The organism is Salinicola salarius (assembly GCF_003206135.1).
Lineage (GTDB): Bacteria > Pseudomonadota > Gammaproteobacteria > Pseudomonadales > Halomonadaceae > Salinicola > Salinicola salarius.
In genome coordinates this window covers 1-55,569 of the sequence record NZ_PZJT01000007.1, presented here as the reverse complement: position 1 = coordinate 55,569, position 55,569 = coordinate 1, and the positions used below count along the sequence as shown (strand labels likewise).

Genomic DNA, 55,569 nt, shown 5'->3' with positions numbered 1-55,569 from the left:
TTCATCGAACCCTGGCGAACAACTCACGAACGTCAACAGAAGATGGCAAAAAATCATCAGCGCCGGCGTCAAGCACCTCAAATGCACTGTGTTTTTGTTGTCCGTTTATCACTACCAAAATTGGTAAATTTAGCCCCTCCCGAAGCCGACGCAACATTTCGAGATTATGAGAGCAGTTCTCATCAAATATATGGACAATTGCATCATGGGTGGCCATAGCGAGTGTCTCTCTCGCCTCTTCCATACTGACGACCAAATCTGCCTGGACTGGTTGCGCTTGGAGCTTCTGTTGCCAGAATCTCCCACTCGCGACAATTGTCGAATAAATCAGCACACGCATAACATGACCCTGCTATTTTTCACTTAACCTTTTCAGAAAAGGCGTTGCAGCGTAAATACGGACCGCGGTCGTTACCCATTAGCCAAATCTTAGTAAAGCTCAATATTATTGCAACCAAAATATGTTGCTGGCATAAAATCAACGTATTCGATAATAATACTTACCTCACCATGGCCTCAATTTTCAGAAGAGCCCAACCATTTCTATCGCAGTCTTGTAAGCCAAAGACTCCACGAAAGTCATATTGCGTTTCTCCTTAAGGGTCTTTTAAGACTAGCTCGTGAAGATAGGTAACTGCTTTGCAGAGCGCTGGCTCCAGAATCATCGAAATCAGATAGCATTTATTGAACTTGCACTGTTCAGAACGGATGTCCACTGCGTCCTGTGCTGAGCAGTCTTATACTCCGAGCGAGGAAATTCGACGCAATGCACTCCCCTTTGCTTTCGATACTCATTCCCGCCAAGGATGAAGCCGGTAACCTCGCCACATTGCTGGACGAAATTGCTGCCGCCCTGACATCCATCGAATACGAAATCATTGTCGTTGACGATGCTTCCACCGACGATACCTGGCGGCTTCTAGCACAAAGAGCCGCTACAGATGACCGCATACGTCCACTGCGCCATGCGAAAAGTGCTGGCCAGAGCACCTCTGTTTGGCAGGCAGCCTGGGCAGCGCGCGGTATTTGGTTAGGGACGCTCGATGGTGACGGCCAAAACGATCCGGCCGATCTGCCTAGCATGTTCGAGCGAGCGCAACTCGAAGGGGTCACCCTTGTAGCAGGACACCGAACCAATCGTCGCGATGACTGGATCAAACGGCTGTCTTCGAGGATCGCCAATAAAGTGCGCTCGGCAATGCTCAACGATTCAACACCGGATACAGGCTGTGGCTTAAAGGTTATCCGCCGTGATGCTTTCTTATCACTCCCCTATTTCAATCACATGCATCGGTTCCTACCTGCCTTGATTCTGGCCCAAGGGGGCACCTGTATTTCGCTTCCCGTGAATCACCGTCAGCGGGGGACGGGTAAGTCACATTACGGGCTGAATAATCGACTCTGGGTCGGGCTAGTCGATATGATTGGCGTGATGTGGTTATGCCGAAGGAGCCGGCTGCCAATAGCGAGTGCGGATTCCCATCTCGCTGCCAATATCGCCACACAAAAGCCCGAGAAAACGCCAGCTGAGCCAAATCGATGAATAACGAATGGGTATGGGTTGCCATTGGCTTTGCCGGCCAAACACTATTTTCAGCACGATTCATCGTGCAATGGCTGGCGAGTGAGCGCGCCAAACGTAGCGTTGTTCCGATCGCGTTCTGGTTTTTCAGTTTAGGTGGAGGCGCGACGCTCCTGGCCTACGCCATTTATCGCCATGACCCCGTATTCATCGCTGGACAGGGGGCCGGGTTAGTCATTTATGCCCGCAATCTCATGTTAATCCGCGGTGAACGGAAGCACTCCAAGCCGACCGACGACAATCAGATCCTCTGAACGGAATACCATTGCCGATGAAAGAATTCTGGAATGACCCCTCCCAGGCACACTATCGCCGTGCCTGGCTGCTTCTGATGCTATTCGCCGTCATTCTCCTCGGTATCGGTATTGGTCTACGAGACCCGTGGCCCGCCGATGAGCCGCGTTTTGCCCTCAATGCGCTGGAAATGCTGCGCACCGGGCAATTCTGGTTCCCGCATCGGGGAGGAGAGCTCTATCCAGACAAACCCCCAGTCTTCATGTGGGCATCGGCACTATCCATTGCCCTCACCGGATCTGTCCGGCTTGGCTTTCTGATTCCTACCACCTTGGCCGCCCTGGGATGCCTAGTGTTGGTCGTTGATCTCAGTCGACGGCTTTACGGGCGCCGCCTGGCCATCATATCGGGCCTCACGTTGCTGGCCGCATTGCAGTTCGTGCTGCAAGCCAAGACCGCTCAGATCGACATGATGCTGACCTTCTTCACTACGTTGGGCGCTTATGGGCTCCTACGCCACGCGCTACTAGGTCCAGCCAAGCGCTGGTGGTTGATAGGTTGGGCCGCCATGGGCCTTGGAATTATTACCAAAGGTGTCGGTATCCTGCCCCTAGCCCTGCTACCTGCCTGGTTATGGTTAGCTTATCGCGGCAGCGTGACACGCATCGGCATAAAGGATCTGCTTCAGGGAATCAGTGTGTTGGTGCTATGCATCGCTGCCTGGGGCGTACCGATGATCATCATGGCGACAACGAGCGGAGATCCTGCGCTCGCGGCCTATCGCGACAATATTATGTTCAAGCAGACCGGTCAGCGCTACGCGGAATCCTGGGCCCATCTTGCGCCCTGGTATTACTATTTATTGGAAGTACTCCCGTGGGCGTGGATGCCGCTCGTACTCGCATTCCCCTGGGCCATACCAGCCTGGTGGCGGCGCCTGCGTCGTGGCGATGCCAGAATCATATTGCCTCTGACCGCCGTCGTGCTAATCGTGATTTTCTTTTCGCTGTCGCCGGGCAAGCGCGGTGTCTACATGTTGCCGACTCTGCCACTGCTGGTGATGGCGCTAGTCCCGCTGGTGCCAGGTCTCCTTGGCAAACGCCAGTTGCATTGGCTGGGCTTCGCGCTATTGGCCATCCTGGGGAGTGTATTCCTTCTGACAGGCATTCTGGGGGCGTCAGGCCTGAACGCATTGCAACGCGTAGCCGAACGTCATGATGTGGTCCCCTGGGCATGGTGGATCACCATTGGCACGATCGCCATGGGATTGCTGCTTGGCTTTCGTCCACGCCGTGGCCTTTGGGCACTCGGTGCGTGGCTAGTCGTTTTCTGGGTGAGCTGGTCTACATGGGGCTACGCATTACAGGACCCGGCTCGTTCTCCCCGAGACATGATGGCGAAGGTCGTTCAGATGACTGGCAAGGGCGCCTGGCTCGCCATGCCGGACTATGACGAAGAGTTTCTGCTCCAGTCACGTCAGCCCAGTGTTCATTTTGGCGATGGGACGCGTAACCGCGATCAATTCAGTCGTGCTTTTGCCTGGCTTCAGGCCGACTCAAGTCGCTGGATGCTGGCGATCCAGCGTGAGGCCGAGGATTACGCCTGCATCGATCGATCGCAGATGCATGACTTGGGGGTCCAAAATGGCGACACGTGGTGGCTGATACCGGCAGGCGCCGTCAGCACCTGCCGAAGTGATGCTGACGCGGCGCCGCTATTCGTGGCACCCACCACACTGCCAGACAAACAGCATGGCCCTAGCGTCTAGTTGCCAAGGATTCAAATACTGGGATCATGCCAATCCAACCTGGCAGAAAGTCCCACTACAGGACGATTCTCGAGTGTCAGCGTTATTCGCTGACGCTCGGCGATCTCCATCACAATCGCCAACCCAAGGCCACTCCCGCTGATATGCTGATTGGCGTTGCGCTGAAAACGCTGTTTAACTAAATCAAGCATGTCGTCGGGGATCCCGGGACCCGAGTCTTCGATGACCATCCAGGCAAGCCCGGATTCGCCTCCCCAATTTACCGCCACCTCGCCACTAACCGGGGTATAACGCAGCGCATTATCCAACAAGTTACGAATCAGTATCCCCAATTCCGTCCGGTTGCTCAGAACCCATACTGAACCGCCATCTCCGACGTCTATCACTTGATGACTGGCTTCCGCCTGGGACCAGGCGTCAGCAACCAATTCGAGAATCAGCCCGGAGAGATTTACCTTCTCTCCCGCGGGCTCTTCATCGCTAATATCCAGGCGCGCCAACAGCAGTAACTGCTCCACCACTCGCTGTAGCCGCTCAACACCCTGATACGCTTTGTCTAGGGAGCTTGTATCACCGTGACGTGCGTTATCCAGGTGAATCTTCATAGCGGCCAACGGCGTGCGCATTTCATGGGCCGCGTCTGCCGTGAAGCGTCGCTCACGTTCCAATGTGCTTGCCAATCGAGAGATGAAATCATTGAGCGCCCGATGTAGCGCTTCCAGTTCCCGAGGTACCCACATATGGATAGTACTGAGATCTTTCTCGTCGCGAGCCTCTACCTGACGAGAAAGCTGGTCTATCGGCTTTAGCCCTCGGCGAACGAAGTGAGCGATCAGCCAAAACAGAATCGGTAAGGCAAAGATGAGTGGGGCGAGGTTGCCCATCGCGATCTTATTGGACAGCTCACTTTGGAAGGTCTCCCTCAAGCCAATACTGACCCAGCGACCATCCTTCAGTTGCAAACTGAAGACGCGCCACAAATTGCCGCCGTAGGATTGCGAACGATGTCCTGTTTTATCGGGCGCGGGGAAAGCACGATCCGGCTCATTCCAACGCGCGCCCATTAGAATAGGTCGACCCATGGAATCCCAGAACCCCATCGACAGCACCCGCTCTTCATCATCGTAAAGATTCGAGTTACCGGAATTGAGCGTAAAGCGATTAGACGGGTCAAACCACCGAGCGAAGTGTCCCGGCTGGGACAGCTGTCTGGCGATCATTGCATATTCATCGCTTGAGGTATGAACGCCCACCAGCGATGCAACGATTCGAGCCTGCACGCTCAGTTGGGCATCAAAAATTTCTTCCATTTCATGGCGCGTTATATAATAGGCAGCGGTGACTGCCAAGCCAATGACCACCAAAAGGACGACTGCTAGAGTTATATTCAGATAACGTCGAATGGATTTCATGTTGCATGGCTATCAAGACGATAGCCAACCCCTCGAATAGTCATTATAAGCTGCTTATCAAGTTTGCGTCTCAAGTGATGTATATGAACTTCAAGGGCATTGGAACCGATTTCTTCGCCTCTATTATAGAGCTGATTTTCAAGTTCGAGACGTGACATCACCTCGTCCCGGTGACGGGCAAGCTCGAGCAACAACGAAAATTCTCGCCGCCCGAGGTTGATGGGAGTTCCGTCCCAACTGACCTGATGCCCAAGTTCGTTAATTGACAGGCGCCCCAAGGATAGTGGCTGGGCGAATTCTCCCCCTGCGCGCTGGGTCAATACACGAATACGGGCAAGAAGCGGCTGAGAACCAAAGGGTTCGAGCATGTAATCATCTGCTCCCGCATTGAGCCCCAGGATATACCTTTCAACATCATCCCCTCGCGCGAAGATCAAGATGGGTAGCTGAGAATGAGACCTCACCTTCCTCAACACGCCCAATCCATCGACATCAGATAATCCCAGATCAAGAATGAGCAGTAAGAAAGGTTCAGAACGAACTCTCTGTGCAACCTGCTCGCCTTCGGTCAACCAGGTGACACGATATCCTTCGCGAGCGAGCATCGCTTTAATTTTCCTGCCCAGAAGAAGGTCGCTTTCCGCCAACAATACGTTCATTGTATTCATGTCCTCCCTAGTCATGCTGACATTCTCCCGAAATGTCATAGACTGGATTGAGGCACAGGCAGCTTAACGCTGTCTTATCGCAGGGGCGGTGTCAGAACTAAGTTAGGTCGAAAACGTTAATTTTAACTTTAGGTCACTCAATAATTTTTCGTTAAGACTCGTCCCTCAAGGTAGGGCTGAAATCAAGGTTCCATCTGATGACCTGGGTACCAATTTGGCAAGTTCAAGACGCTTCTATGTCCGGCTCTGGGAAGCCAAGCATCGCGATACGCTTATCATCGCTTTCTTGTGGTTGATAGCAGTCGCTGGAGCCCTGACACGTCCTTTTTTACCCATTGACGAGACACGTTACGTCTCTGTTGCCTGGGAAATGTGGCACTCGCATTCCTGGTGGGTGCCATTGATGAATGGCGAGGCGTACGCCGATAAGCCCCCTTTGCTGTTCTGGTTGATTCATATTGGCTGGGGGGCGTTTGGCGTCAACGACTGGTGGCCTAAGCTCATAGGCCCCCTTGCGTCTCTAGTGGCGATGATCCACCTCTATCGAGTCGCCCGCCGCCTGGGCTACGCTGGCAGTCGAGCACGGCTCGCGCCTATGTTGATGATGGCGATGTTGATGTGGAGCCTTTACAGCAGTGCCTTGATGTTCGACATCCTATTGACCGCCTGCCTGCTGGGCGCTATCAGCCCCCTGATCCAAGGACAATTGACCACGCGAAAAAGTCTCGTCAGCGGAGTCTGGCTAGGGCTGGCACTGCTGGCAAAGGGACCTGCCGTTTTTATTACTCTCGTGCCAATCCTTCTCGCTATGCCCTGGTGGCGCGAGACGCAACTGGGACGCGAGGGACGTATGCGGCTAGGACTATCGCTCTTGATCGGCACGAGCATTCTGTTGTGCTGGGCCCTCTCTGCGTCCTGGCTGGGTGGCAGTAGCTATGGCCGGGAACTGCTTTGGGGCCAGAGTGTCGATCGGCTTCATGACGCCATGGCCCACGCACGCCCATTGTGGTGGTATATACCATGGCTGCCGCTGATTACGTTCCCCTGGATGGTGTGGCCGGCTACATGGCCACGTTTGCCACGTTTTCGATATCAACGTCTTGCATGGGTGTGGCTTGTCATTCCTTTGATAGTGTTCTCGCTAATCAGTGGTAAACAAATCCACTATTTGATGCCGTTAATACCCGCGCTAGCGCTGGTGATAATGGACCGTATCGGTCAAAGCGAATTGGACTCCAATGTTCTCAGCAGAACCCGAGCGCCAGCACTTGCCATCGGTCTACTTGGGGTGGTCGGACTATTGCTGATGATATGGGGTAAAGGAGCCATGGGGCCCTCAACCATCTCTCCGCTCGGCGCATTCGCTCTGATCGCGTGGGCCTGCTTACTCTGGCGCTGGCGCTGGACTTCCGGCCGAGCGGCCGTGCGAGGAATAGCGTTAGGCACCAGTCTCGCCGTGTTGATCGCCACGCAATTCATGCTGGGCCCCTTTTGGAATCGCTTCGATGTCAGACCACCGAGTGCGCTGCTGGCGCAACTGGAATCACAAGACATACCGGTGGCATTCAATGGCGATGGATATCAAGCGACATTCCAGTTTGCGGGGCGACTAAAGCGCCCTCTTATGACCCTGGACGGTTCAACCACAGGAATGTGCGAATTTAAAAAACAGTTCCCGTCAGGCTGGATCGTCGCCCGGAATCGAGATGTCAATCATCTCATTGTCGATGACAATGCCGCCCACACTTTCAAGTACCGTGGGGGGCAGCTGGTCATCGTTCCCGTTCATGCCCTTTTTCCAAGCGGATACGAAGCCGACTGTTCCGGACACAGCTAATCGGACAGCGAAGCACATCCGTGTGATTTAACGTTAGGACCTATAATGAAAATTCTCGTCACCGGCGCGGCTGGTTTCATCGGCTTTCACCTTACGCTTCGGCTCGTCAATGACGGCCCCGCCGTCGTCGCGCTTGATAACCTGAACGACTACTATGCGGTGTCGCTTAAGGGGGCTCGCCTTGAACGGCTTGGAGACGTGCCTTTCCATACCATCGACATCGCCGATCTGAAAGCGCTGGATGCGCTATTCGCCCAGGAAAGATTTACCCATGTCGTTCACCTGGCGGCCCAGGCCGGCGTGCGTTACTCCGTCGACCATCCTCATGAATACGGTCTCAGTAATCTAACCGGCTTTCTCAACATCCTCGATGTCTGCAACCGCTACCAGGTTGAGCATTTGCTCTACGCGTCGTCCAGCTCGGTATACGGTCGACAAGAAACATTGCCCTTTCGGGAGACCGACGCAGCCAACCAACCGGCTTCGATCTACGCTGCGAGCAAACGTGCTAATGAAATGATGGCATACAGCTATGCAGATCTGCATCGCCTACCGGCCACAGGTATGCGTTTTTTCACGGTTTACGGTCCTTGGGGCCGTCCGGACATGGCACCCTGCATGTTTGCCGCGAGCCTGCTTCGGGACGAGCCCATCGACGTATTCAATCATGGCCGGATGGCGCGAGATTTCACCTACATCGACGACGTGGTGGAATGCATTGTGCGCCTTCTGCCTCTTCCTCCCAGGGGGCAGGATTCCGCGCCACATGAGATCTATAACCTGGGTCGGGGTGAACCGGTCGCACTGCTCGATTTCGTTGAAACTCTGGAATGCGCGATGGGTGCCACGGCAACCAAGCATTTTAAACAAATGCAACTCGGCGATATTGAGAAGACCTGGGCGGACACCGAGAAACTTAGATCCGTCATTCACTACACCCCCCAGATATCACTGGAGGTCGGTATCGAGCGTTTCGTGGCATGGCTCGAGAACCATCGCGAACTGCTATTGGAATCGGTAGGCGCTTGAGCGAAAGTCCATGTGGCATATTTGCATCGCAGTCGTAGATATGGCTATGTCCTTTCCTGACCTAACTACAACATACGCGAAAAACATACTTCTCCAGCTTCGCCATTCCTTACAATAGCCGATTCTGAGCGGGCGCATCATAGAATTTGCTTTGCAGAAAATCTGTAACTGTATCCGTACCGCTCGAATTAAAGCTGCCGTGTCTCATAGTCATCAGGTTTAGATAAGCCTTGCACCCCATCCTGCTGGTCACACCACTAACGGTGTCGAAACGGGAGTATGGAGGGATGATGACCGATAACACCCAAGGCTTCAAAGAGCCGCTGATCAACAAAGTGCCGCAGGTGACGCTACTGTTCTGGATCATCAAAATGATGTCAACAACAGTGGGAGAAACCGGTGCTGACTTTCTTAATTTCAATCTAGGCTTCGGGCTAACGGCAACGTCTATTATAACGGGCATTTTGCTGGCAGTCTTCTTGGTCACGCAAATCAGGTCGAGTCGATACACTCCATGGCTCTACTGGAGCACTGTATTACTGATTAGTGTTTTTGGCACGTTGATTACTGACAACTTGACAGACCAATTCAACGTGCCTTTGGCAACATCTACAGAGACATTCAGCGCGCTACTAGTGGCGACCTTTGCCGCTTGGTACAAAGTAGAAAAGACGCTATCCATTCACTCAATATTTACACCCCGTAGAGAGATATTTTATTGGTCTGCGATTCTCGTTACCTTCGCGCTAGGCACAGCGGCCGGTGATTTCATTGCTGAAGGCATGGGTGTCGGATATGACCATGCAGTGCTGTTATTCGGCGTATTGATTGCCGCCATCGCGTTCTCACATTTTATTCTAAAAGCTAACGCTATTCTGACATTCTGGATCGCATATGTCCTGACACGCCCGCTAGGCGCCTCTTTGGGAGACCTCCTGTCACAACCCACATCGAATGGAGGCCTGGGTTTGGGGACGACCTTAATCAACGCCTTATTTTTGCTGACCATAGTAATGCTAGTGGGATACCTCACCATTTGCCAAAACCGCAAATTACGAACACCAGCCTAACCAACGGTCATCGCCACACCGATCAATGAACAGAGGGCGAACAATGTCATTTATCACCGCAATCCATGAGTTCACCAGCAGTAGTGGATTGATAGACCTCTTCCAGAACAACTGGCTATTGGGTTTATCACTGATTTTCGTCATCATTTTCTGCGAGACAGGCTTTGTCATACTCCCTTTCTTGCCGGGGGACTCCTTGCTTTTCTCGACAGGGGCATTTCTCTCGGCGACCGGACATTCGCTTTGGTGGGCCGGAATTTCCACCATATTGGCCGCCGTTCTTGGCGACATGACAAACTATACAATAGGGGCATCCCGTGTCGGACAATATCTCAGGCAGCGTAAGTGGATCAATCCACGACACATTGAGAAAACAGAACAATGGTACCAACGCTATGGCGGTGCTACCGTTTCAATTGCTCGATTCATTCCCATCGTGCGAACAATAGCGCCTTTCCTGGCAGGAATGTCGAAAATGGAAATAAAGCGGTTTGCCGTGTACAACATATTAGGCGCTTCCTGCTGGTGTATGCTGCTAATCGCTGCAGGATATTGGTTAGGCAAGATAGATTGGGTACAAAAGCACTTTCAGTGGATGACCTTAGGGATTATCGTCATCTCTTTAGTCCCAGTGGCAATACACTTCTATCCGAAAAGCAAAACTGCTTCTTGACCATATTTGACGATTATTCTATTAACTAAAATAGGCATGGGCCCTCTCGGGGCCCATGCCGCATCTCATGAGGATTGGCAGGAGGCTGCCATATCCAGCTTGGCGTCGTAAACATCCGTTTTGACTTGCGCCAAGCCCAAGATGGTGTGGAATAGATTGGCGTGACTGTGATGAGATCCGGCAGCTGACTGAATGCAGGCGTAATCGATACCCTCGTCGCGTCGAATGTTCTTGGAGAGCCACCAAATCATTGGAACGTGTGTCTGCTCGTCCGGCGCAATCAGATAGGGTAAACCGTGAAGGTAAACACCGTTTTCCCCTAGAGACTCTCCGTGATCAGAGGCATACAGCATCGTCGAATCGTAGTTATCCTGTGTTTCCAGGTAGTCGATGATGCCGGATAACACATGGTCATTGTACAATATTGCATTGTCGTAAGCGTTCTTGATGCTTTGACCGGCACATTGGCTCAGATCGTCTTGCTGGCACACCGGAGTAAATTTTTCATAGGCTTTGGGATAACGCTTGTAATAGCTGGGTCCATGATTGCCCATCTCGTGCAGGACGATAACAGTATTTTTCTTGAGATCCTTCGTTTTCGCCTGTAATTCCTCCCTCAGTGCGTCATCAAAGCATTCCTTCTGATCACAGCCCGGCGTATGGGTCGATGAATCCAGCTTGATATTAGGTACTCGATCACAAACACCTTTGCAGCCGGATTGATTGTCTACCCACAGCACGTCATAGCCTGCCAGCTTCAGAACATCCAACAGTGACTCATGCTGGTTGATAGCACTTTCGTCGTAATTTTCTTTTCCCCAAGGCGAGAACATGCACGGAACCGAAACGGCTGTACTCGTGCCACAAGAGGTCACGTTGGGGTAGTTAATAAGATCACGCTTGGCAAGCTCTGGAGTCGTCTGCCGAGCATAGCCGTTAAGGCCCCAGTTGGCGGCACGGGTGGTTTCTCCGACAACCATGACAATCAGCTTGAGCTTATCACCGCCCTCGTAGGTCGCTTCACCGGTCAAGGCGATTTTCGTCTCGATCTTATTTTTCTGGCTAGCTGTTAACACCCTGGCTAATGAGACAACATAGTTGCCGGGCGTCAGAAGATACCTCATCTCCGGATTGTTACGCATTTCTGAGGCCAAACTTTGATAAATAAACAGTGCGCTGCCGATCAGCAAAATAACACCGGCAAAAAAATAACCGACCTTCCTCAAAATCGTGACTTTCCAATCGCTCCTGGAAACCTTGAATCTCAGCAGAATTAGAATAGGCAATCCCGCAAATATCAGCAGGTGCTTGAATAGTCCAGCCGTGAGAAGTTCGCCTGCCTCACGAGAGTCAGTCTGAAGCGTATTCACCACCATCGTCGTATCGAAATAAGTATGATAGACAGATGTGAAATAGCTCACACTGGCGGCCACCATTATCAACACTCCCAAAACAGGCTTGGCCGTGTATCGAGTCGCAAACAACATATAAACGATGTACTGAACAAGAGTCATCAGTACACCGTATCCTATTAAGGTCAGCCACGACCCGGGCAATGCCGGAGAATGCAAATCCAGCACCTTCTGCCAGAAGGCATTGTTATAAAATAAGGTAAATGCTATCGAGACGATCAACGTCAATAGTTCTGGACTTGCCGTGGGGCGACGGCTCAGTAAACCAATGAACTTGTTCATTCCCCCTCCTTTTTGACGTAATGAGTGGGGGCCGAGGCTTGTCGAACGATTTCTGGCGTCCGCGTCACGGATTCAGCCTGGGGGCTGACCTTTCTTAATATCAGCCAACCCAAAATGGCGCTGCATGACCAACAAATCATGAGCGTAGACATATCGTGCGATAAGAAATGCGCCCCCCTGAGCTGCTGGTCGATCCCGAAAGCCAATCCCATGCCCAGGCCTATCGCCAAGCCAACATACTTCCAACCCGGCGCCATCACGGTGAAGAAAAAATACAACGCAACCCAGGCATAGCCGGCGCTCGCGTGCCCCGCAGGAAAACACGCCGAGTCAGGCATGCTGGCCGGACGACTTTCAAACAGACCGATAAAAGGGAAATCTCCACCATAACGGGCAAGATCCCAAGGGCATTCCATGCTGATGGAGTTCTTGATGAGGCTCACAATCACCGTCGACGAAGCGACGGAAGCAACAAGGTACAGCAAAGGTCGACGCCAATGGCTGAGACTGCTTTTCACGCACGCCGTCACGGCAAACCCAATCAGCCCGACTCCCATCAATTCGCTTAAAAGTCGCCCATCGTCATGCAAGATCGATTTAGTGATGATGTTGTCTTTCAACAGCCACTGGCCACCCTCCCATTGGTAGAGATAATCAGCGATATAAAAATCGATTCCATAGAGCTGGAACAGCAGCATTAGCGCAATAAAAAAAAGCCATCCATAAAACAATCGCAACAGATGGCTTTCGAAACCTACAGAAGTATGCATAGCCATACCCCTGCCATCAGCAGCAGGCTTACCAAGACCGCTGCCGATCCCATATCTTTCGCGCTACCGCTCAGAGGGTGAAACTCCAAGCCAATTCGGTCCACCACGGCTTCTAAAGCGGAATTTAATAATTCAACGATGATGACCAGCACTGCGGTACCAAAGAGCATGGCTCGCTCCAAACCTGAAACATTAGCCATCAAGACCACAGGTAAAAGCAGAACACATAATATGATTTCTTGCCGAAACGCCGCCTCCTGCTTCCAAGCATGCCTGAGCCCGAATAACGAATATCTCGTTGCGAACAGGATCCTCATCAGCCCTTTGCGTGAAGGAGCTACAGGATGATCAGTCGTTGTCTTCATTTAAACATGCCCCCTCGGATGCCATAGGGTCGGCGCCCAAAACTCGGCCCGACTCCAGTTGGGGCATATTGGTAGTCGTGTCTTAAGAGAAAATTATTGTCACTTTTATATTTTTTTCCTTAGCTAAGACTTTTTTAAGAATTACCCTATATGTCAATGTCGACTGTCCCGGCAGCATTCCAAGAGAGCGATGGGCGAGGGTTTAAGACTACTTTGGTATGTTCCCCGGTCCTACCAACCACGCTTGCTTTATCATGAATCTGCTACCGGCTCATATCCCCAATATATAACCAATAAAAACCCCTCCGAAGAGGGGTCGGGTTGAGGTCAATATGAGCATCACGCGACCAGTTGCCTGGCCAGTTCCATCTCGACCGACTCGCCATCGCTGTTGAGCGCATCGAGCCCGGACTCAGGGATGTCTCCGGACGTGCTCTGCGCCACGGCGATCTTACTGGCCATCAGCCGCAGACAGGCGATTTGTGAGGTCTCGGCGTAGCCGAAGAACACCACACGCACCGCCCGGTGCTGACCGATACGCCAGGAGCGCCTTGCCGCCTGCTGCAGCGTGTAGACGTTCCAGCCGGTCTGCATGAACGCGATCGTCGGGAAGTCGAGAAGGTCCAAGCCGGTCTTTACCAGTTCCGGGTTGGTGATCAGTACATCGATCCCCTTCTCGACCTGATCCGCGATCCAGTCCTCGCGCCGACTGGTATCGACGCTCGAGCGCAGCACAGCTACCTTCAGCCCCGCCTGCTCGAGCACCCACTTCAGGCGACTCGTCGTGTCGCGCTTGCCAGTGTACGTGGAGTAGACCAGCACCTTGCGGCCCTCGGCCTTCTCCGACCGGCATAGCTCGACCAGCTCGTCCTCCTTGGGCATCGTCGACGTCTCGTCAAAGATCGACTTCGCGAAGCTGATCAGCTCCCGCGAGCGCGGGTGCTTGACCGCCTCCGGCCGAAAACAGCAGTCAGGCCACGCCAGTAGCACGTTGAGCACCACGCCCAGCAGTGTGGTGTCCTTGCGTACCAGCGCTTCCTTCAACGCCTGTGTCAGCTCTCCAGAGAGCCTCTCATAGGCGCTGGCCTGGCCGGACGACATCGGTACTTCCACGAACTCCTCGTCATACGGTGGCAGCACATCGCCACCGATGTCCTTGAGCTTGAGAAAGACGGTGAAGGGCAACACGTAGCGCAGTATGCCCTTGGGACCGAAACCCGGTGCCTTAACCGTGCGCACCGAGGTTTTCCGTCCCTTCGCCGTTTTGTGTCCAGCCCCCTCTCGCTCCGAGTAGATGTCCTTGAGAACACCGTGCTCGCGCATGAAGGCCATGGAGGCCGCTCCCAGAGAGTTACGCTGGGGACGGTAGCCGTCCTCGATCATCACCGGCGTCAGGATCCGGAAGAGCAGATAGAACAGGTCGTCGGCGTAGCCGCCCATCAGCGTGCCGGTGAGCAAGAGCGTCTTACATGCTTTCGCTGCCAGTACGCCCATGGCCTGGCCCTGGGCCGACCCCGCGTTTTTGTACTCATGCCCCTCGTCGACGATCAGCAGGTCAAAGAACTGATCGGGCAGATAGCGCTTTATGAACTCGCTTGGCTGGAAACCACCCTCGCCGAAGCCGAACTCAATATTCGCCATCGCCCGTTCCATCCTCGTCGCCTGTCGATCGTTGAACACCAGGTCGCCGTTCTCGTCCATCAGGTTGATGAACTCGTGCACATTGTCGGCCAGCATCGACGAGAGAAACGCCTCGCCGAACTGGTCGATCAGCTTCTCCGATGTCACCTTACCGATCGTCGGAATGCGCTGCAGCGCCTTGAGCACCGAACGACGGCGGGCATCCCCTTTGGGCTGCCGTTGGCGTATGAGTGTCCAGAGCTGGCCACCACATCCGGGGCACGCTTGCTGACGCTCGGTCTGCTGAAACAACTCGAACCGAATCGGCTCATTGTCGTTGTCGAGGATCATGCGGCCGCAATCCGGACACGCGGCGAGGCGACCGGCAATGGTACGCTTCGGGGTGACCACCGGTACCCAGTGGAACCCCATCCGCATCCGCACGCGACCCAGTACGAAGAACTCCGGCCGGCCATCGTCTGGCTGCCCCAGCTGTTCGCGCAGTTTGAGCAGCTTCGCCAGCGTATCCGGTCCGTTGAGTACCCAGACCCGAGCTTCGGGCACCGTCTCAAGGATCTCGCGCCGCCACTTGTAGACCAGGTGCGGCGGCGAGACGATCAACGATCGACGATAGCCTTCGGTCGCCATCACGGCGGCGACGGCGATCGCCATCATCGTCTTGCCGGTTCCCATCTCGGCGTTAATCACACCGGCACGCTCGTTCTGATCCAGCAGCAGCGCGCAGATCGCGTGAACGACATCCGCCTGTGCCGGAAACGGCTGGCGTGCCAGCGCGTTCATCACCGCCTGTCGCGCCAGGTTCCCTCGGCCGTCGTAGACCGGGGGGTGGGTGTGGTTGAGCGTATCCAGAAGACCGTCGCCGAACTCGTCGATGAAATCATTTAGCGCGATGACGTTATCCGGTGCTGTGCATTGCATGTTCATGTCCATCTCCATAGAAAACGGACAGAACACGCCCCTACGGGCGGTATTCTGCCCGTAGGGGTTGGCTCGCCCTGGGCGAGCTTGGTTGGTTATGCCGTCTCGGCGTCCGTGTCGGCAGGTTCAGGTTGTGCCGGTGCTTCCTGCGCCGGCGTCGAAGTGATCGTGAACAGTCGACCCTTGTCGGGAGAGTCCGGCGTCACGTCCCAGGCCATGATGGCCGGCACGAAACGATCGGTCAGAATCCGACGCTCGCTGATGTTGCCATCGGCGTCTTCGTCGAACTCGACCTTCGAGGACTTCTCCTTGAAGGTGTCGCCCTTCACGACCAGTTGACGTCCCGACCGCGAGGTCACGATGCCCGATATGCCTCCCGCTGCCAGCGACAGCGCCAGGTGCCAGCTCGAAAGCCGGCGCAGCGGACGTCGTTGTGTAATCCCAGGTGTCCAGAACGCGAGGTTGAAATCGGGCCATAGCCCGCCCAGTTGATCGATCTCCTGCTCCAGTTGCTCAGGTTCCAACGACACGCGGTAGCAGTGTGGCGTGCTACCGATCGCCGGCGGCACATCATAGAGACCATCACACCAGATCGAAGGCAGCGGCTCGGGCTTGAACTCTCCCAGCCCGATTTGCTGCAACATCTTCCTGATCGTTTTGGCCCTATCATTGGCCAGTAGTGCATTGCGCTTCGTGCGAACGCCAAAGATGACGACCTGCTTGAAGGTATCGACCGCGGCCTCGAACGCAGTGACGCGATCGAAGTGCTGGCTGACCCAGCTCGACAGCTCATCGTCGAAGACGTAGTGCGGCACGATCATTACCAAGATCCCGCCGTACTGCAGCAGGTGAACACAGCGCTGGTAGAACAGCTTTTCCAGCCGCTGCCGGCCCTTGCCGGCGTACCCCTTGCTGCCGCCGGTCTCGCTGACGAGATCGCCGTAGGGTGGGTTGAAGAACATCATGCCGAACGAGCGAGGCGAGATAACGGTATCCATCAGATCCGACTGGATGCCGACATCGACCAGGCCCTGCATGTGGCGTGCTCGCTCGAGATCGTACTCGATGCCGTAGGCGTCGGTTCGTTCTCGGCCCAGCCGGTGAGCGCTTTCCAGAATCGCGTGCCCTTCGCCAGCGCACGGATCCAGAATGCGCATACGCTGGTCATGCGAGGTGCCCAGTGCCTGGAGGATACGATCAATCGTGTCCTCGTCGGTCGGGTAGTAGCCGTTCTTGGCGAAGTTGCGCGCCAGGCGTGGAAACATCAGAGCCATGATGGCCTCCCGGGTTCATTGCGTGGCGAGATCGCCGGAGTGAATGAGCTGACCGATAGCGTCCTGAACGCTGGCCAGCGAGAGATCGATCCAGACACCGGATAGGCGCTCGGACGTCTGATCGAGCATGCGTATCGCGCCATGCTCGAGGAGCAGCTGGACGACCGTGGGCCGCCAGTGATCCAGCAACGGAAACGCAGCGAGATCCCGCAGACGCGACCAGAGCATTGCGCTTTTGTCCTGACGTGGGTCTCGTTCGTTGAAGATGGCGTAGCACTGACGATTCGCGCGATCCGGATCCTGACAGCGTTGATCGAACAGCCAGAGATTCAACAGGCTGCCGAACCGCGTCTGCCGATAGGTCCGCGTCGTGCGCTTCGCCAGGCGCTCACGGTCCAGTTGTAGAGCGACCGACTGGCCATCTCGCTGGAGCGTGATCCCCGTCCAGCCGCCTTCGGCGATGGGCAGGGTCAGCTTGGCCATTAGTTCGTGAATGGCGGTATCCCGCCCCCACAGGGACAGAAAAACCGCGCGGTCGCCATCGGCGACGTAGCTGTCCAGAAAAAGCTCTGGCGCCTCAGATAGACGCCAGAGCGGTATTGCAGTCGACATGCTGCCTCCATCGAAAAGCATGGGGACGAGCTGCCCCCAGGGGTAGTCATCGCCCCCGGGGGTTGAATGTCAGATTCAAGCCGCTTCCACAGCCGAATAGGTCCAGGTTTGTGACGTGGCATCGAATGCGTAGCCCATCTGCTTCAGGCGAGTGACCTGGGCACGGAAAGTGCCCCGATCGACCGTGGGGTCCAGCTTGACGCTGTCGCCCAGCGGCCATTGGTGCCCGAATAGCTCGATGTCCTGATCATCCGCCTGCGGTCGGCGCTTCGGCGTGGCCGTGGCGCTCTCCTCTTGCGGTTGATCCGGCGATGCCGGCGTGCGGTTTTCCTGATGCGTCTGCTTCAGGAATTCCGCTGCCAGACGTGCCGCACCGGTGGCGCGAAAAATGGCCTTCTTGTCCGCCTGCAGCACGCTGATCCAGCTGGCGATGTAGGCAGCGTCAAATGCCTCGTTACGAATGCCGAAGTGCCCGCACAGAAAGGCAGAGCCCAGCTGCGCGACCAGCTCCTCGAGCGCGTAGCGGTCGGAGCCGAACGGCTCGGGATCGGTAATCCCGATGCGTGCCAGGCGCGATTCGTGCCCAGTCGCATGAGTCAGTTCATGCAGTGCGACGCTGTAGTAACTATCCGCGTCGTGGAACCGCTCCTTCGCTGGCATCAACACCCTGTCCTGCCGGGGGTAATAACCTGCGATCTCGCGATCCAGTGAGTGCGTCACTTTGATGCCACAGCCGTCAATGAAGTCGTCCAGCGCATCCACGCTGTCGAATCCCTCGACCGACGTCGCCGGCGGATTCGTGACCTCCTCGGGCAGCCCGTCACACTGATCCACATTGAAGAGATTGAAGCCCCGCAGGATGGCGAAATGCTTCTCCCTGGGGTTGCCCTCCTCGTCCAGCACGGGTTCGCCGGCGTCATCGACGATCTCGCGCTTCATGGGTTTGTAGAAGCACGCCAGGGTGCTCTTCTCTCCCTTGCGTACCGTCCCCCCGGCCTCTTTCGCCTGGCGAAACGTGAGCCAACGGTCTTGGGAAAACCCTCGGCCCTCGGCCTCGCCCCAGAGCAGTGGCACATTGATGCCGCTGTACTGTCGACCGGAGACGGCGTTGCAGGGTATGAGTGGCGTTCGGCTGGCTGGATCCCAGGGCTGTCCGATACCGGGCATATGCCCTTGCTCGAGACTGTCCAGAATCCGATCGGTGATCGCCTGATAGATGTCGGCCATCGTCGAAACCTCATGATAACGACCGGAACGCCCCACCGGGAGCGAATCCCGGTCGGGGTGGAATAGGAAAAGCCCGTCGCAACGGGCTTATGGATGTGGAATAGCGTGTGCTCAGGCAGCCAGACGATCACGTCCGGACAGCGAGAACACCAGCGTCTGCTTGCCAAGCTGATGCTCCAGCTCGACATGGACGCCGACGAACAGCGGTAGCAATAAGCCCCCGGTGCGATGCGGTGCCGCTATGTCGAGATCGAGCGATCGACTGCCTGCAGGTGCTTTCGATAACTCCTCTCGAGCCTGCTCCAAGAACGCATCGAGGCGCTCCATCCAGTGCAGCCCCTCGAGAGCCGTGTGCGATGTGCCAGCCGTTTCGAAGAGCGCAACCACCTCGTTGATGAGGGGCTGCTCCATCTGCACCATCACGTCGCGACGATCGGGGCAAAGCCCCAGACGTTGCGCCTTGGCGGTGAGATCGATACGGACGTTGGCGTTGTGCGTGTTGCGATTCATGGGTGCTTCTCCTCGGGAACAAAAAAGGGGAAGCACCTCGCCCCATAGGGAAGGAAACTTCCCCATGGGGTGGATACCGCTTGGTTTATGCCGACAGAACGTGTGCCTTCCAGGTATGGCGATGCGTGTTCACCTGACGGTGATCCACGACCTTGCCCTGGTCATTGCGAACCGGCTCCTTGACGACAACCGCTTCACGCCCTAGGAACTCGAGCGCGACGGCATCGCCAACGGCCAGCGGGGTCTCATGCGCCACGCGCTTGAGATCGATCCCCCACACGGTCTTGTCGTCACCACGCTCGGGCCGCAGCGTGATGTAGTAGCTGAGGCGGTTGGCCTCGTCGAACTGATAGGGCGCGCTGCCATGGGCAACGATCTCTCCCTGGTGTGTCGCGCCACGGCGATGAGAGACCGATCCCGTCTTCACGGAATTGGACGTTTCATCGTCATTGCCAGAGGCGCTACCACCGAAGCCGAAGCTGATGAAGCCAAGGCGCTTTAGCACCACCAAGGCGACCAGCGTCAGCCAGATCCACCGGAGTGGGTCAGGAATGACCTGTGGCAGCATGAGCGGAATCAGAACGGAGAACAGCAGGGCTCGAGAGCCTTGGAAAGGATTCATAGTGCAGCTCCAGTGGATCGGGTCCGGGAGATACACCATCCCCATCCGAGGGAGTGTGTTCCCCCGGATGGGTGGGTCGGCGCAAGGCCGAAAATTCGGAAGTGGCATCCAGCTCAGGTGAGCGCCGTCTCTCGGGATGCGTTAACGGCTTCGGGAATTGCCCGAAGGCAAAAGGCGTCACTGATGACCGTCAGTGACCAGCGGCTTGCATCTTGAGGATAGCTGGACCGGATCCAAGGCTGCAAGAGCCAGTAATCGAACCAGCACTGCCCTGCCTTGGCTTGATACCTAGGACGGCCTTGGACTGATGCGATGGTCTAAGTGACTGGTACTTCAGAGAACATTAATTTACATTCTTAACATTAGGCAAAGAATATAGGCTGGTTGGCCATCAGATGCTATGGGCTGACGATCTGCATCAGCTGAGGCCGCTTTCGACCCAAAGCTGACATGGCGGCAAAAGTAGCGGGCACGTTCTTCGATGTTATTCAGCTGTCGCGATGATCAGTGTTATACTGCGAACCTATGCTTAATATTTAAGTGTCTTAGTCGGTTAGGTGACTCGCGGCGTGCTGTATAATATTTTTGAATGTGCGTGTGCTTCCATCCAATATCAGAGTGTACTGTCTAAGCACTGTTTACACAGCCACGGGAGAAAATGTGTCAAAAATAAATCCTTTTCAGCCAAATAGTCCGGTAGCTCCAGGTATGTTTGCTGGAAGGCTTGATGAGATTCAGGCCTTAGAGAAAGGTCTCGAGCAGACAAAATATAGTAATCCAATGCATTTTCTGGTTACCGGAGAGAGGGGTATTGGGAAATCATCCTTGTTAAACTATCTGAAGCCACTGGCTGATGGCAGTATAAAGAGCCCTGATTTTGAACGTTTCAATTACATCCTAATAAGCATAGCCATCTCTGAGAGAATGAGCTTGGTTACTCTTATTAAGTTGATTGAAAGAAATATAAAAAGACAAGTTGGGAAAGTAGAAAAAGTCCGTAATTTTTTAGATGATACATGGGAGTTTATACAGCGAATAAAAGTTATGGACTCTGGTGTTGATAAAGAGCAGAGCTCAGAAGATCCGGACTTGATTATAGACGATTTGGCTTACTCTTTGTCCCGGACGTGCTCAAGGCTAACCGCGCCTGAGAAGGATGAAGAAAGAAAAGATGGAATAGTTTTTTTCATAGATGAGGCGGACAACGCCTCACCTGAGCTTCGAATTGGTTATTTTTTTAAGGTTTTAACTGAGCTTTTGCAACAAAATGGTTGTAATAACATCATGTTTTTGGCTGCAGGGCTACCGGATGTGACGGAGAAGTTATACAGTTCTCATGAGTCATCTCTTCGCATTTTTTCGCAGCTTAAGATAAAAGAGCTATCACCTGAAGATCGTTACTACGTTATTGATCGAGGTGTCGAAGAAGGTAATAGAGTAAATGATGAGAAGACAACCATAACAAGGGAAGGGAAAGAGCATATTTCAACCCTTTCAGAGGGCTATCCTCATTTTATTCAGCAATTTTCCTATTCCGCGTTTGAATTCAATAATGACGGTGAGATTTCAGCTGAAGACGTATTGTCGGGAGCATTTAATCCGGGGGGCGCCCTTGACGCCATTGGTTCCCGTTATTACGCTTCTCGCTATCATGAGCAAATAAAGTCCGATGAATATCGTGAGGTTTTAAGCATTATGGCTGAAAACATGAATGCTTGGACTACAAAAAAATATATAAAGGAAAAATTTTCAGGTAGTGAGCAAACACTAAATAATGCATTGCAAGCTTTAACTAGCAGAAAAATAATCCTTCGCAATCAGTCGAAGCGTGGGGAGTACAGGCTGCAGCAAAAGGGGTTTGCGCTGTGGATAAAGCTATTTGGTGAACGCAAAAAATAGTGTAACCATGGGCTGCAGCCGACCGGTTTGCGCTAGCGCGTCAACCGGCGGCTGAGCCCAGGAGCTATATCAGCATGGTCTGAAAGTCCGCTTCTGGCCGAAACCCGACGCTGAAGGTGAGTCTCTGAACTGGAAGACACTCAGTAGCGACTACCCATGGAGCCGCCCTTTGGCCCTTTCCCTCGCCCGGCCCTTTGGGGTTGCCCTGTCCAAACAACTGGATAACCCCCTTCCCCTTACTCACCCTTCCCTTCCATCCCTTTGCTTGAAGCCCTTTATCCTTTCCTCGGGGGGTACTGCCTCAGGGCTGACTTACGATATTGACCGCTGTGACTCCCTGGTTCCAGATCATCTCAAGATGGGAGGACTGCACGATCGAGCGAACATAGCGCGGGGTCATGAGGCCCCAGCACCGTGCGCCCTCTTGCCTAACGGAGGGGTACCTGATGCCAGGGACCTTATGCGCGCTGGCTGCGGCGCCAAGCGCACGACTGGCGGTGTAGTCGTTCGGAGCAAAAATGGGATCGCCCAACGGTAATTGACAGAGGTCTAGAAGTTCAGCCTCAGAGAACTCGCAAACCAGTTCACGGAATACGAAGCGGTCAAAGTCTAGATCAGGCACGTTGTGCCAGTAGACCTCCTGGTGATGGCGAACCTCGGCGATGGCCGTATCCAGGCAGTCAGCCAGGTACAGCACTCCGAAGCTCCCGTCGCTGAATCGCGAACCGCTGGTATTGAGGTGGGTGAACGGAGCAACCGCGTAGGAGCAGCCCGCTATGCCGAAAGGAATGTCTTCTCGGTCGATGAGTCCGAGATCGCCTGTCTCAGCCTGCAGCCGAGGGTTGGTGAGCGCCTGGAGCTGATGCAGCGCGTCGAACTCTTTCTCGTCGGCCACGTCATCGAACAGGCTGATCGGTGGAAACTTGGAGTTGACCAGTCGATGCGCTCGGCGAGTCTCTGCAGGCAGTCGTGGTATCTCTTCAAGTCTTACCACTGGGCGCCCCGCAGGCCGTCGATGCGCTTGAAGGTCTCGTAAAGCCCCGGAAGACCGGCGCGAGTCATCGACTCCAAGGGGGTGAGGCCGTTGAAGCCAGGGTTGTGGTTGGGCATGTTCACAAAGCCATACACGTTGGCTGGGTTCTCGAATAACGTCCTCAGCGCAGCGTGGATATTCAGCACCAGACTGACCCGCGTCAGCTGATCAGGATCGATGTTCACCTGCCAATCCTGGCCGGCGCGTTTTGCGCGGTTGTAGGTGCTGCGAGAAATACGCAGGACCTCAGAACCCTGGTCCTGGGTGGCACCCCATTTTTCCAGTATCTTCACCGCAGCGCGTAGTCCTGAAGTGTTGCGCGCCTTGTCGTTGGCCAGATTCTCTACGGCTATCATGTTTGCCTCCTGATCTACAGACACAAATATAAACTTTGAGTATCCCAGGATCAAGATCCTATAGTTGTCGAGGTGGACAACAAACCCTAATCTCTGGAGTCTTGGCCGATGCCTAAGGGCCGTCGGGACGGATCTGGTGCCTGCCACAGCAGTCTCGGTTGACATTGCGGTCGAGGCCGATTAGGCCTTGCCGTTCATTATCACCCGGGGTAGTCTGAATCCATACTCCGCATCAGTGCATGGGAGATGGCCCATGAAGCTCACAGAACTCGTCACTACCGCCAAAGGCCGCAAGGCTACCGCGAAGCTCGCGTGGGACCTCGGCAAGATCACAGGCAAGGTGGCGGTAGCGGGAACAGCCGGACTGGCAGCGACATTTATTGGCAAAGCTGCGGTCGATAACGTGTCGGGACACGACAAAGACCACGTTTGGAGTGGCCCACTGGACGTTGAAGATGGCTTTCACACTTTCGGTCCAGATGGTCCTGGCTACTATCAGGGCGGTTACAACTTGGATAATGAATAAGGGCCATACTGTACCAGCCCTTATTCAAGCTGTGTCAGAGAGCCGTAACCTCAACGGCCTTTAGTAGCAACTTTCTCAGCAGTGCTACTCGCTTTGTCTCCAGCGCCTTTCGCACCAGCGGTTCCAGTGGTTAGTGACTTACCAACTCCCTCACCAACTTTCATCCCCGCCCAACCAAGCGCTGCAACCCAGATCCCCGGCAAGATCAAGAACGTCGCCCACTCAACGAAGATCAGCACCAGCTTGTCATAGCCGTTCTGCGCCGCTGCGACGAACGACATCTTGGCGGCGTCCGAGCTGTAGAGCAGATTGATCAGGTTTGCGTTGATCCAGCGTGCCAGCTCCCACCAGAAGGTCAGGAACCATAGCGCAAACAGCCCGAAACTCGCAGTGCCAGCCACCTTGAACGAGTAGCCGGAGATCGTCATCACGAACGGCAGACAGATCACCACCGCCATGATCAGAATGTACTGCACCATAGGCAGCGCGCGCTTGAGCATGTCCATGCCGGCCTTGCCCAGCACTGCGCCCATAGCGCCGCCCACACCACCGGCGACCATGGACAGCCCATCCTCGATGCTCGTGCCATCCAGATTGCCATAGCCGGTGACAGCGATGTCCTGATTGCCATTGGCGGATCCGGCGCGCTGACTGATCAGACGCCGAATGACCTCTCCCTCGGCATCCGTGGACGAAAAGATCGAGCGGACGCCATCCCAGATACCCGGATCGACCTGATCATGCAGACGGGCGTAAAGGCCGCTCTCGCCGTTCTCCCACCACTGCCGGCAGCTCGGATACCCGGGGCGCCCAGGGCCAGTGCCAGGACGTGCCTGGTCGCGATTGGCATCGTAGGGGAAGCCCGCGATCGGCCGGCCGGCATAGAACGAGTCGTAGTAGCCGGGGGTATCGAGGAAGTACTCGCTGCCGAGCCAATCGACGTCTTGGGCTTCGAGCGCCTCGATCGAGCCACCTTGCTGGAACAGCAAATTTCGCGCCGCTCCATAGCACTGTTGCTGGAACTCGCCCAGTTCCCGCTTGAGTCCGGGGTCGGTGATCTCCTGCGCATCGATCTCGGAGGTAATGGCCTGTAGATCCGGGCTGCAGGGAATGCTCGAGACGGCAACGTTGGTGACACCCTTCGAAACGGCATGCACGAGTGCCCACCAGAGAGGGATCTCGGCGGACTGGCCGTCGATCGAGTTGAGAGTGTTGCTCCCCCACTGTCCCTGACCAATGACAGCGACACTGCAGGACTGACCACTGCCGTTGGTCCGCTCGACGGCGTTCACCGGGTTGAACGACAGACTCATCATCGGCACGCACGTGAAGACATAACAGATGACCATGGCGTAGAGCCGGGTCTCGATGCGCGCGATCAACAGCACGCCCTTGTTACCCTCGTCCTCCCCTTCCTGACGCACCTTGAACCACTCTGATACGATCAGTGCAACAAACGGAACCAGCGCCAGGCCGGTCTGCATCAGCGATGACCACAGGGCGTTGTTCACGACCCAGCCGATCATCAGCATGACCATCTCGAAGTAGTCGCTGACGTTCAGCTCCGCGCTCATGATCTACCTCCCAGCCAGTCGAGCACGTTGAACAGCTCGATGCCGACCATGACGACCAACGTCAGGCTCTCGAGACGCTTGAGACGCTCACGCGCCGCCTCCCCTCCATCCCGATCCTCACCGAGACGAGCCAGGACACGCGGCTTCCAGAGTTTCAACCAGGCCAGGATGAGTGCGGCATAGCACGCCCAGCGCCATAGAAAGAGCCATGGCAGCGCGGCCTGCTTGGCCGCGGCAAAAGCTTCACGACTCCCCATCAACTGAATGGCCAGCGACACGACCACGCCGCTGAGCAGGAATACACCGATCAAGGCGACCACGAACACCACGGGGGATGGCCACCGACGAGGGTCGATCAGTTTTGTCGGGCGCATCACTCACCTCCCTGCAGCGGCTGGCCGCGCTCATCGAGCACCGGGGACGGGAGAGTGGTCTCGTCCGGACTGGATCCCATGGATCGATTGGCCGCGCGACGCAGTGCCTGCATAGCCGCGTTGCTCGACAGCGATTTGCGGATCTCCATCTCGCTCTGTAGCAGTTCGATGTCGCGGTTGAAGGCATCGACCTTGCGGTCCAGCGCGGTCATGCCCTCGGGATTACCTTCGATGCCGGGATCACTGGAGCCCGCGATCAGCGCGCGTCGTGCCCACATGGCCTTGGTCAGGGTGCGAGCCAGCGCCATCTCGCTTGAGAGGCGTTGGGCCAGCAGCGGCCCCTGGGGATCGCTACGCATGGCCTCGATCACGCCGCGCGATACGGCCAGGCCATTGCCGGCGGAGACGTCGTTGAGCTTCGACTGGGTGATCTCGCCACCGTTGAGCATGCCGACCAGCGTCTCGTGAATATCGCTCTGCTCGTCCTCGAGTTCTCGGATCAGCCCGGTACCGGCGATGGTCTCGGATTTCTCGCAGCCGTCGCAGGAGCGCAGCTCGGTATCGCCGACGATCTTCCTGGTCCACTCGGCGGCGGCGGAGGGCGATCCCCAAACGGTACACATGCCGCCCTGACAGTCGTTACCGCTACCACCTGAACCGCCATTGCCGCCGGCGATGCCACCACCGCCGACCCAATCCCCGCTCGAGGTCGCCACCGATCCCCAGCCGTCGCCCCCACCGGATACTGACTCGTCACTCGTGGGATCGGTGCGACCGTACAGCAGGTTGTACCCGGCCTTGGCCGTGTCCTCGACCACCCTCATCGGCTGCTGACCACTGCCGCCACGCTTCTGCCCGCCGACCCAAGTCCGGCCAGCGTTGCCAGCCTGGGCTTCGGCTTGCTCCTGGGCTGAGACGGCATCCGTGTTGCCGGCCGCAATGTCCTGCCAATTCTCTGCCATCGCCGCTTGCTGCATCTGGCCACCGATCGTGGCATCGGCCAGCTGCTCGGACATGCGCTGGCAGGAGAGCTTCGACTTGTCGAAATCGAGCCGCCCCTGCATGACGCCGTTGGTCAGCAGGTCGTAAAGCGCAGGATTGGAGCGCTGGATGATCATCGCGGGCAGGCTGGCCACCGCGCCAGTCGCATTGGAGACCACGCTGCCCATCATGTTCTGGAAGCCGTTGGTGACGCCGTTGAGCTGGTTACTCACCGTCGATCCCACGTCAAAATTGCCGCAGGTGGCATTGACGTCCCAGCTGACACCGAGTCCCTGCACTCTGGGGCCATGTCCCAGCCCTGCAGAGGCACCAAACGGGGCGGCACCCCCGATGTCGTAATAGAGGCTGTCCGCGGACTGCGCCTGAGCCAGCAGCGGTGTCGCGAGAGCTACCGAGAGGGTCAGCGGAATTAGGGTTCGTTTCATGGCTTACTCTCCGGTGAAGTACAGCAATTCCTGGCCGCGTTTCTTGCAACAGCGATAGGGCCGCCACAGCGCCCAGGCGTAGTCGCCCGGTTCCTGCAGCTGATCGTTCTCGCCACCGTCGGGAAAGGTCGAGCAGGACATGCGCATGTTGGGTGCCAGCTCCTGCCACTCGTGGGTCTCGGCATCACCCTCCTTGACCGGATCCGGCCCCCAAATGCCGTTGCTCTCGGAATCCCGGGCGATGAGGGGCTGATAGACGTGAGGCTGTCCGCTGCGCGTCACGACGTCGGCAGCACGCTGTGCCGCCGTCGCCGCAACCTTGTAGTCGTGGGTCTGGGAGACGAAGCCACTGCGCGGATAGATCGGGCTCCACAGATCGCCCATGCTGCCCATCTCTCGCATCCCCGGTGTCAGCGCTTCGGGGTAGGCCATCTCCGGCACGCCAGAGCGCCAGGCCAGCGCATCGAGGGTTGAGATGAAGTACGGCATCAGCGGTTGCGAGTTGCTCTCACAGAACCAGCCGAAGCCGCTGGCGAAACGATAGAACAGCTCCGAGGGATGGCCGATCGCGTCGACGTTCTTGAAATGCGTGTTCGAATGCTGCTGCGCGACGGACTCGCGCGCGGATCCACCGCCCAGGGCGTCACCCGTCGGGGGAGACAGCATCGCGATCTCGGCCCAGGGATTCTCACCGGTGTTCTCGTAGGCGCTGACGACCAGTTCGGGGATGTAGTGCTTCACCCGGATCGAGGTTCGTACTGTGCAACCCCAGGCCGAACAGTAGAGCCAGGCGCACATGCCGATGACCTGGTAGTCAAGGCACTGGGTACTCATCGACGACTGGAGGATCTCCGGCGTCGTGATCGCCTGCGCTCGGGGGGCGCTCGTCATGCTGGCCAGCCCGACAATCAGCGCGAAGGCAACGGCAACAGGCAATGTCGTGAGAGAACGCTTCATGGTTGCTCTCCCCTCGCCTGTTCGATCTCCTCGAGCGCGCGTGAGATGTCCGGCTCGCCGTACACCACGTACTGGCTGTCGACCACCACGGCTGGTACTCTCTCGATGCCCAGCATCCAGGCACGAGCCACCCCCTGATAGAGCTGGCCATAGTCCTGCAGCGTCCGCTGCCACTCAGGGTCGTTCATGCGCGATTGCAGCATCTGCTTGGCACGTGACGGATCAGCGGGAAGATCCTGTGACAGCCGAGCGTCGAGACGCGCCGGCGCATCCAGTTCGACCACGGCGGCAGCGCTGGGCACGTTGACGACTGGCTCACCCGCAATCGTAAACACCTCGACGCCGGCGACAGCGGCCTGACCCCAAGCCAGCAGGCAGAGCGATGACAGCACGGCAAGTGGCCGCAACTGAGGGAAGATGGACATGGACGGGCTCCCACGGCGGTATCAGCACACAGGTGTACCGGGTGGGAGGCCATGGGGCAGTAGAGAATGTTAAGCCGATCGGATAGGGTTTTGGCTGAACCCTCATCGGCAAAAGACAGCAGTGACAACCATCACCCATGCCTTCTGTTTAGAGCTTGCCCGCATCGTCACCGTCGACGAGGCGCGGTTCGAATATCTGTCATTGAGTGGGGAAAACCGCGAGCGCTTCCACTACCTCTGCACGAACCCAGATTGTCGTCGATCCGGTGTCCGGGTTTTTGGAGTAAATGATTACCGGCCTCTGGAAGACACCGAGGTTTTCAAGGATCCACACTTCCGTAAATCAAGGGATGTGCATGTTCAAGGGTGCCCTTGGGAAGCTGAGGACGTCGCGCCTATTCAGGGTGATGGCGAGTCAGACGATGATTTTCGTCAACGTGTCGCCAAAGCCAAGGTAAGTGATTTTATCGAGCGGTTTACGCCACCCGGTTCGGAAGCGGGGAAAGATGTAGCGGGTAACAGCAGAAGTACTGATCCTTCAACGGACGAATCAAGGCGAAACACCCACCGGGCGCCATCTCAACGACACCACGAGCCAGGGATGCGCTCGACCACCGTTCTGGATCGACTAGTTACCTCTTATCGACAGGCTCGAAAGCGTCTTACATCCGACGAACTACGGTCCATACAACTTCATGTCGTCGGCATGGGCCAAATTCGGTTGGTGGATTACTTCAAGCCCCTCCGCTTCTGCTCGCTGGAAACTCGCCAGAGAGTGATATTTGGTGGAGCACGGTTCATTCGCCGCTGGGGAAAAGGTGTCGAGTTTCGCTTTTATGACAAGCTGGTTCATCGCAGAGAAGGCATAGAGCGCGAACATTATCCAGTAACACTCTACGTTTCTCCACGCCTTGTTGAGGAAGCACGGCACAGCAACTACTTCGAGGAGATCCTGAAGGAGCCAGAGAAACGGCGCTATTTCACAATTTATGCATTAGGCCATCTGACTTTTAGTGCCGAGCACGAATCTTTTTCGCTGGTAGTCGACGACCTCAAAAGCCTGTCTCTGCTCAGAGGGCCCGACAAAGAGCAGTAACTCAGTGTGATATCCAATTCATGTGCGATCAGTGAGGCCAAGTAATGAGCATCGACTGCGTCAGACACCTCAATTAAAGGATCGCATCGAATGGACTTGGGTAGCTTCAGGCGACCGGTGATCGCTATCGTGACATTCAGCTCCTGATCGCTTCCAATTAGGTCGAGAGCCAGATACTGCTCGCTGGCTCGATATGGCCATAGAACACCAGCATGAAAAGTACCCGCGTCATTGATGATCCCGCGCTGATTGTCCAACCATTTATCCAGAGGCTCGGAGCTGCTCACGACTCCGCTCGAACAGGCATTGATACTTTGATGGTAAGGCTGATGACCTTGTCTCAGCTCAAGAGGTATCGAATAACCAGGCCACTCGCGCTCAAGCGAATCCCAGTCACCCTCGAGCCACAACCTTAGAAACGTGGCCGGCTCATCATCATCGATGGCAAACTGCATGGCTTCAGTAAAAATCTGCCGCTGTCGCATCGGGTTCATGAGTTGGATCTCCTGATCGCCTCGATCAACTGCTGCGCGGGCACGTAGCCCTCCCCCATCTCACCATTGGGCAAGATGATCGTCGGAGTACCCTGCACCCCAAAACGATGTCCCAGCGCAACCCCGTCATCGACGGCTGACTGACAACTCTTCGACGGTCTGGACGTAAGAGCTTGGCCATGAAATGCCTGTGTCATGGCATCGGTAGATGATTCTGAACAAAGTACCTGAGCCAGTTGATTGGCCGCCGGAGAGTGGCTGCCGGCACGAGGAAACGGCACGTAGCGCACGGTGACGCCGGCTTGTGTCAGCTGATCGATCTCCTGATGCAGCTTCTGGCAGTAGGGGCAGGTCGTATCGGTGAAGACGGTGATGCGTCCGATCTCCTCGCCCTGGGCGGGATAATCCACCGTGCCCCCCTCCGGAATGGCACTCAGCTGGTCCAGCCGATCCTGACGGTCGTGCTGCTCTGTGACGTTGATGAGTCCATCGGGACCGTTGTCGTAAAGACTCCCCACGACCATGTGACGTCCCTGAGCGTCGCTGTAGAACGTGTCACCGTTTCGCAGCCGCACCTCGTAGATTGGTCCATCCAGATCGACCCGCCGGACGGAGTCCGTCGTCACGGGCTGGCCGTTGATTGTCAGGTCTTGCAGCGCAGCGGGAGGGGGCGTGTCCGGCACATCAGGAACCGGAATACCGGTGGCCTGCGCCGATACGGGCATCATCAGGGTCAGACCGACAGCGTAAAGCAAGTTGTGAGCTTTCATCTCAGCGCCTCCAGGCATTCATGAACGGTGTCTCCGCCGTAGGTATCAATGGTCCAGCAATCCCCCAGGGTGATCGCCGGCAGTTCGAGTGACTCGTGGATATCCAGGTAGCGACAGCCATCCCGCAATGCTTCGCTGACGTGGGCACGTCGGCTCGGCGAAAAGCCCTGTCGCTTGAGACGAGAAAACCGATTACGCCCGATCTCGGGCGTGGCGTGCCCCTCAGTGGCGAATTCGCTCTGCGCCCACCAGTTGGCGACGTCCATCGACCAGGTGTTTCCACTCCCCTCCTCGAACACCAGGCCGAGCCGGTGCGTGATCTGGAAGTGACCGGGCGGCAACGCTGAGACGTCTACGCTCCAGTGAAAGGTGACTTCGCCAGCCTTCTGCCCCCCTTGCAGCGTGATGAAGTGACCCAGGTGGCAGTCGTCGGAGCCCCCCACGAAATACAGTCGATTGGGATACGGCTGACGAAGTGTCCAGCCCGTCGCAGGAATGACGGGAGTGTCGAGCCAGCTCGCCGATACCGACAGGGTGATGTCCTCGAGCGCGACACCATCGAAGGGATCGACCTGCAGGACCGGGAGTAGATGCAGCGTGCGCGCTCTCGCGTCGAGGTTCATCGTGCTCACCGCGTCGTCGATCTGGAGTTGTGGCATGTAACCGATCCTTCTTTCGGGGTCGTGAGGTAAGGCATCAGACGCTCCTGAATATCCCGCGCGTCATAACGACCGCTGGCCGGGAAACGCAACAGCGGCACGCCCGCCGACGCGAAGGCGTCGTCAACGAAACGATCACGCCGCTTACGATCGCGACGGCGATGACTGCGGTCATCGAGTTCGATCGCGGCGAGAATTCGCCCACCGCGTGGCTCGCACACCACGAGATCGACATGCTTGGCGCTGATCAGCCGGAAGTAGCGCCACCACCGCTGATCGCGGCGATGCCGCTTGCGAAAGCGCACCTGCAGCACGTCAGCGATCCGGACTTTGCAGGCAATCAGGGCCGACGAGCCGGCGGCCCGCTGGACGGCGGCATAGAAAGCCTGCTCGGTTGGGGTGTTGAGCCGTTCCTTAGGGATGTAGGGGTAACGACGCACCCCGGATACCAGCCGTTTGAGCTGCCACAGCGTGAAGACGACGATCACCAGCACCGCCGTGATGAGGACCAACATCTCAGCCATGCGTGGACTCTCCCGAAGCCGCCGTCTCCAGGCCACGAAGCCGATCCAGTTTCTCGGCAACCATGATGGCCGCATCGAGTTCGGTGCAGCCATGCTCGCGCATGATCGCTGCCCGCTCCGCTTTCTCCTCCGGCTCGGTGCCGGCCAGCGATAGATAGAGACTGGGCGGCACGACACGGAACAGCGACTGCAGTCGGCCGCCCAGCACCACGCCTTCGGTGTACTTGCCCGACGCCTTGGTCGCCGACTCGACCAGCAGACGTTGATCGTCGGTCAGGGTCTTGAATCGGCCAACCTCAGCGATCTCGTTGGGCGGCATGTTGAGCAGCAACCACCACTCCATCATGTTGAGCATCTTGGCCGAGACGTCGGGAAAGTCCTTGACGTTCTGAGTCGCCAGCCAGAGCCAGTGGTTGAGCTTGCGCCCCATCTTGGCCACGCCGACCAGAAACGGCGCGAGAAGGGGGTTCGCCGTCAATAGGTGGCACTCGTCAATGACCTGGATGATGGGACGGCCGCTGTACTGATCGCGTTCCGCCATGGTGGTGATCATGTTGGTGATCGACATCACCGACAGGGCCAGCTGTGCCTCATAGCCGGGGTTGGCGTAGTGCGCCAGATCGATGATGGTGACGTCGCACTCCGGCCAGGCTTCACCGGGCTGGTTGAAGACCTGTCCGTCGAATCCATCACAGAACATGCCGATCCCCTCGCCCATCATGTAGGCGCGGTTACGGCGACCCTCGGGTAGATTTTCGTCCCGAGAAAGCGTGTAGAACGCCTGGCGAACGTCCTCGGAGAGGCACTGACGCCCCTCCTCGAAAGACTTCTCGGCGGCGATCATCACGGCATCGCGCACCATCCGATTATCGGCGCGCCGGTAGTCGGCTTCCTCCTTGGGATCACCGCCGGTGATCATCAGGCGCGCCATCATCTCCATCTCGCCCAGCAGGTCGCGCTCGACGTCCTCCTCGTCGGACTCGTCCGTGCCAATCGCCTCGAGCAGATCATCTGGCGTTGCGGCCGGGTCGTCCGGAGACTCCCCATAGTCCTGGCGATCGCGCACCACACGGCGCTCGCGCATTTCAGGATCCAGCAAGCGATGGGCGTCCGCGAAGGGAGGGAGCTTGGCATTCGCTCCCGGGGCGAGCTTGACCTTGTTCACCGACAGCCCCATGCGCTCGAAATAGTCGGCGAGCAGTCCGAAGCTATTGCCCTTCTCGATGATGAACAGGCGCGGCCGGCGCATCGCCACCACCTGCCCCAGCATCGAGTTAAGAGTTGCCGACTTGCCGGCGCCGGTCGGGCCGAACACGAACATGTGAGCGTTCTGCTTACGATCCAGCTTATTGAGCGGGTCGAACGTCAGTGACTCGCCCCCGCGATTGAATAAGCTGATGCCGGGATGTCCCGTGCCCCGGGCACGTCCGTAGAGGGGTGCCAGGTTGGCCAGGTGCTGCACGAAGTTGAATCGGGTGTACCACCGGTTATTGCGATCGATCTCGGGGTCGAAGTTCATCGGCAGCCAGCGCAGATAGGTATTGAGCGCGGCCACCTCGTTTTCGGGTTCGACGGGCTTGAGGTCGGCGGTGCTGAGCTGGGTCGTCAGATCCATGACACGGCGATCCAGATCCGCCTCATCGTGGCCGCTGACGAAGAACGCCAGCGCCGACTGGTACATCTTGTGATCCTTGCCAAGATACTTCCGAGCCTGTTGGCAATCCTCACGGACGTTCACCGCCAGTACGCTGTCGCCGACCGCCTTCTTAGCCAGCTGATCAATGTGGCTTTCCAGGGGCTCCTGAGGGATGGCCACGATCGTCATGCAGGCCTCGACGCCCAGTGGTAGCACGTCGAACGTGGCGTTGCGGATCGAGGTCTGGCCGCGCGAAATCTCGGCGGTCAGGTGGCCCACCTTGGGGACCTTGCGCAGTTCCTCGACCGGAATGACGCGCTGGGGCTCACCGTCGAAATACCAGAGTCCGGATCCCGCGTCCGCGCGTGGGGAGCTTGCCAGCATTCCCTCGGCCAGGTCGTAGGACCAAAGCTGGATGTCGGGATCGTCACCCGGATAGTCGAACACGTCGTAGAAACGCTGGGGGTCGTCCGGTGAGAACGCCGGGCGCGGGTTGAAGCGCGGCATCATCCACCGGTGGAAATCACGACCGTCATAGCGCCGCACTGGCAGTCCGGCGCTGGCCAGCTTTGACTCCAGCTTGCCGTAGACATGGTTGAGCAGTGCCTCCGGCGAGAGCCGCGATCGCTGCTCACCGAGTTTTGCCTTGTTCTTCCGGCTGGCCCAGCGATACAGCACCAGCCGCGTACGCCGCGTCTGACCGCGCCAGGCGGTCTGGGTGATGATGTCATCTTCGAACAGACCGTCCGGACGAGAGATCGCCTTGAAATGAGCCTCCATGCTGGCCAGCCACGCTTTCGTGTATTCGGTGTCCCGAAGATCCTCCGGGATCGCGTCACGAATGCGCTGCAGGTCTTCCCGAGGGTCGGTGTCGTCCTTGGTGTAGAGCTGGACCACCCATTGATTGGCATCCAGCTCCGGAAGGCTGTCCTGCAGCGCCGCTTCGATCTGATCGCGCACGGCCTCCAGCGCCTCGAGCGAACGGCCTTCCGAGGGTGCGGGGGTGATTTCGGCAACAATCCCCAGCGAGACGCCATCCTCGAGCAGGAAACAGCCCGATTCGGGCAGGTACTCCGACCAGGGCAGCCGACTGGCGAAGGATGGCGCGCGCTCATACTGACGCCGAATGTCGCCGAGGCTGGGCATCTTGCCGCGCGGCAACGGCATGGGCCGACCGGTTTCATCGGTCAGGAGCGCCCGTTCGTTAAGGGTTTCCTGACGACCCTCTGGAGCCTCTTCCAGCTCTTCTTCCGGGTTTACCTGGTTTACCTGGTTTCCCTTGGGTGGGAACAGGCGATTCATGAAAGCATTGAACGAGGACATCAACGCGTCCTCCCTGCCGGTCGCGCACCCTCGCCAGGCATCGCATATTGCGGCTTCTGGTACAGCGGAAAGACCGTCGAATAACCGGGCACCGGCACGCTCTTGTCGCCGGCGAGGTGCGGGTAGATGTAGATCACGAGATCCGGGTTGGGCAGGCGCGAAAACTGGCTATGAATCTCGTTGGCCGCCTCTCGGGTGTAGCGTGTGCGCTCGTCCACCATCTCGCCCGACGTGATCGGACGGCGCAACGATCCTCTTGCCGCCTCGACCGCCTGCTGACCGGTGCTGCCGGTGGCCGTTGGGCCACTCTGCTCGCTGGACCCCTGCTCCCATAACTCCTGCATGGTCATGCCGTTGGTCGGCATCAACTCATCCTTGGAAGTCGCACAGCCCGATATCAGCCCCAGGCCGACCAGGGCAAGGGCGGCGATCGAGACGCGCGCGACCGCGCGCTCTTCAGTCGAGCCCGACTGTGGTTGCGGTTGACGTGTCATAGCGCACCTTCCTCCCTTCGGTCTCGTAATCGATCGGCAGCTGCTTGTTGATGTGGATGGCCACGTTTTGACCCGGCGGCACGTAAACCGCCGCGAAGGCCTCGCCATAGAGCTTATTGACCCACTCGCTCATATCGTTGACCCCCTGACTCAGGATCTGCCCCACGGCCTGATTGCCGCTCATGGCCTGCGAGATCGAACCGTCGCTGCCGAATGAAGTGATCGAGGTTGAATCATCATCGGAGAGCATCGTCGCCGCGCTGGCGCCGGCGGCCGTCAGCAGGCCCTGGGTGCCGAGATACTGCTGCGCGTTACTGCGCCGCATGCCGCTGATACAGGGCAGACCTGCCTGGTCGCTGATCCAGCCGATGGCATTGCCACCACCAATGGACTGGTTCTGGTTGCTGCCGCCGTTACTGTCACCACCGTTCTGGTTGACGTCGTCAGGCGACGGCACGGTGCGGATCGTGCCGTCCTCGAAAACGAAGGTGAGACTGGTGATGTTTCCGCGCACACAGGAGAGGGTCCAATCCCCAGTTGCGGTACCGCTGGCGACGGCAGCTCGAACTTCAGGCAGCTCGATGCCGTTGGCCGTGAGGTTGTCCTTGCCGATCATCACCTTGAACGGGTAGGGATCGCTGACCGTGCCGTCGACCGGCACTCGACCCAGCAGCGCCGTCATCGCGAGCGAGCCCATAAGCGTCGAGTTCTCCGGGATCGTATAGACCGGCTCCACTGTCGATGCATCCGGCTCACCGGTCACTCGCGATTCAGCGGCGCTCGATGCCCGGGAAGCCAGGTCTCCTGCCGTGTCAGCGGCAGCCTTGAAAGAGGTTGGGAACGCCGGGCCATCATCGCGACTGCTACGACTCGAGCGCCCCTCCTCCTGACGGCGATCCATCGGCTCGACCCAGGCGAGATTGCCACCGCCCGAGTAGCTCCCAGATGGACCACCGCCGCCCTCGAGCCCCAGGCCGATCGGCATGTCGTCGTTGCCGGACTGGCCATCATTGCCGCTGCTGTCCTTGTCTGCCGGCACCAGACGGTCCAGGCGATTCTCGAAGCGTGACAGCAAGGACTGTTCGCTCTGCTCGCGCGCCCGTTGTTGACGCTCACGCTCCTGCTGAATCGCCTCATTCACCGATCGGTTGACGTTGGAAGCACGCTCGGCGAGACGATTGTTCTCCTCGACCAGGCTCTCCATTCTTTCCTGGTCACGTTGTCGCTGACGCTCCCAGGCATTCATCTTGCCCACCAGAGTGGCTACGGTGTCCTGTGACGAGTCACCACTGATGCCGAGGGCATCCATCTCGTCCTGTGACAGCGTGCGGGTATCGTCCTGCGCAGCCTGCTGTTGATTTTGCCCTGCCTCCTCGCCGCCACTGCTACAGCTCTTGATGACGATCAGGATCATCCCGACGACCAGAACGGGGACACCAACCTTGAGAAGCGCGTTGCCCTGCAGTTTCATGAGTCACCCCCCTGCGACAGCGGCAGTGCCTTTGCCAGGGACAGGCCATTGGTCACAATGAAGACGGTGGTGGTATCCGCCACGCTGCCTCTAGGGCCCAGCGTGGGATGCATGAAAGTGGCGCTATAGAGATCGCCCTGCAGCCAGCGCGGATCCAGCTCGAAGGTCCGGGCGGGATCTCGGTTGGTGAGTTTCACCGCCGTCACGGTCCAGCCATCGAGTTTCCATGCGGCCACCGGAGTCGCTGAGACAGGTAGCGAGGGCAACAGTGACGGCATGCTGTCCGGCAGTTGCATCGCGACCCGGTTGAGGCCCCTCACAGGCTCGATCGTTCGCGTGGGCGCGTAGAGTGACTGGGCGGCGAAACGGGTCAACACGACCGGCACGGGCGTCCCACCGGCAGACGATTCGGTGCGATCACGCCCGCCACCCTCGTTATCGGGTTCAGCCTCAGCGCTACTCGTGGCAGCCCCGGCGTTGTCATCCGGGAAAACCACCTTGATGTCCTCGTCGCTTGCCCCGCTCTCCTTGGCGGTGAGATCGAACAGCACGACTTCATTGGTCTCGACGTCCTGAATCCGCACACGCTGAGTATCGAACGCCTGACCGGCCTTGAGGTAGATCGCCCCACCCGCGCTCTGCACACGCAGCGTGTCGGGATCGGCGATTTCACGCGGAAGACCCACACGCACGTTGCGATCGAGCACGATGACTCTCTCGGTACCGACCGGCAGGTCGACGTCGAGGGGCTTGCGGTCCCAGTGCAGAATCTCCACGGCATGGGCCTGGAGCGCCGCACTCAACAGCGAGGCGCACAGGCCGCCTCTCAACAATGACGCCTTGAGGCGATTCATGACTCACCCTCCTGCTGTGGAATTTCCAGCCGCTGGGCCGGGCGGGCAAGGCAGTCGATCTGCATGCCCCACTTGTTGTTCTGTGGATCGCCCTCGGCACGTACGACTCTGATGGGAAAGCGCATGTAGACGTCGCGCACGGGCGTGCCGGCGTAGGTTTCCTTGACGGCGAGATCCAGGTTCACGATCCATTGATCCCGAGAGACGACTTCCACTGAGCCAGGTCCTGACTGCTCGTTACTGAAACCACGACCGGGAATTTCGAAGACGCTCCGCTCCCGTTGATCCAGCTCGTTGCGCTGCTTGCGATAGCGATAGTCTTCTTCGAGCTCGGCCTGGCAGGAGGGCGTCAAGAACGGTGAGTAGGCGTAGAGGTTGCGCTTGTAATCCGCCTCACCATTGGACGGCCAGCGGTTGATCTGCTGCCAGACGTAAGTGGTGAAGGCATAGACGGCGGAGGGGGGCTTTTCCCACCACTTCTGAGTCGAGCCCGTGCGCAAATCCGGTGGAATCGAGATGGTCAGATCCTTCGGGGCGCTGTACCACCCGAAGCCCAGCCCGGCGGAAAGCAAGACCAGGACGATGATGATGCCGCGCAGCGTGGTGATGTGGGCGTCACGTGCCCCCAGTGCGTTACGTAGGCGACTCATCGCAGTTCTCCTTGACTCCGGGGCTCACGCCCAAGGCGATAGGGGCTTGAGCGAGTGATGAGCGTTTCACCGCCGAGGTTGATGCCGTAGACGGCGAATCGATAGAGGATCTGGCGATAGAGCAGTGAGGGAGGACGGCCACGTCGTAGCCGACGCATGACAGTGCCGCCGACGACCAGGGCGAGTGCCATGACCGCCACGGCAACGGTAGGTGCCATGGCAGGCATCCCGAACACGAACGCCAGGACGATGCCCGGAAGCATGCCGCCGACGAAGCCCGCCACCGCCATGATGCAGACTTCCCGTAACGTCATGCCCCGAAAAACCACCGGGGCGTCGTTGATCCGTTTCGGCAGGAAATCGATGCTTGCCATGACGCCCCCTCACTGAGCCAGGATCGGTGCGGCTTCAGTGCTCAGCCAGATGATGACCAGGATCAGCACGACGCCGATGAAGGCGGTCACACCGAATTTGGTCCACTCGCCGCGCTGTCGCCCTTCGTTGAACGACGCCAGGCAGCCGATGCCGACCCAGATGAAAGCGGCGGTGCATAGCAGCAAACCAGCGAGCACGAAGCCGTCGTACATGTATCCCTGGGCGGTGGAACGAATCCCTCCACCGCCCTGCGTCGGCTCCTCGAGTGTCGGGAGATCGGCCAGGGCGAGACCCGGTACCGCCGTGCTGGCCAACACGACGAATTTTTGGCAGGTGCGGTTGAACCCACCGCCAAACCGTTGGAACAGTGATTGCAGCGACATGATGGCTTCCTCTTGAGATGGTTTGCCGACTTGGCTTTTACCCCAGTTGGGGCTTCTGCATGCCCTCATGACGAGGGTCAGGTTTGGCAATTTCCGTCAGGACAGAAACAGCCAGAAAAAAAGCAGGATCAGCAGCACTGACTTGACTGCAACGGTGGCCACGACGTCTCCGTCTACACGTCCCTTGACCCAACCGCGGTAGGCCGACATGAGAATCCACCCCGCACACAGCAAAATGGCCACACATCCCACACCGGCGATGAGCCAGGACAACTCCTGATCGCCCATGCCGGACCCCGCCTCGAACGCTTCCACTACTGCCCCCGGTCGTCGAGATAATCACCGTCGAGCGGCTGGGGTTGTCGCGGCAGCAGGCGATCCGGTGCGAGGTAGGCATCGATACCGCTGGTGATGGACTGCAGGTCACTGCGTAGTCGAGGGATGTCGAAGTAGATCCGCGTGGATTCGGGATCCGCGTTCTGCTGCCTAGCGTCGATGCGATCGACCACGACCTTGATCTGCTCGATTTGGGTCTGGATCAGTGCCAGGTCCCGGCGCTGGATCTCATCGATATCACTCGCTTGCGCAGGACATACGAAGCTGTAGCTGCTGGCGAACAGGAGGCTCGTGAACAGCGTGGGAAAGGAAAAGCGTTGGCGCACCGTCATGGTTGAGTCCCGTCGTGAGTGGTGACGACATGGGTTCATGGTCGAGGCAACGCACTCGGGGATCAGCTCAAAACGTTAAGCGAAACAGCGGGGTATTCTTGAAGGCGCAAGAGGCGCCCGATCCACCAGGTGGCGTCGGGCGATGAACGAGGGCTATTGGTTCAGAGGTACTTTTTGAAGCTCGAGGTCGCGATGGCAATCATCAGCCCAAACAGCAGGGCGCAGGGGAGCAAAAACAGGTTTGGGTGGATCGAAAACGGCAGCGACAGGTAGATCAACCAACCGGTCAGGAAAATCGGTGTCACCATGCGCTTGGCGTGGTGATAGATGAACGCCGACTCGCGCCCTGCCCCGAAGCGGCGCAGATCGCGACTCACCAGCCCATCGATGAAACCCACCAACGCGGCCATGATGAACAACGGCGATGTCAGAATCAGAATGACGCAGCGCGTGAGGGTCATCAGAGTCACGAACATGGCCGCCTGCAGGTAAGTTTTCAGCGTCCCCGCCCAACCCACGACATCGGCTCCCTGCTCAACCCAGCCTGCGATGCCAGATTTCACGAATATCCATTCATAGCAGGTGTCTACGATCATCGTGGCAAACTCGACAGGGGACGACACCAGCAGCGACTGGGAGAACTGGCTATCCAGATAGCCCATCTCGGCGAGCATGGTCTGGTGTGCGTGGTCGGAGCCTGACTGACTGAACCATTCGAAATAGATGCCGACCCACTCGATCAGCACGCTGCAGATGATCGAGATCAACACGATCCATATCAGCGTGAACGGCAGCTTGAACAACGTACCAACGAGCCCGCTGCGCTTCTTCTCGGCCCGCTGAGCCGGTGCCTCATCCCTCGCCATGACTCACCTCCCCGGCTCCGCCATCCACCACGGCGGCATCACGCTCGACCGGCTCATGCAGACTCGGCGGATTGCTGAAATCCATATGGATCGGCGGCGGCATGACGCCCGTCCACCACTGATCGCCCGTGGCGTATTTGGCGCGCATGCGACCCGCGATGTCAGCCACGTCCTTCGGCACGTCCTCGGTCTTGTCCGGCAACGGTAGCGGCATGCGGATCTTCCAGAGCTGGCCGCCCTCGAGCAGTGCGAAGGCCTGCCCCTTGGGGAGATTGATGACATCGTTGGGCGTCAGCATCTCAACGGACTCGGTGCCGATGCGGTCACCTGCCGAGGAGCTGAAGTCCTGGTCGCTATTCACGTCGGCATTGTCACTGGCCATCGACACCATCAGCCGGGTCGAGACGTTCACCTTGGCCAGCTGGTCGGTCAGCAATCGCGCGGTGCGCTCCTCGCGCACCCTCAACATGATCAGATTGTTGAAGTTGCCCACCACCTGGCCGGCCTTCGCCGTGGAGCCGATCCGCGCTTCGATGTCCGAGAGCGTCTGGGTATAGGCCGTCACCTGGATGCCGGCGCCGCCCCCTTTGTTGATCAAGGGGATGAACTCATCGCCCATCAATTCATTGAACTCGTCGCAGTGCAGGTTGATCGGCAGCTTCTGGCTCCCACCCTCCCCGGGCAGGCCATCCTCAGACCCGAATTTGTAAATGTGACCAGCGACCGACACGATGTCGGCGAACATCGAATTGCCCACCGCCTGAGCGACCTCAAAATCACTCAGCGCGTCGAGCCCAACGTAGACCACTCCCTTCTTGCGAATGATCTGCTGCCAATCGATGATCGGACGCTCGTCCTCGATGTCGTCGTAGTCCGGCGAGAGCAGCTCGGCGATCTTGCCGCTAGTCAGCTTCTCGAGCAGCGGTAGAAGCGACGCCACGATCTTGTCGAAGTAGGTCTTGTCATAGCGCACTGCAGAGAGCAAGCCATCGAGCACGGGGTCGCTCAACGATTCGATGACATCGGGCTGTTGAAGGTACTGAACGATCGCGACCACCCGCTTGTGGCGACCCTGCAGGTTACGCGGCGTGTTCTTGTCGTTGGTCTTCCCCTCGATGTCGGTGATCTGTTGGTTCGACCCTGGAAGCTGCTGCTCCAGCATCTGCTGGACGTACTGCATCAACAGCGCATCGATGTTCACCACATCAGCCAGGATCTGGCCGTAGCTAGGCCGCTCACCCAGGGCATGCCGGGCGCGTGCCACGATGTTGACGAAACGCCAGGCGAACTGGCGAAACGCGGCAGAGTTGCCCTCGCCGGAGAGCTGACCGGTCACGCGGGTCGATACTTCGGATAGGCGCGAAAAGCGCCCCACGGCGTTGTAGCGGCACGAGACTTCCGGCCAGCCCAGATGGAAGATGTAAAACTCGTCACCCCGTCCAGCCTTCTGGGCCTCGGCGTACATGCGCATCATCAGATCCGCGTCCCCCTTGGGATCGAAGCAGATCGTGATGTCGCCGCGCCGGATGTCCTGGGTAATCAGAATCTCGGCTAGACGCGTCTTGCCCACGCGGGTCGTTCCCTCCACAAGGGTGTGCCCCACCCGCTCACCGAGCGGCATCCAGACGTCGTGCTCTCGCCACTCGACGGCATGCAGCGCCGGACGCCCGCCGACCGGTGGTAGCGGCCGCACCGGATTGAGCATCGAGTCCCAGCGCAGCAGCGCGGCGATATGTTGGCCGACCGCTCCGCCCTCCATCGACTGCTCGAGACGGCGGGCGCGCTGATACCAGGGGCTCGGCTGGACGTAGCTCTTGGCAGCCGGCTGAGCCGCTTCATGCAACCGCTGGGTGTGCTGGGCATCCCATTTGAAGCCCTTGCCCAGCCACAAACTCCGGCGGCTCAAGGGCACCTTGCGCGCCGGCAACGCGAAGCGCGGCAGACGGCGCATGTTGCGGCGATAGCGCAGCACGACCCATGCCTGACGAAAGCGCCAGGCGCCGAACGCGGCAAAGCCCGCTGCCGTGGTGATGCCAACACTGGGCGCCAGTGCCAGCGACCAGGGTGCCCAGATGCACAGGACGACGCAGCCGGCGCAGATCCAGACGGTGTACAGCTCGACGGCGGGTCGCAGGAGGGATTCGAGGGGGTGATTGCTGCTCATGAAGCGGCTCCTTCCCACCAGGGCTCAAGCGGAATGCGTTCCCCACGATCAAGCCGGGATTCATGCTCATCGAAATGGGCCTGATAATGCTCGATATGCACCTCGCAGAAGCGCTCGAGTTCGGCCCTAGGGAGTCGCGGAGAGCAGATGTGTCCTGGCCCCGCTTCCAGATCGAGCAGCTGCACGTCGCCATTGTCATATTCACGCAAACCTGACCCCGTCATATCCATAGCCATGCAGACATGATCGAGCCCCTCGGCAAACTCCCCCACCATCAAGCGGATTGGTTCCTGTTCCAGCCGTCTGGCCGGCAAGTGCGGCTTCCCCTTCTCGACATAGGCGGGAGCAATGATCTGAAAAAGCTCTCCCGCACGATGAATGATATCCCCCGAACGTAACGCATCCGTCTCGACCTCTTTCCATCGATCCCAGACAAAGCAGTGAACGGTAGCCATGGATCGCTCCCCTTGTTGTGTCATTGCTCGATGCCCCGCTGGCTGATCAGTGCAGGGTAGTGTCGTAGACCGAGTCGCTCGGCCAGTCCGTCGCCCGAGACAGGACGAATCTCGAGCCCTCGGGCCGCGTCGCGCAGTGCTTGCAGAGACGGCTCATCGGTTACCTGGACGACTAGCCCCACCGCATTCATCTCGCGCAGGATGTCGCCACGCTGAGCCAGCCACTGTCGAGACAAGTCGTCGTCACCAATCAAAAAGACGGGCGTGAACCCGCCTGGCAGGTCCAGTTGACGCGGCGTCACGGTGCCGGGCGTCAACTGCTCGCTCTCGAGCGGCAGCATGTCCTGTTCCCCAAAGGGGCGGGCAGGACGCGCGTCACCCCTCAGCTGCGGTGAGTAGCCCTCTTCCTCACCGACCCCGGCGCCCTTGATTGCCACGTAGTAAGGTCGGGCCGGCTCGCCCCCGTGATCGGCGATCACGGTCAGCTGAGGCAGCCCAGGGGGGCGCTCGGCAGAAGTCTGAGCCCATGTAGATGTCGACAGCAGCGCTATCGCACCCACTGACAGCAGGCTGAGGCAGCGTGATTGTTTCATCGGGATCTCCTATCGGATTGCGATTTCGGCCATCCATGGCCGCTGCTCTGGCGTTACCCAGGTGACGTCGGTATCGGGGGTACGCGGGCCTGGGGTCACCCAGGTCAGCGCCTCATCCGACGCAGTTGAGTGGTCACTTTCCACTGACGCTAGTGCTGGTCGATGGGATCGCTTCGAGACCGGCGTCTGGCGTGCCGCCATGAGCGCCGGCGAGTCAATTTCTAGAGAGGGGGATGTGCCGAGCCGAGCCAGCTCCTGACTCACTACGGCGCGGTAGCGCTCGGCGGGACGGCCACCTGCTGGACGGTGATAGCGACCGGCAGCGATCAACCAGTCACCGGCATCATCGAAGTGAGCGCGTATGAGTGCCGCCGCTTCATCGAGATTGGCGTAGGGATTCAGCCCCTCGCAGGGATCCGCGAAACGCTGGCCAGCGCCGAACAATTGCGGCTGCCAGCGCACGTTGAGCTGCGCGATCCCCACGTCGACGATCTGCGTCGTCTCGAGCGCGTCGGTCAACGCCCGGCACGCGGAGGTTCTATCGCCGAAGCGCATCGACTTGCCGGCGACATTTAACGTCCAAGGCCAGGGGCGACGCCCCGCGTCGAGACTCACGACCGACTCGGCGCTAGCCACGGCGTAGAGCACCGCCGGCGGTACACCATGATCCTCGGCGGCGACCACATAGGCTGATGGGATGTCGGGTTGCTCGGCATGAGCCAGGCCGGCAACTACCGCCGTCACCAGGCCAGTCATTGCAGCTTTCAACGCGCGCGAGATCATTGCTTAGCCCCTCGGCGCGACACGCGGCAGTTCACTGCTGTCGACGTTCAGCGAGCCACCATGGTTGAGCGTCACCGTGCCGGCACGCACTTTCGCCGGTGGGATGCCGACCTGAGCCGCCCAGCTGCGAATGCGATCGTCGTCTCCGTTGGAGTCCAGGACCCAGATGTCCATGGCCGCACCACTGTTCAGCAGACGCTTCACGGTCGCATCGCATTGGTCACACCCCTCGGTGGCCACCACCACATTCAGGCGCTGGCTGGATGCCGATGGGTTGCTGCCGAACACCGATCGGGTCGCGTCTTCACCATCTCTTGTGGAGAATGAATTGACCGGCATGTCGTTGGGATAAAGCCGCTGCCAGGCGTCGTCGTAGGCGCGTTGAAACGCGAGTTCCGCCTCGACGCGGGCGCGCTCGGTTTCAACCAGCTTCTCGGCGTACTTCTGACGCTCGGCCTGACTGCGAGCTTCCAATCCCAAGGCGGTCAGCGGATCCAGATCGGGAGACCAGGTGCCACGGGGCCCCTCCATGATCGACTCATAGCGTCGATACTCTTGCTGGTTCAGGCCCCAGGCCTCGGCAGCCCGTTGGCTGCTCTGCTCCAGGCGCGTCTGATCGATACGCGTCGACTCGCTCTCCTGCCCTTCCTGAGCCCACACGGGCAAGGCCGTAAACAGCAGCAGCGCGGTAGCCAGGCGTCGATTGCGATTCAGCGTCATGGGGCTCTCCTCAAGGAACCGGGACGACCACGGTCTGGCCGTTGATGGTGAACGCCGCCGAGTGACCCTCGATCGACGACAGATGCCACTGCCCGATGTTCTGCCCCTCACCGACCAGACGCAGATCGCTCAAGCGCCCGGCAGCCCCGGATGCCACAGCGAGATAGCTGCGCCCGCCGCGCAGCTCGACGCCCGACACCGAGAACGGCGGTGACGGCGGCTCGGGTTGACGTCGTGTCTGACGTTGAGAGCTTGGCTGGCTTTGCTGGGCACTGGTCTTCTGGCTGGCTCGGAGCTTGCGCACCTCCTCGATCGACGACTCGAGCGACTGCTCTTTTTCCTGCGCCGCACTGAATCGCACGTCCACGGAGCTGGAAAGCTCATCGAGGCGATGGGAGAGCGCCTGGACGCGCTCGGGCAATGCCTGCAGCGGCGAATCCTGTCGGCTCGTCTCGAGATCGTCGAGGCGTGACGCGATTTCGCCAAGGCGGTTGCTGGTGCCCTCGGCCTGACTACGCCGCTCGTCCTGTCCGCTCTGCAGCTCTTCGACTCGCACGCGCAGTTGGTCGATGACCTGCTGCTGAGACTGCAACCGAGACTCCAGTGTCGGTCCCTCCGGCTCCGAACCGGCAAATAGAACGAAATAGATGAGCCCCAAAACAGCGAGAATCCCGAGCCCCAGGAACGTCAGTCGCAGCGGGCTCCAACGTCTGCGACTCTCTGCGTAGGGGCTATAATTTGGCGCCTCGTGACCGGTTTCCTCGCGGTTGGCGTCACTGAAGTCCTGTCTGTCGTCATCATCGTGATGAGAGAACGAGGGTTCGCGACGACCGACGCTTCCCGTATCCGCATCGACTGGCGCTTCCGATCGAGGCTCCTGCTCCGGATCACCGGAATCGACGGGCCGCTGGCGATCATCCGTCATGACCGGTCTCCTCGATCAGTCGCTGATCGCGTACCTGGTAGCAGATGGTTCGCGCGATGGGGTCGGCCTGAACCTCGAAAGCACTACCGGCGAGAACCTGCAGGGCCTCGCGAAGTGGCATCGGCCCCAGACGGAAATGCGCCGCCGGCAAGGGTCGGCTGTAAAGCAGCTGCTGCGGTTCACCCTGGGGAGCACAAAGGCTGTAACCGGTGTGCTGCAGGGTGTAGCGCAAGCCATCCTCCACCGATGGGCTCATGGAGGCAGGGATCGAGACATTGACGGTCTGCTCGAGGAGGTTGCGCTGCTGCAACGTCGCGTTGGCCGTGACCAGGGCATAGCGCCCGCCTCGCATCACCTCGACTCGTGACGCATCTCGATCACGGTAGACGTCAGGCTCGACCTCGTGGGTGGGCTGATCCAGACCGGTGGCCACGACGCGGGCATGATGCCCTTCCTTGTTTCCCGCAAGGGCCATCTTCTCGGCGTTGGGATAGTCGGCGGCCAGGCGCTCGCTCTCGCTTGGCTGCTGGGATGGTGGCTGATGCGCGCAACCGGCGAGCAGCGCAATCAAGAATGCTAAGGGGACGACACGGGTTTTCTGGAAGGGATACATCGAGTTTGGCCTCGCGCGGGGGAACCTGAATGATCGTGATCGGGTTCACCGTGCCGAAGGCCGAGGGTACTCGCGACGGGAAATGTTAATTGCACCAGCAGGGCTTTTGGGATCGGTCGGCGATATCACCCACAAGGGATCATCGAAGCCTTGAGCTATTTCTTTCAAGGGCTCTATCTATTGGCCCCATGATGCGCGCCAGGGACGATACGACCCCAGGAACACCGGCGAGGATGCCGTCGGGCAAGGACGCCACCTCACCGTCGGTCCGGAGCACTTTCCATCCTGGCTGACAGCCAAAAAAAACGCCCCGGAGGGCGTTTAGAGGTGAATCATTGGAAGTAGGTGGAAAACGACTTTAGGATCTCGTCGTTGAGTGACGCGCCCAGCCTGCCAGCGCAGTAGATCAGCGCACTCTGCTGATCAGGCCGGTCGGCGATCCACCTTGCCTCGCCAGACCCTTTATCGCGTCGAAAGATCGACCAGCTGGCCGACTCGAAGGGATGCGGGCGATAGCCGATCTCGAAACAGTCGTCCGGCCGGAACTCGTTACAGACCACGACATCGACTGCATTGGGGCCATAGCCCAGGATCCGCATCAGCGGAAGCCCATGACCGCATGCGGTCATTCCGATCGTGTCGAGCACATGACCATGCCATCGACTCCCCCTGGCAAACCGTTGCGCAATCGATGCCACGGCCTCGGCATCCGATCGAAACGGGCCATTGGCGCGGGCCACGACGGCATAGGCGCCATCCACGACATCCAGATACCATCCCTCGTGTTGAGGAAAGAATATCGGCCAGCCAGCATCGGCCAAGGATGTCGCCAGGCTTGCCGCCGTGTCCGAGTCCCACTCGGGTCGTGACAACTCGGCACGAAAGCGCCGAATCAGAACGTCTCGAGCATCCTGGTGGTCAGCGGTACCGCCGAGGTTGAGTTCCTCGCAAAGCTTGTCGATGTTGACCACATCCAGACCCTCGCCCCCGATATCCTGAATCGCATCGGGTATGTCCCATCCGGACGTGCGCTGTAACAGCCTCAGCGCGGCCAGAATGACATCGACGTCTTCTTGGGCCAGCTGATAGGAGAAAGTGTCGCTCATGGGATTGCTCCTTCGTGTATCGATTGGAAAGGAGCCACCCCCTCGGGGCCTGGCCCCGAATGGGTGAGTGGTCTCGGTAGAGACTTAGATCAGCGTGACCCGCGTCATCGGACGAGTGGCGAAAGCGTCAAGCGCCTTCTCGGGTGAGTCACCGGAGAAGGGCCGACCCAACGTATCGAATACGATCCAGGGACCGTGGCCATGATCACGCTCCATGTCGTATGCCAGGCGCAGATACCCGATCGGGCAAGCTGGCCAGGCAGAAGCGCCCTCGTAGACACTGTGTGAATCACCGGCCGAACCGGGTTGCAGGCAGTAGGGTTGCATGTGGATGGCTCCTTGAGAGAATGGAGCCATCCCACCGGGAAATGGCCCCGGGTGGGAGAAGAAACGTTAAGTCCGTCTGGCGACGGCGCTATCTGGAAGCGTTTTGGCAGGTCTGTGCTGCCGAAACGAAAACAGCCTCCCGAAGGAGGCTGTCATGACGTGTAAGAATCTGTCTGGATCAGCGTTTTCGTCACGCTTCCAACTTGCGATGCACGTAGTAGGCATAACCGCCGGCAATCGACATCGAAACGGTCAGAACGACAAAAATCGTGCCAAGCAGCAGAGTCGCAGAATTCATCAGGCATCAGCTCGCATCAGTGATGCCGATGTTTCTGGCGTTTTTGCAAATCCTTGAGTACCAGCCAGGCATAACCCAAACCACCGACCGAGAGGATCAGGAAGGGGGCCATCACGGCTGCAAACCGCAGGAATTCATCGTTCATTGGCCATCAGCCTCCTTGGCTGCGTCAATGGTTTGATTGATTCTAACCCTCAATACGACAGCGACCAATACCACGACAGTGGCAATACCCCCACCCAACACCGCATAGGCGAGTTGAATCTGGTGGGCAATGACACCGCCAAGTATGCAGGCCGCTACGATGGTTGAGGCGATGCGCTCGATTGCCTCGGCGATGGCAAGGCCTAGCGCGTGGTTTTTCTGCTTCATAGGCGTATCTCCAGAATATCGCACCGAGATACACCGCCCGATCGGGGAGTGAATCCCCGGCCGGGTGGAATGAAAACAGTCACTGACGGGAAGCGAGCTTCCCGATCAGTGAGGTAAGTGAGGTGAAATCAGATGACCGCTTCGGCGGCGCCGACTGATCCGCTGACAACGGGTTGGGCAGGCGCATCGGTTCCCTGCGACGCTGTTTCGCCAGCCTGGGCACTGGTGGGGGTCCACGCGGTTTCGTCACGCCGTGGCGCTTCATAAACTTGGTCGCCGTCCACTTTGGCCCAATTGACGAACAGAAGACGCGCCTTGAGGCTCACGGCTGTTTCACCAGCGCGATCGCCCCTGGTCCGCGTGAACAGATCGGGATAGAGATCGCCGAGTTTGAAACCGATCAGGATCTTAGGCTCGTTGGCCCCTTTCTCCTTGCGATCGGCCACGGTTGCGGCGAATTTCTTGACCAGTTTCTCCGCTTCGGCTCCACTGACGCGGCAGTCGAAACGGCGATACTCGACATCATTGGCAGGACCATTCAACGCGGATATGTCGCAAGCCCAGAAGGCATCACCACGCTTGGGCGTGATCTTGCGGATCCGATTGACGTAGCCAACGCCAGTGATATGGAGATCGAAGAACTGGTTATCGGTCGAGTTGGACATGGTGTTACTCCTTGGATCGAGGCACAGGAATCCAGGAGACACACCATCCGCATCGGGGAAAGTGTTCCCCCGGATGGGTGGTTCGGCGCGAGGCCGAGTATTCGGAAGTGGCATCCAGCTCAGATGAGCGCCGTCTTTCAGGATGCGTTAACGGCTTCGGGAATTGCCCGAAGGCAAAAGGCATCACTGATGACCGTCAGTGACCAGCGGCTTACATCGACAGGATTACGCCACTTCTTCACGGCGTCAACCCCAAATCTCGATCGTCAATCGCAAGCCGGGGCAGCGAACACTCGCCGCCTCGCCTTGGGATTGAGGACCAGCACTGCGCGTCCAGTCGGCTACCGATACCGGCTCGGGTAGCAAGTATGAATCAGCCATTATGCCGGCCATCGGCCATGCCCCTCGTAGTCATGGTGACGATTGCCGCTGCATCCGGTCCCGAATCATGGCGATGGACCGATACGGTTGTGCGCGGATCCCCGCACAAAGGGAGCCCAAGGGTCAGGCGGTGGGCGCCGCCACGGTGAAGCAAAGTCCAACCGGCCAGCGAGGCACCTGTGACGAGATGCCTGGCTGGCCGGTCGAAATGGGCTTGAAGAAATGGTCGACGACCGGTCGACCTGAAACATAGGGAACCTGGAACCCGCATACACGCCAATGTAGTGCAAGCGGAGCCTGCGAGGGGGTGCGCTCTTTCGCCAGGTGATAGCGCTTTGGGTTCGGACTCAAGGAGAGTCCAAAGGGACCAACTGATGACCGTCAGTTGGCAACGGGGTGCAAGAGCAATTATCGAGGAGTATTAGCGATCTGGCAAGATGGCAAGCTTCTCCAGCCCCTCATCCATGAGGCAGATGTGAACATCAACTATCTGCGACCGGAAGCGTTCTAAGACACTCACTGAAGCGCTTCGTGGCTGTGGACGCTAGCAGATCATCCGCATTAGAAGCAGGTGACGCCGTCACTAGCTCCCGATAAGTTTCCTTTGCGATCTCAGAGAGGCGATTGAAATCCGCAAAAGAGACTTTCAAGCCACTGTTCTCGAGATTATCTGACAACGCTTTAAGAACCGCGCCTGCTGCTTGGTCCCAAGTTCTGAATCGCTCTCCCGATGCATTACTGACGGCTTCACCCGCATAGACCGCAGCCTTACATGCTGTTTTGACATCACTATCACCCAGCGTTGAAGCGTTTGCACTGTTCCACGTCAATAAAATTGACAATAAGGTAACTGCCGTATAACCCCGTTGCATAAATATCCCCTGAGATTAAGCCTATCAGCGCTTGCGATGAGTTTTTCTTTTTACACCATATTGCGCTAAGGATTTTACTCCATCGCAGTCGGGATAGCGGGAGCAGGACCAGAAGGGACCATTGCTACTCTTGCGCTTGCGCATCTTCGCCTGGCACTTGGGACAGGTCTCGCTCGGTGCTTCGGGGAGATTCAACTGGGGACGCTGAAGCGCGATACCAATGAGCTTGTCGAGCAAGGTGCTTTGACGCTCCATGAAATCCTCCAGCGTCATCGCCCCCTCGGCGACCTGATCCAGCGCCTGTTCCCAGAGGGCTGTCATCCCCGGGTTGCTGATCTGAGGCGGCAATGCCGCGATGAGCCCCTGGCCGACCGGTGTCGAGACGATCGTGCGCCCTTCTTTCCGGATGAAACCACGCTTGAGCATCGTCTCGATGATGCCGGCGCGTGTCGCCTCGGTACCGATGCCGGCACTCTCGCGCAGTCGCGCTCTTAGCCGCTCATCTGTGACGAAGCGAGCCGCGTTCTTCATCGCCGAGATCAGTGTGCCCTCGGCGAAGGGCTTCGGCGGCTGGGTCTGACGATCCCTCACCAGTAGATCCTGTACCGAACAGCTCTCCCCCTGACGGAGAGGCGGGAGCACCTGCGCGCCGGAACCTTCTTGCTCCTCGTCGTCACCGTCCTGCCCTTTGCCCTTCTCTCGGGGGAAGAGCACCTTCCAACCCTCGACCTGTACCTGTCGGCCAGACGCGACGAACGTCTCGCCGGCGAGATCCAGCCTCGCATCGGTCTGATCGTACTCGTGCGCCGGCAGGAACTGCGCCAGATAGTGCCGACGGATGAGATCGTAAACCCGGAACTCCTCATCGCTCATCCGATCGATACGGCAAGGCGCCGTGGTGGGGATGATGCCGTGGTGAGCCGTGATCTTGCTGTCGTTCCAGACGCGACTCTTGAGCGTCTGGTCCAGTCGACCGATTACCGGGGAGAGCTTCTCATCCGAATGCAGGAGCGCCGTCACGACGGCCCCGACCTCGGACAGCATCGATGTCGGCAGATAACGGCAATCGGTACGCGGGTAGCTCGTGGCCTTGTGTGTTTCGTAGAGGGACTGAGCGATGTCGAGCACCTGCTGGGCACCGAAGCCGTATCGCTTCGAGCACTCCTGCTGCAGCGTGCCGAGATCCATCACTAGCGGCGCCGACTCTTTTTTTCGTGACGTATCGATGGCCGCGACAGCCGCCGCCGCACCCTGGCATCGGGATGCGACCGTTCGCGCTGCTTCAGAATTGACGCATCGCCCCTCCTCGTCGAGCCAGTCAGCGTTGGCCGGCAGCCACTTTGCCTGGAACGAACCTCCTTGCGCCTGCAGGTTTGCCGCCACCTCCCAGAACGGTTTGGGAACGAAGTTCGCGATTTCCTGGTCGCGTCGGACGACCAGCGCCAGCGTGGGGGTTTGCACCCGGCCGACCGACAGGACGCCCTGATGACCCTGCTGCTGAGCCAGCACCGAGAAAGCGCGGGTCAAATTCATCCCAACCAGCCAGTCCGCGCGGGATCGGCCCAGTCCCGCCTGATACAGCGGATACGTCGCCTCGCCCGGCCGGATATTGGCCAGCGCCTTGCGAATGGATGCCTGATCGAGCGCAGACAGCCAGAGGCGAGAGACGCGCCCCTGATAGCGGCAGGCGTCGAGAATCTCGCGACCGATAGTTTCGCCCTCCCGGTCGGCATCGGTGGACACCACCACTTCACTGCACTGCTTCAGCAGTCCCTGAATCACCTTGAACTGCTTACTGGCATCCTTGCGCACCGTGTTTTTCCACTGCGCTGGACGGATCGGTAATGACTCCAGCGACCAGCGCTTCAGCTCGGGATCGTAGGCTTCAGGAGGGGCTTGCTCGAGGAGGTGGCCGAAGGCCCAGGTCACGACGACTCCATCGCCCTGGAGACAACCATCGGCTTTACGGGTCGCCCCCAGAACCGCGCCAATATCACGCGCCTGAGAGGGTTTTTCGCAGAGAAACAAACGGGACATGACACCGGGCCTCACAGAATGGGTATGGCCTCAGCGTGACGGGCTGGATCAGGGGATTCAGCGGGGAATGTTAATCGAGCTGGAGCAGGTAATGCGTATCATCGATGATCCAGGCTTCCGCGTTGCCATGGGCTGCACCGCGCGTGTTGTCCTCGGCTACGCAGGCCACCTCGGGGTGCCGTGTCAGTGTCAGAGCCAATCGCCGAGCCAGCGATCCACTGAATGGAATGTCAGCATCAAGCCAGAACCACTGCGCCGTGGACGCATCGTCGATCGTGATGATCTCACCGCTGAACCAGCGCATCGGGATGAGGTAATTCCCCTGACCGGGCTTGAGAATCGTCGGCTTGAGCAACGTGCCGTCGGGAGCAAAACGGCAATCGACCGCGTGATCGATGACAGCCTGAATGTCCGATTCGATCCGCGGGCGACGTCCCGGGATGGGCCGAATGAAGAACCGCTGATAGACCGCTGCCTCAGTCTCTTTCATCCTTGAGTATCCCTAGGTCGATCCACTCGACGACCGTCTCGTCGCTGATTCCATACTCTCGCATCAATGCCTTGAGCTGAAGACGAAACTCGACGACCCGGCCGGTCTCTTGCGTGTCGTCGAGTTCCCGCAGCATGTTGCCCAGCTGTTCGTCCAGACTCCAACCATCCTTGATGGTGAAGAAGTTGGGCATGAGCGATCAGTCCAGCGCAGCGTTCAGGCGCTGTGTCAGCGCAGACTCCATGGCATCCCCGTCATACAGAGTTCGCTTGTCAGCAGGTGCCCAGCTGTAGTGGATGCGCGAGCCCGCGCCGCTCTTCTCAATCTGAACCCGCTGCAGAATCGAATAGCGTGTTCCACCAAGGGTCTGCCGACCGTAATCGCCGAGATTGTAATAGGCCCCCGGTGTGCGGTCGTGCTTCCAGGCCACATCACCCATCTGCATTTTGGCCGCCGTGCTCTCCGGGCTCTCGAAGTCGTTAGGGGAGCGGAATCCCATCGCCGACTTGATCCGAGCATAGGCGGTATCCACATCGATGCGGGAATCGATGTCGACGGAACCACTCTGGCTACCCAAGCTGTTCGCATCGACTGTCTGCCCCTCGGCATTGGTCGCCACCTTCTGCGGCGTCTCGCTGGGATCGTAGTTCAGCGGTTCACCCGTGACCGGATTGTCGAAACAGGTGACACAAACACCGTTCGAGTAATAGTGATCCTGCGCCGCGCAGCCGGCCAACGCCACCATCCCCACTGCCACCACCCAATGCCTCATCCCACCACTCCTTGTTTGCCTCATGTTGAATCGCCCCTGATGCCGTAGATCCGCTCACCCCAGACCGTCCGAACCCGTGCTCACCGGATTGTCCCATTCGCCATCTGGTCCAGCGGACTTGGAATACGCCCCCTGTTGCGAAGGCGGCTGACGAGGTGTCTGCTGTCCCTGCGCTGGCTCGAGCACGACCTGGGCGATGCGGAACGGCAGGATGCCGATGCGAACGGCCTGCACCTTGAACTGCGACCGGCTGTTGCCCTCATTGTCCTGCCACTCGTCCAGCACCATGCGGCCCGACACCATGACCCGCATGCCCTTTTGGTAAAGCTGCGCCCACTGCTCGACATCGCGATGCCAGATTTCGACGTTCGCCCAAAAGCCACCCTTGTCGACATTGCCGGTATCGGTGGGCACCGGATTGTCGAAGCGGACATTCAGCCGCATGACACCACGCGGTGGCTGATTGCCGTTGGGGGAGAACATTTTCACTTCCGGATCGGAGCCGATGTTCCCCTCTCCCATGAAATGCGTGCTCATACGAACCTCCTGAATCGAATGGATGCCCGACTACAGTGGCGGCGAGCGGCAAAGGTCGTCAGCGGGAAACGTTAAGGCCGGCGGCGTACCATTTCCGTCAAGAGGAGCGTCAGACCATGGCCTCGACTTCATCGAGATCGTTGAGCAAGCGATTCAGGCGATCGACCTGGCGTGTGGCCGCCGCGATTTTGGCGTTGAAGATTGCGCGCTCGGTCTCGATCTCGACCAGTTGACGTTTCATCCCTACCGACACGTCGCCGTACTGGAGCACGGCTTCGAGAAGGCGTCGCCCCATCTGGGTCTGCGCCTTGTCGCGCCATTGCACTGCGCGAACTCGTCCCCCGCTGTTGTTGTGCGGTTTGAGCCAAAGCCCCGCCTGAACCACCGTGCGGTTGTAGTGGTTGGCAAAGTCCGCCGCCTCTTGCCACAACCGACGACACTCCGCATCCAACTCATCCCGAAATCGAAGAATCTCCCCTTTACCCTTAAAGGGTTTTAAAAGGCCCTTTGCGTACTGATTCAGTGCAAAGTCCTGACGCTGTTCCAGTGCAGTCATCGCGTTCACGGTCCTTTCCTGTTCTCGTTGCAGATACTTGGTTGGCCCACCGATCCTGCGGGAAGTGATTCCCCCGGAATCACCCCGGCCTGGTCTCGCTGAAGTGATGGCAGTGCCATCACCCTGGCCTGATCTCGTTGGAGTGATTCCAGTGGAATCACCC

General features: G+C 58.3%; 61 protein-coding genes. 10 read left to right on the top strand and 51 right to left on the bottom strand.

What is annotated here, in order from left to right; genetic code table 11:
- Position 1: 1 nt before the first annotated feature.
- Positions 2–340, bottom strand: coding sequence for a response regulator (locus DOM32_RS17765; protein WP_157957056.1), 339 nt, complete (start codon positions 338–340; stop codon positions 2–4).
- Positions 341–766: 426 nt separating this feature from the next.
- Between DOM32_RS17765 and DOM32_RS09100 the strand changes: the two genes are divergently transcribed.
- The 3 genes from DOM32_RS09100 to DOM32_RS09090 are packed head-to-tail and all read left to right on the top strand — an operon-like array spanning position 767 to position 3,584.
- A complete protein-coding gene (locus DOM32_RS09100) occupies positions 767–1,543 on the top strand; it encodes a glycosyltransferase family 2 protein (RefSeq protein ID WP_110633589.1) in 777 nt (258 codons plus the stop codon).
- Positions 1,540–1,836 (top strand): lipid-A-disaccharide synthase N-terminal domain-containing protein, encoded by a 297-nt coding sequence (locus DOM32_RS09095; RefSeq protein ID WP_110633586.1) that lies wholly within the window; start codon positions 1,540–1,542, stop codon positions 1,834–1,836. Before DOM32_RS09100 ends, DOM32_RS09095 begins: the two co-directional genes overlap by 4 nt.
- Before the next feature lie 17 nt (positions 1,837–1,853).
- On the top strand, positions 1,854–3,584 hold the full coding sequence (locus tag DOM32_RS09090; protein WP_110633584.1) for an ArnT family glycosyltransferase: 1,731 nt from the start codon (positions 1,854–1,856) through the stop codon (positions 3,582–3,584).
- A gap of 11 nt (positions 3,585–3,595) precedes the next feature.
- Here DOM32_RS09090 and DOM32_RS09085 read toward each other — a convergent pair whose 3' ends face one another.
- Positions 3,596–4,996 (bottom strand): ATP-binding protein, encoded by a 1,401-nt coding sequence (locus DOM32_RS09085; RefSeq protein ID WP_110633581.1) that lies wholly within the window; start codon positions 4,994–4,996, stop codon positions 3,596–3,598.
- On the bottom strand, positions 4,993–5,655 hold the full coding sequence (locus DOM32_RS09080; RefSeq protein WP_110633665.1) for a winged helix-turn-helix domain-containing protein: 663 nt from the start codon (positions 5,653–5,655) through the stop codon (positions 4,993–4,995). The genes DOM32_RS09085 and DOM32_RS09080 overlap by 4 nt, the downstream gene beginning before the upstream one ends.
- A gap of 223 nt (positions 5,656–5,878) precedes the next feature.
- Here DOM32_RS09080 and DOM32_RS09075 point away from each other — a divergent pair, with 223 nt between their 5' ends.
- The 4 genes from DOM32_RS09075 to DOM32_RS09060 all read left to right on the top strand — a co-directional run bounded on the left by DOM32_RS09075 (position 5,879) and on the right by DOM32_RS09060 (position 10,273).
- Positions 5,879–7,501 carry an ArnT family glycosyltransferase gene (locus DOM32_RS09075; protein ID WP_157957055.1) on the top strand — a complete coding sequence of 541 codons (1,623 nt, stop codon included), beginning with the start codon at positions 5,879–5,881 and terminating at the stop codon, positions 7,499–7,501.
- Positions 7,502–7,546: 45 nt separating this feature from the next.
- Positions 7,547–8,530 (top strand): NAD-dependent epimerase/dehydratase family protein, encoded by a 984-nt coding sequence (locus tag DOM32_RS09070; protein WP_110633575.1) that lies wholly within the window; start codon positions 7,547–7,549, stop codon positions 8,528–8,530.
- A gap of 290 nt (positions 8,531–8,820) precedes the next feature.
- Positions 8,821–9,600 carry a COG4705 family protein gene (locus tag DOM32_RS09065; RefSeq protein ID WP_110633572.1) on the top strand — a complete coding sequence of 260 codons (780 nt, stop codon included), beginning with the start codon at positions 8,821–8,823 and terminating at the stop codon, positions 9,598–9,600.
- A 43-nt stretch (positions 9,601–9,643) separates the two neighbouring features.
- A complete protein-coding gene (locus tag DOM32_RS09060) occupies positions 9,644–10,273 on the top strand; it encodes a VTT domain-containing protein (RefSeq protein ID WP_157957054.1) in 630 nt (209 codons plus the stop codon).
- Positions 10,274–10,338: 65 nt separating this feature from the next.
- On the opposite strand, the gene DOM32_RS09055 is transcribed toward DOM32_RS09060, so the two are convergent.
- The 9 genes from DOM32_RS09055 to DOM32_RS09015 form a co-directional block, all read right to left on the bottom strand.
- Positions 10,339–11,967, bottom strand: coding sequence for a phosphoethanolamine transferase (locus DOM32_RS09055; protein ID WP_110633565.1), 1,629 nt, complete (start codon positions 11,965–11,967; stop codon positions 10,339–10,341).
- A complete protein-coding gene (locus DOM32_RS09050) occupies positions 11,964–12,737 on the bottom strand; it encodes a phosphatase PAP2 family protein (protein ID WP_244179868.1) in 774 nt (257 codons plus the stop codon). Before DOM32_RS09050 ends, DOM32_RS09055 begins: the two co-directional genes overlap by 4 nt.
- A complete protein-coding gene (locus DOM32_RS09045; protein ID WP_110633559.1) occupies positions 12,722–13,102 on the bottom strand; it encodes a diacylglycerol kinase in 381 nt (126 codons plus the stop codon). The genes DOM32_RS09050 and DOM32_RS09045 overlap by 16 nt, the downstream gene beginning before the upstream one ends.
- Before the next feature lie 339 nt (positions 13,103–13,441).
- A complete protein-coding gene (locus tag DOM32_RS09040) occupies positions 13,442–15,667 on the bottom strand; it encodes an SNF2-related protein (RefSeq protein WP_478013358.1) in 2,226 nt (741 codons plus the stop codon).
- Positions 15,668–15,756: 89 nt separating this feature from the next.
- Positions 15,757–16,935 carry a DUF6094 domain-containing protein gene (locus DOM32_RS09035; protein WP_110633553.1) on the bottom strand — a complete coding sequence of 393 codons (1,179 nt, stop codon included), beginning with the start codon at positions 16,933–16,935 and terminating at the stop codon, positions 15,757–15,759.
- A 15-nt stretch (positions 16,936–16,950) separates the two neighbouring features.
- A complete protein-coding gene (locus DOM32_RS09030; RefSeq protein ID WP_110633550.1) occupies positions 16,951–17,547 on the bottom strand; it encodes a hypothetical protein in 597 nt (198 codons plus the stop codon).
- 75 nt (positions 17,548–17,622) lie between these two features.
- Positions 17,623–18,774: a DUF3275 family protein gene (locus tag DOM32_RS09025; protein ID WP_110633547.1), complete on the bottom strand. Its 1,152-nt coding sequence runs from the start codon at positions 18,772–18,774 to the stop codon at positions 17,623–17,625.
- 111 nt (positions 18,775–18,885) lie between these two features.
- Complete coding sequence (locus DOM32_RS09020; RefSeq protein ID WP_110633544.1) at positions 18,886–19,284, bottom strand: hypothetical protein; 399 nt, start codon at positions 19,282–19,284, stop codon at positions 18,886–18,888.
- An 85-nt stretch (positions 19,285–19,369) separates the two neighbouring features.
- Positions 19,370–19,906: a hypothetical protein gene (locus DOM32_RS09015; protein ID WP_110633542.1), complete on the bottom strand. Its 537-nt coding sequence runs from the start codon at positions 19,904–19,906 to the stop codon at positions 19,370–19,372.
- Between the two features lie 660 nt (positions 19,907–20,566).
- Between DOM32_RS09015 and DOM32_RS09010 the strand changes: the two genes are divergently transcribed.
- Positions 20,567–21,805, top strand: coding sequence for an AAA family ATPase (locus tag DOM32_RS09010; protein ID WP_110633539.1), 1,239 nt, complete (start codon positions 20,567–20,569; stop codon positions 21,803–21,805).
- Positions 21,806–22,106: 301 nt separating this feature from the next.
- Here DOM32_RS09010 and DOM32_RS09005 read toward each other — a convergent pair whose 3' ends face one another.
- Positions 22,107–22,799 (bottom strand): RES family NAD+ phosphorylase, encoded by a 693-nt coding sequence (locus tag DOM32_RS09005; RefSeq protein ID WP_110633536.1) that lies wholly within the window; start codon positions 22,797–22,799, stop codon positions 22,107–22,109.
- Positions 22,793–23,194, bottom strand: a complete 402-nt coding sequence (locus tag DOM32_RS09000) for an antitoxin Xre-like helix-turn-helix domain-containing protein (RefSeq protein WP_110633662.1) — start codon at positions 23,192–23,194, stop codon at positions 22,793–22,795. Before DOM32_RS09000 ends, DOM32_RS09005 begins: the two co-directional genes overlap by 7 nt.
- A gap of 253 nt (positions 23,195–23,447) precedes the next feature.
- Here DOM32_RS09000 and DOM32_RS08995 point away from each other — a divergent pair, with 253 nt between their 5' ends.
- Positions 23,448–23,720, top strand: coding sequence for a hypothetical protein (locus tag DOM32_RS08995; protein WP_110633533.1), 273 nt, complete (start codon positions 23,448–23,450; stop codon positions 23,718–23,720).
- A gap of 50 nt (positions 23,721–23,770) precedes the next feature.
- Here DOM32_RS08995 and DOM32_RS08990 read toward each other — a convergent pair whose 3' ends face one another.
- Genes DOM32_RS08990 through DOM32_RS08970 form a run of 5 tightly spaced genes read right to left on the bottom strand, consistent with a single transcriptional unit; the run spans position 23,771 to position 28,477 of the window.
- Entirely contained in the window at positions 23,771–25,294 is a 1,524-nt protein-coding gene (locus DOM32_RS08990) for a conjugal transfer protein TraG N-terminal domain-containing protein (RefSeq protein ID WP_110633530.1), read from the bottom strand.
- Entirely contained in the window at positions 25,291–25,668 is a 378-nt protein-coding gene (locus DOM32_RS08985; protein WP_110633527.1) for a hypothetical protein, read from the bottom strand. The genes DOM32_RS08990 and DOM32_RS08985 overlap by 4 nt, the downstream gene beginning before the upstream one ends.
- Positions 25,668–27,095, bottom strand: coding sequence for a hypothetical protein (locus DOM32_RS08980; RefSeq protein ID WP_208625350.1), 1,428 nt, complete (start codon positions 27,093–27,095; stop codon positions 25,668–25,670). Before DOM32_RS08980 ends, DOM32_RS08985 begins: the two co-directional genes overlap by 1 nt.
- 3 nt (positions 27,096–27,098) lie before the next feature.
- The gene (locus DOM32_RS08975) at positions 27,099–28,052 is read right to left on the bottom strand and encodes a TIGR03756 family integrating conjugative element protein (RefSeq protein WP_110633524.1); all 954 of its coding nucleotides are present in this window, start codon (positions 28,050–28,052) and stop codon (positions 27,099–27,101) included.
- Positions 28,049–28,477 carry a TIGR03757 family integrating conjugative element protein gene (locus tag DOM32_RS08970; RefSeq protein ID WP_110633521.1) on the bottom strand — a complete coding sequence of 143 codons (429 nt, stop codon included), beginning with the start codon at positions 28,475–28,477 and terminating at the stop codon, positions 28,049–28,051. Before DOM32_RS08970 ends, DOM32_RS08975 begins: the two co-directional genes overlap by 4 nt.
- Before the next feature lie 121 nt (positions 28,478–28,598).
- On the opposite strand from DOM32_RS08970, the gene DOM32_RS17760 reads away from it, so the two are divergent.
- Entirely contained in the window at positions 28,599–29,573 is a 975-nt protein-coding gene (locus DOM32_RS17760) for a hypothetical protein (protein WP_157957053.1), read from the top strand.
- A gap of 490 nt (positions 29,574–30,063) precedes the next feature.
- On the opposite strand, the gene DOM32_RS08955 is transcribed toward DOM32_RS17760, so the two are convergent.
- The 32 genes from DOM32_RS08955 to DOM32_RS08815 form a co-directional block, all read right to left on the bottom strand.
- Complete coding sequence (locus DOM32_RS08955; protein WP_167400658.1) at positions 30,064–30,837, bottom strand: DsbC family protein; 774 nt, start codon at positions 30,835–30,837, stop codon at positions 30,064–30,066.
- Entirely contained in the window at positions 30,834–31,496 is a 663-nt protein-coding gene (locus DOM32_RS17755; protein WP_157957052.1) for a hypothetical protein, read from the bottom strand. The genes DOM32_RS08955 and DOM32_RS17755 overlap by 4 nt, the downstream gene beginning before the upstream one ends.
- Entirely contained in the window at positions 31,466–32,020 is a 555-nt protein-coding gene (locus tag DOM32_RS08950) for a DUF2726 domain-containing protein (RefSeq protein WP_157957051.1), read from the bottom strand. The genes DOM32_RS17755 and DOM32_RS08950 overlap by 31 nt, the downstream gene beginning before the upstream one ends.
- Entirely contained in the window at positions 32,013–34,979 is a 2,967-nt protein-coding gene (locus DOM32_RS08945) for a conjugative transfer ATPase (RefSeq protein ID WP_110633506.1), read from the bottom strand. The genes DOM32_RS08950 and DOM32_RS08945 overlap by 8 nt, the downstream gene beginning before the upstream one ends.
- On the bottom strand, positions 34,979–35,473 hold the full coding sequence (locus tag DOM32_RS08940) for a TIGR03751 family conjugal transfer lipoprotein (RefSeq protein WP_110633503.1): 495 nt from the start codon (positions 35,471–35,473) through the stop codon (positions 34,979–34,981). Before DOM32_RS08940 ends, DOM32_RS08945 begins: the two co-directional genes overlap by 1 nt.
- Positions 35,436–36,944: a TIGR03752 family integrating conjugative element protein gene (locus DOM32_RS08935; RefSeq protein WP_478013357.1), complete on the bottom strand. Its 1,509-nt coding sequence runs from the start codon at positions 36,942–36,944 to the stop codon at positions 35,436–35,438. Before DOM32_RS08935 ends, DOM32_RS08940 begins: the two co-directional genes overlap by 38 nt.
- Positions 36,941–37,798 (bottom strand): TIGR03749 family integrating conjugative element protein, encoded by an 858-nt coding sequence (locus DOM32_RS08930; protein WP_110633500.1) that lies wholly within the window; start codon positions 37,796–37,798, stop codon positions 36,941–36,943. The genes DOM32_RS08935 and DOM32_RS08930 overlap by 4 nt, the downstream gene beginning before the upstream one ends.
- Positions 37,795–38,448: a PFL_4703 family integrating conjugative element protein gene (locus DOM32_RS08925; protein WP_110633497.1), complete on the bottom strand. Its 654-nt coding sequence runs from the start codon at positions 38,446–38,448 to the stop codon at positions 37,795–37,797. Before DOM32_RS08925 ends, DOM32_RS08930 begins: the two co-directional genes overlap by 4 nt.
- Positions 38,445–38,822: a TIGR03750 family conjugal transfer protein gene (locus DOM32_RS08920; protein ID WP_071232241.1), complete on the bottom strand. Its 378-nt coding sequence runs from the start codon at positions 38,820–38,822 to the stop codon at positions 38,445–38,447. The genes DOM32_RS08925 and DOM32_RS08920 overlap by 4 nt, the downstream gene beginning before the upstream one ends.
- 9 nt (positions 38,823–38,831) lie before the next feature.
- Positions 38,832–39,206, bottom strand: coding sequence for a TIGR03745 family integrating conjugative element membrane protein (locus DOM32_RS08915; protein ID WP_157957050.1), 375 nt, complete (start codon positions 39,204–39,206; stop codon positions 38,832–38,834).
- 96 nt (positions 39,207–39,302) lie between these two features.
- A complete protein-coding gene (locus DOM32_RS08910) occupies positions 39,303–39,521 on the bottom strand; it encodes a TIGR03758 family integrating conjugative element protein (protein ID WP_071232239.1) in 219 nt (72 codons plus the stop codon).
- Positions 39,521–39,874 (bottom strand): integrative conjugative element protein, RAQPRD family, encoded by a 354-nt coding sequence (locus tag DOM32_RS08905; protein ID WP_071232238.1) that lies wholly within the window; start codon positions 39,872–39,874, stop codon positions 39,521–39,523. Before DOM32_RS08905 ends, DOM32_RS08910 begins: the two co-directional genes overlap by 1 nt.
- A 161-nt stretch (positions 39,875–40,035) precedes the next feature.
- Positions 40,036–40,740, bottom strand: a complete 705-nt coding sequence (locus tag DOM32_RS08900) for a TIGR03747 family integrating conjugative element membrane protein (RefSeq protein WP_110633491.1) — start codon at positions 40,738–40,740, stop codon at positions 40,036–40,038.
- A complete protein-coding gene (gene traD / locus DOM32_RS08895) occupies positions 40,727–42,904 on the bottom strand; it encodes a type IV conjugative transfer system coupling protein TraD (RefSeq protein ID WP_110633488.1) in 2,178 nt (725 codons plus the stop codon). Before traD ends, DOM32_RS08900 begins: the two co-directional genes overlap by 14 nt.
- The gene (locus DOM32_RS08890; RefSeq protein ID WP_110633485.1) at positions 42,901–43,359 is read right to left on the bottom strand and encodes a hypothetical protein; all 459 of its coding nucleotides are present in this window, start codon (positions 43,357–43,359) and stop codon (positions 42,901–42,903) included. Before DOM32_RS08890 ends, traD begins: the two co-directional genes overlap by 4 nt.
- Before the next feature lie 20 nt (positions 43,360–43,379).
- Entirely contained in the window at positions 43,380–43,952 is a 573-nt protein-coding gene (locus DOM32_RS08885; RefSeq protein ID WP_110633482.1) for an integrating conjugative element protein, read from the bottom strand.
- A 9-nt stretch (positions 43,953–43,961) separates the two neighbouring features.
- Entirely contained in the window at positions 43,962–44,708 is a 747-nt protein-coding gene (locus DOM32_RS08880) for a lysozyme family protein (protein WP_208625349.1), read from the bottom strand.
- 30 nt (positions 44,709–44,738) lie between these two features.
- Positions 44,739–45,455, bottom strand: a complete 717-nt coding sequence (locus tag DOM32_RS08875; RefSeq protein WP_110633479.1) for a TIGR03759 family integrating conjugative element protein — start codon at positions 45,453–45,455, stop codon at positions 44,739–44,741.
- Positions 45,456–45,465: 10 nt separating this feature from the next.
- Positions 45,466–46,380: a hypothetical protein gene (locus DOM32_RS08870; protein WP_110633476.1), complete on the bottom strand. Its 915-nt coding sequence runs from the start codon at positions 46,378–46,380 to the stop codon at positions 45,466–45,468.
- The gene (gene pilL2 / locus DOM32_RS08865; protein WP_110633473.1) at positions 46,370–46,993 is read right to left on the bottom strand and encodes a PFGI-1 class ICE element type IV pilus protein PilL2; all 624 of its coding nucleotides are present in this window, start codon (positions 46,991–46,993) and stop codon (positions 46,370–46,372) included. Before pilL2 ends, DOM32_RS08870 begins: the two co-directional genes overlap by 11 nt.
- A 332-nt stretch (positions 46,994–47,325) precedes the next feature.
- Positions 47,326–48,099, bottom strand: coding sequence for a hypothetical protein (locus DOM32_RS08860; protein ID WP_110633470.1), 774 nt, complete (start codon positions 48,097–48,099; stop codon positions 47,326–47,328).
- Between the two features lie 84 nt (positions 48,100–48,183).
- Complete coding sequence (locus tag DOM32_RS08855) at positions 48,184–48,426, bottom strand: hypothetical protein (protein WP_110633467.1); 243 nt, start codon at positions 48,424–48,426, stop codon at positions 48,184–48,186.
- Between the two features lie 314 nt (positions 48,427–48,740).
- Positions 48,741–48,869, bottom strand: coding sequence for a hypothetical protein (locus DOM32_RS18245; protein ID WP_277354944.1), 129 nt, complete (start codon positions 48,867–48,869; stop codon positions 48,741–48,743).
- A complete protein-coding gene (locus tag DOM32_RS08850; RefSeq protein ID WP_035474312.1) occupies positions 48,866–49,096 on the bottom strand; it encodes a hypothetical protein in 231 nt (76 codons plus the stop codon). The genes DOM32_RS18245 and DOM32_RS08850 overlap by 4 nt, the downstream gene beginning before the upstream one ends.
- Positions 49,097–49,224: 128 nt before the next feature.
- Positions 49,225–49,761 carry an STY4534 family ICE replication protein gene (locus DOM32_RS08845; protein WP_110633464.1) on the bottom strand — a complete coding sequence of 179 codons (537 nt, stop codon included), beginning with the start codon at positions 49,759–49,761 and terminating at the stop codon, positions 49,225–49,227.
- 863 nt (positions 49,762–50,624) lie between these two features.
- On the bottom strand, positions 50,625–51,014 hold the full coding sequence (locus DOM32_RS17750) for a hypothetical protein (RefSeq protein ID WP_157957049.1): 390 nt from the start codon (positions 51,012–51,014) through the stop codon (positions 50,625–50,627).
- Positions 51,015–51,038: 24 nt separating this feature from the next.
- On the bottom strand, positions 51,039–53,066 hold the full coding sequence (locus DOM32_RS08840) for a DNA topoisomerase III (RefSeq protein WP_244179867.1): 2,028 nt from the start codon (positions 53,064–53,066) through the stop codon (positions 51,039–51,041).
- 55 nt (positions 53,067–53,121) lie between these two features.
- Positions 53,122–53,541: a hypothetical protein gene (locus tag DOM32_RS08835; RefSeq protein WP_110633458.1), complete on the bottom strand. Its 420-nt coding sequence runs from the start codon at positions 53,539–53,541 to the stop codon at positions 53,122–53,124.
- The gene (locus DOM32_RS08830; RefSeq protein WP_110633454.1) at positions 53,528–53,734 is read right to left on the bottom strand and encodes a hypothetical protein; all 207 of its coding nucleotides are present in this window, start codon (positions 53,732–53,734) and stop codon (positions 53,528–53,530) included. The genes DOM32_RS08835 and DOM32_RS08830 overlap by 14 nt, the downstream gene beginning before the upstream one ends.
- A 6-nt stretch (positions 53,735–53,740) precedes the next feature.
- Positions 53,741–54,313: a hypothetical protein gene (locus DOM32_RS08825; RefSeq protein WP_157957048.1), complete on the bottom strand. Its 573-nt coding sequence runs from the start codon at positions 54,311–54,313 to the stop codon at positions 53,741–53,743.
- Positions 54,314–54,367: 54 nt separating this feature from the next.
- A complete protein-coding gene (locus DOM32_RS08820; RefSeq protein WP_110633448.1) occupies positions 54,368–54,850 on the bottom strand; it encodes a single-stranded DNA-binding protein in 483 nt (160 codons plus the stop codon).
- A gap of 109 nt (positions 54,851–54,959) precedes the next feature.
- Entirely contained in the window at positions 54,960–55,406 is a 447-nt protein-coding gene (locus tag DOM32_RS08815; RefSeq protein WP_110633445.1) for a DUF3158 family protein, read from the bottom strand.
- Positions 55,407–55,569: the final 163 nt, after the last annotated feature.

Coding starts and splice junctions, on each gene's coding strand:
- DOM32_RS08930 (WP_110633500.1), bottom strand. CDS start 37,798: ATGAATCGCCTCAAGGCGTCATTGTTGAGAGGCGGCCTGTGCGCCTCG.
- DOM32_RS08905 (WP_071232238.1), bottom strand. CDS start 39,874: ATGACGGTGCGCCAACGCTTTTCCTTTCCCACGCTGTTCACGAGCCTC.
- DOM32_RS09015 (WP_110633542.1), bottom strand. CDS start 19,906: ATGAATCCTTTCCAAGGCTCTCGAGCCCTGCTGTTCTCCGTTCTGATT.
- DOM32_RS08925 (WP_110633497.1), bottom strand. CDS start 38,448: ATGAGTCGCCTACGTAACGCACTGGGGGCACGTGACGCCCACATCACC.
- DOM32_RS08860 (WP_110633470.1), bottom strand. CDS start 48,099: ATGAGCGACACTTTCTCCTATCAGCTGGCCCAAGAAGACGTCGATGTC.
- DOM32_RS09065 (WP_110633572.1), top strand. CDS start 8,821: ATGACCGATAACACCCAAGGCTTCAAAGAGCCGCTGATCAACAAAGTG.
- DOM32_RS08935 (WP_478013357.1), bottom strand. CDS start 36,944: ATGAAACTGCAGGGCAACGCGCTTCTCAAGGTTGGTGTCCCCGTTCTG.
- DOM32_RS09020 (WP_110633544.1), bottom strand. CDS start 19,284: ATGAATCGCAACACGCACAACGCCAACGTCCGTATCGATCTCACCGCC.
- DOM32_RS09070 (WP_110633575.1), top strand. CDS start 7,547: ATGAAAATTCTCGTCACCGGCGCGGCTGGTTTCATCGGCTTTCACCTT.
- DOM32_RS08980 (WP_208625350.1), bottom strand. CDS start 27,095: ATGAAACGAACCCTAATTCCGCTGACCCTCTCGGTAGCTCTCGCGACA.
- DOM32_RS08985 (WP_110633527.1), bottom strand. CDS start 25,668: ATGCGCCCGACAAAACTGATCGACCCTCGTCGGTGGCCATCCCCCGTG.
- DOM32_RS08890 (WP_110633485.1), bottom strand. CDS start 43,359: ATGGCTACCGTTCACTGCTTTGTCTGGGATCGATGGAAAGAGGTCGAG.
- DOM32_RS08820 (WP_110633448.1), bottom strand. CDS start 54,850: ATGAGCACGCATTTCATGGGAGAGGGGAACATCGGCTCCGATCCGGAA.
- DOM32_RS08815 (WP_110633445.1), bottom strand. CDS start 55,406: ATGACTGCACTGGAACAGCGTCAGGACTTTGCACTGAATCAGTACGCA.
- DOM32_RS09060 (WP_157957054.1), top strand. CDS start 9,644: ATGTCATTTATCACCGCAATCCATGAGTTCACCAGCAGTAGTGGATTG.
- DOM32_RS08870 (WP_110633476.1), bottom strand. CDS start 46,380: ATGACGGATGATCGCCAGCGGCCCGTCGATTCCGGTGATCCGGAGCAG.
- DOM32_RS08990 (WP_110633530.1), bottom strand. CDS start 25,294: ATGAGCGCGGAGCTGAACGTCAGCGACTACTTCGAGATGGTCATGCTG.
- DOM32_RS08850 (WP_035474312.1), bottom strand. CDS start 49,096: ATGAAGCAGAAAAACCACGCGCTAGGCCTTGCCATCGCCGAGGCAATC.
- DOM32_RS08915 (WP_157957050.1), bottom strand. CDS start 39,206: ATGTCGCTGCAATCACTGTTCCAACGGTTTGGCGGTGGGTTCAACCGC.
- DOM32_RS08970 (WP_110633521.1), bottom strand. CDS start 28,477: ATGTCCATCTTCCCTCAGTTGCGGCCACTTGCCGTGCTGTCATCGCTC.
- DOM32_RS08945 (WP_110633506.1), bottom strand. CDS start 34,979: ATGTCCTCGTTCAATGCTTTCATGAATCGCCTGTTCCCACCCAAGGGA.
- DOM32_RS17765 (WP_157957056.1), bottom strand. CDS start 340: ATGCGTGTGCTGATTTATTCGACAATTGTCGCGAGTGGGAGATTCTGG.
- DOM32_RS08845 (WP_110633464.1), bottom strand. CDS start 49,761: ATGTCCAACTCGACCGATAACCAGTTCTTCGATCTCCATATCACTGGC.
- DOM32_RS09100 (WP_110633589.1), top strand. CDS start 767: ATGCACTCCCCTTTGCTTTCGATACTCATTCCCGCCAAGGATGAAGCC.
- DOM32_RS09030 (WP_110633550.1), bottom strand. CDS start 17,547: ATGTCGACTGCAATACCGCTCTGGCGTCTATCTGAGGCGCCAGAGCTT.
- DOM32_RS08975 (WP_110633524.1), bottom strand. CDS start 28,052: ATGAAGCGTTCTCTCACGACATTGCCTGTTGCCGTTGCCTTCGCGCTG.
- DOM32_RS08855 (WP_110633467.1), bottom strand. CDS start 48,426: ATGCAACCCTACTGCCTGCAACCCGGTTCGGCCGGTGATTCACACAGT.
- DOM32_RS09080 (WP_110633665.1), bottom strand. CDS start 5,655: ATGAACGTATTGTTGGCGGAAAGCGACCTTCTTCTGGGCAGGAAAATT.
- DOM32_RS09090 (WP_110633584.1), top strand. CDS start 1,854: ATGAAAGAATTCTGGAATGACCCCTCCCAGGCACACTATCGCCGTGCC.
- DOM32_RS08920 (WP_071232241.1), bottom strand. CDS start 38,822: ATGGCAAGCATCGATTTCCTGCCGAAACGGATCAACGACGCCCCGGTG.
- DOM32_RS17755 (WP_157957052.1), bottom strand. CDS start 31,496: ATGCCACAACTCCAGATCGACGACGCGGTGAGCACGATGAACCTCGAC.
- DOM32_RS08825 (WP_157957048.1), bottom strand. CDS start 54,313: ATGAGGCATTGGGTGGTGGCAGTGGGGATGGTGGCGTTGGCCGGCTGC.
- DOM32_RS08940 (WP_110633503.1), bottom strand. CDS start 35,473: ATGACACGTCAACCGCAACCACAGTCGGGCTCGACTGAAGAGCGCGCG.
- DOM32_RS09045 (WP_110633559.1), bottom strand. CDS start 13,102: ATGAAGACAACGACTGATCATCCTGTAGCTCCTTCACGCAAAGGGCTG.
- DOM32_RS08900 (WP_110633491.1), bottom strand. CDS start 40,740: ATGGCGAGGGATGAGGCACCGGCTCAGCGGGCCGAGAAGAAGCGCAGC.
- DOM32_RS08885 (WP_110633482.1), bottom strand. CDS start 43,952: ATGAAACAATCACGCTGCCTCAGCCTGCTGTCAGTGGGTGCGATAGCG.
- DOM32_RS08950 (WP_157957051.1), bottom strand. CDS start 32,020: ATGGCTGAGATGTTGGTCCTCATCACGGCGGTGCTGGTGATCGTCGTC.
- DOM32_RS17750 (WP_157957049.1), bottom strand. CDS start 51,014: ATGCAACGGGGTTATACGGCAGTTACCTTATTGTCAATTTTATTGACG.
- DOM32_RS08955 (WP_167400658.1), bottom strand. CDS start 30,837: ATGAAAGCTCACAACTTGCTTTACGCTGTCGGTCTGACCCTGATGATG.
- DOM32_RS08835 (WP_110633458.1), bottom strand. CDS start 53,541: ATGAAAGAGACTGAGGCAGCGGTCTATCAGCGGTTCTTCATTCGGCCC.
- DOM32_RS09095 (WP_110633586.1), top strand. CDS start 1,540: ATGAATAACGAATGGGTATGGGTTGCCATTGGCTTTGCCGGCCAAACA.
- DOM32_RS09055 (WP_110633565.1), bottom strand. CDS start 11,967: ATGAACAAGTTCATTGGTTTACTGAGCCGTCGCCCCACGGCAAGTCCA.
- DOM32_RS08875 (WP_110633479.1), bottom strand. CDS start 45,455: ATGACGCTGAATCGCAATCGACGCCTGGCTACCGCGCTGCTGCTGTTT.
- traD (WP_110633488.1), bottom strand. CDS start 42,904: ATGAGCAGCAATCACCCCCTCGAATCCCTCCTGCGACCCGCCGTCGAG.
- DOM32_RS18245 (WP_277354944.1), bottom strand. CDS start 48,869: ATGAACGATGAATTCCTGCGGTTTGCAGCCGTGATGGCCCCCTTCCTG.
- DOM32_RS09040 (WP_478013358.1), bottom strand. CDS start 15,667: ATGAACATGCAATGCACAGCACCGGATAACGTCATCGCGCTAAATGAT.
- DOM32_RS09035 (WP_110633553.1), bottom strand. CDS start 16,935: ATGGCTCTGATGTTTCCACGCCTGGCGCGCAACTTCGCCAAGAACGGC.
- DOM32_RS08995 (WP_110633533.1), top strand. CDS start 23,448: ATGAAGCTCACAGAACTCGTCACTACCGCCAAAGGCCGCAAGGCTACC.
- pilL2 (WP_110633473.1), bottom strand. CDS start 46,993: ATGTATCCCTTCCAGAAAACCCGTGTCGTCCCCTTAGCATTCTTGATT.
- DOM32_RS09025 (WP_110633547.1), bottom strand. CDS start 18,774: ATGGCCGACATCTATCAGGCGATCACCGATCGGATTCTGGACAGTCTC.
- DOM32_RS09000 (WP_110633662.1), bottom strand. CDS start 23,194: ATGATAGCCGTAGAGAATCTGGCCAACGACAAGGCGCGCAACACTTCA.
- DOM32_RS08830 (WP_110633454.1), bottom strand. CDS start 53,734: ATGCCCAACTTCTTCACCATCAAGGATGGTTGGAGTCTGGACGAACAG.
- DOM32_RS09050 (WP_244179868.1), bottom strand. CDS start 12,737: ATGCATACTTCTGTAGGTTTCGAAAGCCATCTGTTGCGATTGTTTTAT.
- DOM32_RS09085 (WP_110633581.1), bottom strand. CDS start 4,996: ATGAAATCCATTCGACGTTATCTGAATATAACTCTAGCAGTCGTCCTT.
- DOM32_RS08880 (WP_208625349.1), bottom strand. CDS start 44,708: ATGACTGGCCTGGTGACGGCGGTAGTTGCCGGCCTGGCTCATGCCGAG.